This window comes from Streptomyces sp. NPDC042346 (genome assembly GCF_055581845.1).
Genome location: NZ_JBVJEH010000012.1, coordinates 299285 through 356955, shown reverse-complemented (window position 1 = coordinate 356955; position 57671 = coordinate 299285). Strand labels below are relative to the sequence as shown.

At 73.5% G+C, this 57671-nt stretch carries 51 protein-coding genes and 1 riboswitch (2 of these 52 running past the window's edge); of the genes, 39 read left to right on the top strand and 12 right to left on the bottom strand.

The window, feature by feature from the left end; translation table 11 throughout:
• The 12 genes from ACZ6K0_RS36915 to ACZ6K0_RS36860 form a co-directional block, all read left to right on the top strand.
• Positions 1-150: the 3' end of an MFS transporter gene (locus ACZ6K0_RS36915; protein WP_376413365.1), read on the top strand. Its footprint begins 1134 nt before the window's first position; only the last 150 of its 1284 coding nucleotides appear in the window; its start codon lies off the left edge, out of view; it ends in the stop codon at positions 148-150.
• Positions 147-1457 (top strand): amidohydrolase, encoded by a 1311-nt coding sequence (locus ACZ6K0_RS36910; RefSeq protein WP_469236172.1) that lies wholly within the window; start codon positions 147-149, stop codon positions 1455-1457. The genes ACZ6K0_RS36915 and ACZ6K0_RS36910 overlap by 4 nt, the downstream gene beginning before the upstream one ends.
• A complete protein-coding gene (locus ACZ6K0_RS36905; protein WP_469236173.1) occupies positions 1450-3117 on the top strand; it encodes an amidohydrolase in 1668 nt (555 codons plus the stop codon). Before ACZ6K0_RS36910 ends, ACZ6K0_RS36905 begins: the two co-directional genes overlap by 8 nt.
• Before the next feature lie 82 nt (positions 3118-3199).
• Positions 3200-3793 (top strand): TetR/AcrR family transcriptional regulator, encoded by a 594-nt coding sequence (locus ACZ6K0_RS36900; protein WP_376413371.1) that lies wholly within the window; start codon positions 3200-3202, stop codon positions 3791-3793.
• A gap of 125 nt (positions 3794-3918) precedes the next feature.
• On the top strand, positions 3919-4683 hold the full coding sequence (locus tag ACZ6K0_RS36895) for a DJ-1/PfpI family protein (RefSeq protein ID WP_376413373.1): 765 nt from the start codon (positions 3919-3921) through the stop codon (positions 4681-4683).
• 311 nt (positions 4684-4994) lie between these two features.
• Positions 4995-6824 carry an APC family permease gene (locus tag ACZ6K0_RS36890; RefSeq protein ID WP_469236174.1) on the top strand — a complete coding sequence of 610 codons (1830 nt, stop codon included), beginning with the start codon at positions 4995-4997 and terminating at the stop codon, positions 6822-6824.
• Between the two features lie 156 nt (positions 6825-6980).
• The gene (locus ACZ6K0_RS36885) at positions 6981-7187 is read left to right on the top strand and encodes a cold-shock protein (protein ID WP_376413377.1); all 207 of its coding nucleotides are present in this window, start codon (positions 6981-6983) and stop codon (positions 7185-7187) included.
• Between the two features lie 35 nt (positions 7188-7222).
• Positions 7223-7429, top strand: a riboswitch (cobalamin riboswitch).
• A gap of 67 nt (positions 7430-7496) precedes the next feature.
• Positions 7497-8561: an ABC transporter substrate-binding protein gene (locus ACZ6K0_RS36880; RefSeq protein ID WP_469236175.1), complete on the top strand. Its 1065-nt coding sequence runs from the start codon at positions 7497-7499 to the stop codon at positions 8559-8561.
• Between the two features lie 122 nt (positions 8562-8683).
• Positions 8684-9706, top strand: coding sequence for a FecCD family ABC transporter permease (locus ACZ6K0_RS36875; RefSeq protein WP_376413380.1), 1023 nt, complete (start codon positions 8684-8686; stop codon positions 9704-9706).
• Positions 9703-10524, top strand: coding sequence for an ABC transporter ATP-binding protein (locus ACZ6K0_RS36870; RefSeq protein WP_469236176.1), 822 nt, complete (start codon positions 9703-9705; stop codon positions 10522-10524). Before ACZ6K0_RS36875 ends, ACZ6K0_RS36870 begins: the two co-directional genes overlap by 4 nt.
• 138 nt (positions 10525-10662) lie before the next feature.
• Entirely contained in the window at positions 10663-11013 is a 351-nt protein-coding gene (locus tag ACZ6K0_RS36865) for an ArsR/SmtB family transcription factor (protein WP_469236195.1), read from the top strand.
• Positions 11014-11094: 81 nt separating this feature from the next.
• Entirely contained in the window at positions 11095-12633 is a 1539-nt protein-coding gene (locus ACZ6K0_RS36860) for an MFS transporter (protein ID WP_469236177.1), read from the top strand.
• On the opposite strand, the gene ACZ6K0_RS36855 is transcribed toward ACZ6K0_RS36860, so the two are convergent.
• Entirely contained in the window at positions 12582-13322 is a 741-nt protein-coding gene (locus tag ACZ6K0_RS36855; protein WP_376413389.1) for a TetR/AcrR family transcriptional regulator C-terminal domain-containing protein, read from the bottom strand. The two genes, ACZ6K0_RS36860 and ACZ6K0_RS36855, sit on opposite strands and share 52 nt — an antisense overlap.
• 141 nt (positions 13323-13463) lie before the next feature.
• Here ACZ6K0_RS36855 and ACZ6K0_RS36850 point away from each other — a divergent pair, with 141 nt between their 5' ends.
• From ACZ6K0_RS36850 to ACZ6K0_RS36830, 5 genes are all read left to right on the top strand, one after another.
• Complete coding sequence (locus tag ACZ6K0_RS36850; RefSeq protein WP_469236178.1) at positions 13464-15035, top strand: MFS transporter; 1572 nt, start codon at positions 13464-13466, stop codon at positions 15033-15035.
• Between the two features lie 124 nt (positions 15036-15159).
• The gene (locus ACZ6K0_RS36845; protein ID WP_376413393.1) at positions 15160-16338 is read left to right on the top strand and encodes an ICP22 family protein; all 1179 of its coding nucleotides are present in this window, start codon (positions 15160-15162) and stop codon (positions 16336-16338) included.
• 42 nt (positions 16339-16380) lie between these two features.
• Positions 16381-17298: a glutaminase gene (locus ACZ6K0_RS36840; RefSeq protein WP_376413395.1), complete on the top strand. Its 918-nt coding sequence runs from the start codon at positions 16381-16383 to the stop codon at positions 17296-17298.
• 135 nt (positions 17299-17433) lie between these two features.
• Positions 17434-17919, top strand: coding sequence for a BlaI/MecI/CopY family transcriptional regulator (locus tag ACZ6K0_RS36835; RefSeq protein WP_469236179.1), 486 nt, complete (start codon positions 17434-17436; stop codon positions 17917-17919).
• 4 nt (positions 17920-17923) lie between these two features.
• A complete protein-coding gene (locus ACZ6K0_RS36830) occupies positions 17924-18880 on the top strand; it encodes a M56 family metallopeptidase (RefSeq protein ID WP_376413398.1) in 957 nt (318 codons plus the stop codon).
• Between the two features lie 18 nt (positions 18881-18898).
• Here ACZ6K0_RS36830 and ACZ6K0_RS36825 read toward each other — a convergent pair whose 3' ends face one another.
• The 3 genes from ACZ6K0_RS36825 to ACZ6K0_RS36815 all read right to left on the bottom strand — a co-directional run bounded on the left by ACZ6K0_RS36825 (position 18899) and on the right by ACZ6K0_RS36815 (position 20976).
• Positions 18899-19354 carry a tellurite resistance TerB family protein gene (locus ACZ6K0_RS36825; RefSeq protein ID WP_376412331.1) on the bottom strand — a complete coding sequence of 152 codons (456 nt, stop codon included), beginning with the start codon at positions 19352-19354 and terminating at the stop codon, positions 18899-18901.
• Positions 19355-19360: 6 nt separating this feature from the next.
• Entirely contained in the window at positions 19361-20110 is a 750-nt protein-coding gene (locus ACZ6K0_RS36820) for a sigma-70 family RNA polymerase sigma factor (RefSeq protein WP_469236180.1), read from the bottom strand.
• Between the two features lie 137 nt (positions 20111-20247).
• Entirely contained in the window at positions 20248-20976 is a 729-nt protein-coding gene (locus tag ACZ6K0_RS36815) for a hypothetical protein (RefSeq protein WP_469236181.1), read from the bottom strand.
• Positions 20977-21201: 225 nt separating this feature from the next.
• Here ACZ6K0_RS36815 and ACZ6K0_RS36810 point away from each other — a divergent pair, with 225 nt between their 5' ends.
• Positions 21202-22407, top strand: coding sequence for an MFS transporter (locus tag ACZ6K0_RS36810; RefSeq protein WP_469236196.1), 1206 nt, complete (start codon positions 21202-21204; stop codon positions 22405-22407).
• Positions 22404-23483, top strand: coding sequence for a sugar ABC transporter permease (locus ACZ6K0_RS36805; RefSeq protein ID WP_469236182.1), 1080 nt, complete (start codon positions 22404-22406; stop codon positions 23481-23483). Before ACZ6K0_RS36810 ends, ACZ6K0_RS36805 begins: the two co-directional genes overlap by 4 nt.
• 52 nt (positions 23484-23535) lie before the next feature.
• Here ACZ6K0_RS36805 and ACZ6K0_RS36800 read toward each other — a convergent pair whose 3' ends face one another.
• Entirely contained in the window at positions 23536-24708 is a 1173-nt protein-coding gene (locus tag ACZ6K0_RS36800; protein ID WP_469236183.1) for an acyl-CoA dehydrogenase family protein, read from the bottom strand.
• Between the two features lie 133 nt (positions 24709-24841).
• Here ACZ6K0_RS36800 and ACZ6K0_RS36795 point away from each other — a divergent pair, with 133 nt between their 5' ends.
• The gene (locus ACZ6K0_RS36795; protein WP_469236184.1) at positions 24842-26752 is read left to right on the top strand and encodes a CoA transferase; all 1911 of its coding nucleotides are present in this window, start codon (positions 24842-24844) and stop codon (positions 26750-26752) included.
• Positions 26749-28530 (top strand): AMP-binding protein, encoded by a 1782-nt coding sequence (locus ACZ6K0_RS36790; protein ID WP_469236185.1) that lies wholly within the window; start codon positions 26749-26751, stop codon positions 28528-28530. The genes ACZ6K0_RS36795 and ACZ6K0_RS36790 overlap by 4 nt, the downstream gene beginning before the upstream one ends.
• 56 nt (positions 28531-28586) lie before the next feature.
• Here the strand turns inward: ACZ6K0_RS36790 and ACZ6K0_RS36785 are convergent, their stop codons facing one another.
• The 4 genes from ACZ6K0_RS36785 to ACZ6K0_RS36770 form a co-directional block, all read right to left on the bottom strand.
• A complete protein-coding gene (locus ACZ6K0_RS36785; protein ID WP_469236186.1) occupies positions 28587-29420 on the bottom strand; it encodes a metal ABC transporter solute-binding protein, Zn/Mn family in 834 nt (277 codons plus the stop codon).
• Positions 29342-30247 (bottom strand): metal ABC transporter permease, encoded by a 906-nt coding sequence (locus ACZ6K0_RS36780; RefSeq protein ID WP_469236187.1) that lies wholly within the window; start codon positions 30245-30247, stop codon positions 29342-29344. Before ACZ6K0_RS36780 ends, ACZ6K0_RS36785 begins: the two co-directional genes overlap by 79 nt.
• Entirely contained in the window at positions 30244-30879 is a 636-nt protein-coding gene (locus ACZ6K0_RS36775; protein WP_469236188.1) for an ATP-binding cassette domain-containing protein, read from the bottom strand. The genes ACZ6K0_RS36780 and ACZ6K0_RS36775 overlap by 4 nt, the downstream gene beginning before the upstream one ends.
• A 150-nt stretch (positions 30880-31029) precedes the next feature.
• Entirely contained in the window at positions 31030-32985 is a 1956-nt protein-coding gene (locus ACZ6K0_RS36770; RefSeq protein WP_469236189.1) for an APC family permease, read from the bottom strand.
• Between the two features lie 326 nt (positions 32986-33311).
• Here ACZ6K0_RS36770 and ACZ6K0_RS36765 point away from each other — a divergent pair, with 326 nt between their 5' ends.
• The 9 genes from ACZ6K0_RS36765 (at position 33312) to ACZ6K0_RS36725 (ending at position 43597) form a co-directional block, all read left to right on the top strand.
• The gene (locus ACZ6K0_RS36765; RefSeq protein ID WP_469236190.1) at positions 33312-33719 is read left to right on the top strand and encodes an SAV_915 family protein; all 408 of its coding nucleotides are present in this window, start codon (positions 33312-33314) and stop codon (positions 33717-33719) included.
• Between the two features lie 14 nt (positions 33720-33733).
• On the top strand, positions 33734-35128 hold the full coding sequence (gene lysA, locus ACZ6K0_RS36760; protein WP_469236191.1) for a diaminopimelate decarboxylase: 1395 nt from the start codon (positions 33734-33736) through the stop codon (positions 35126-35128).
• 267 nt (positions 35129-35395) lie between these two features.
• Positions 35396-35524, top strand: a complete 129-nt coding sequence (locus tag ACZ6K0_RS36755; protein WP_376412294.1) for a hypothetical protein — start codon at positions 35396-35398, stop codon at positions 35522-35524.
• Positions 35521-35610: a K(+)-transporting ATPase subunit F gene (gene kdpF, locus ACZ6K0_RS36750; RefSeq protein ID WP_036416182.1), complete on the top strand. Its 90-nt coding sequence runs from the start codon at positions 35521-35523 to the stop codon at positions 35608-35610. The genes ACZ6K0_RS36755 and kdpF overlap by 4 nt, the downstream gene beginning before the upstream one ends.
• A gap of 9 nt (positions 35611-35619) precedes the next feature.
• Entirely contained in the window at positions 35620-37284 is a 1665-nt protein-coding gene (gene kdpA, locus ACZ6K0_RS36745; RefSeq protein ID WP_469236192.1) for a potassium-transporting ATPase subunit KdpA, read from the top strand.
• Positions 37281-39389: a potassium-transporting ATPase subunit KdpB gene (gene kdpB, locus ACZ6K0_RS36740; RefSeq protein ID WP_469236193.1), complete on the top strand. Its 2109-nt coding sequence runs from the start codon at positions 37281-37283 to the stop codon at positions 39387-39389. The genes kdpA and kdpB overlap by 4 nt, the downstream gene beginning before the upstream one ends.
• A gap of 6 nt (positions 39390-39395) precedes the next feature.
• A complete protein-coding gene (locus tag ACZ6K0_RS36735) occupies positions 39396-40064 on the top strand; it encodes a potassium-transporting ATPase subunit C (protein WP_469236194.1) in 669 nt (222 codons plus the stop codon).
• 283 nt (positions 40065-40347) lie between these two features.
• Positions 40348-41040 (top strand): response regulator, encoded by a 693-nt coding sequence (locus ACZ6K0_RS36730; protein ID WP_469235748.1) that lies wholly within the window; start codon positions 40348-40350, stop codon positions 41038-41040.
• 13 nt (positions 41041-41053) lie between these two features.
• Complete coding sequence (locus ACZ6K0_RS36725) at positions 41054-43597, top strand: DUF4118 domain-containing protein (RefSeq protein ID WP_469235746.1); 2544 nt, start codon at positions 41054-41056, stop codon at positions 43595-43597.
• A gap of 29 nt (positions 43598-43626) precedes the next feature.
• On the opposite strand, the gene ACZ6K0_RS36720 is transcribed toward ACZ6K0_RS36725, so the two are convergent.
• The gene (locus ACZ6K0_RS36720; RefSeq protein ID WP_376412276.1) at positions 43627-44307 is read right to left on the bottom strand and encodes a DUF998 domain-containing protein; all 681 of its coding nucleotides are present in this window, start codon (positions 44305-44307) and stop codon (positions 43627-43629) included.
• A gap of 153 nt (positions 44308-44460) precedes the next feature.
• On the opposite strand from ACZ6K0_RS36720, the gene ACZ6K0_RS36715 reads away from it, so the two are divergent.
• Complete coding sequence (locus ACZ6K0_RS36715) at positions 44461-44784, top strand: YciI family protein (protein WP_376412274.1); 324 nt, start codon at positions 44461-44463, stop codon at positions 44782-44784.
• Positions 44785-44962: 178 nt separating this feature from the next.
• A complete protein-coding gene (locus tag ACZ6K0_RS36710) occupies positions 44963-46978 on the top strand; it encodes an RNA polymerase sigma factor (RefSeq protein WP_469235744.1) in 2016 nt (671 codons plus the stop codon).
• 73 nt (positions 46979-47051) lie between these two features.
• Here ACZ6K0_RS36710 and ACZ6K0_RS36705 read toward each other — a convergent pair whose 3' ends face one another.
• Entirely contained in the window at positions 47052-47474 is a 423-nt protein-coding gene (locus ACZ6K0_RS36705) for a TOBE domain-containing protein (RefSeq protein WP_469235742.1), read from the bottom strand.
• A gap of 418 nt (positions 47475-47892) precedes the next feature.
• On the opposite strand from ACZ6K0_RS36705, the gene ACZ6K0_RS36700 reads away from it, so the two are divergent.
• The 4 genes from ACZ6K0_RS36700 (at position 47893) to ACZ6K0_RS36685 (ending at position 53807) form a co-directional block, all read left to right on the top strand.
• Entirely contained in the window at positions 47893-48684 is a 792-nt protein-coding gene (locus ACZ6K0_RS36700; RefSeq protein ID WP_376412265.1) for a bestrophin-like domain, read from the top strand.
• A gap of 95 nt (positions 48685-48779) precedes the next feature.
• Entirely contained in the window at positions 48780-50015 is a 1236-nt protein-coding gene (locus ACZ6K0_RS36695) for a GNAT family N-acetyltransferase (RefSeq protein ID WP_376412262.1), read from the top strand.
• 155 nt (positions 50016-50170) lie between these two features.
• A complete protein-coding gene (locus ACZ6K0_RS36690; RefSeq protein ID WP_469235740.1) occupies positions 50171-52411 on the top strand; it encodes an RICIN domain-containing protein in 2241 nt (746 codons plus the stop codon).
• Positions 52412-52541: 130 nt separating this feature from the next.
• Positions 52542-53807: an NAD(P)/FAD-dependent oxidoreductase gene (locus ACZ6K0_RS36685; RefSeq protein WP_469235738.1), complete on the top strand. Its 1266-nt coding sequence runs from the start codon at positions 52542-52544 to the stop codon at positions 53805-53807.
• A gap of 7 nt (positions 53808-53814) precedes the next feature.
• Here the strand turns inward: ACZ6K0_RS36685 and ACZ6K0_RS36680 are convergent, their stop codons facing one another.
• The gene (locus ACZ6K0_RS36680) at positions 53815-54585 is read right to left on the bottom strand and encodes a 2-phosphosulfolactate phosphatase (protein WP_469235736.1); all 771 of its coding nucleotides are present in this window, start codon (positions 54583-54585) and stop codon (positions 53815-53817) included.
• Positions 54586-54718: 133 nt separating this feature from the next.
• On the opposite strand from ACZ6K0_RS36680, the gene ACZ6K0_RS36675 reads away from it, so the two are divergent.
• The 3 genes from ACZ6K0_RS36675 to ACZ6K0_RS36665 all read left to right on the top strand — a co-directional run.
• The gene (locus ACZ6K0_RS36675) at positions 54719-55210 is read left to right on the top strand and encodes a YybH family protein (RefSeq protein ID WP_469235734.1); all 492 of its coding nucleotides are present in this window, start codon (positions 54719-54721) and stop codon (positions 55208-55210) included.
• Positions 55211-55397: 187 nt separating this feature from the next.
• Complete coding sequence (locus ACZ6K0_RS36670; protein WP_469235732.1) at positions 55398-57455, top strand: hydantoinase/oxoprolinase family protein; 2058 nt, start codon at positions 55398-55400, stop codon at positions 57453-57455.
• Positions 57452-57671: the beginning of a hydantoinase B/oxoprolinase family protein gene (locus tag ACZ6K0_RS36665; RefSeq protein ID WP_469235730.1), read on the top strand. It continues 1505 nt past the right edge of the window; only the first 220 of its 1725 coding nucleotides appear in the window; its start codon is at positions 57452-57454; its stop codon lies off the right edge, out of view. Before ACZ6K0_RS36670 ends, ACZ6K0_RS36665 begins: the two co-directional genes overlap by 4 nt.

Genomic DNA, 57671 nt, shown 5'->3' with positions numbered 1-57671 from the left:
GCCGACGCCTTCTCCTTCCAGGTCGCCTTCGGCTTCCTCGTCCTCGGCGCGGTCGTCGCCGCCGTCATGGCGTGCCTGACCCCCCAGGACGCCCCCGCCTTCCGCGCCGCCGCGGACCGTACTCCGAGCCCCGCAAAGGAATCCGCATGACCACCGACCGCACCCTCACCGGCACGGCCACCGTCACCCCGCTCCTCTCCGGTCTCGACGAGCGGCTCCCCGGGCTCCTCGCCCTCTACGAGGACCTGCACGCCCATCCCGAACTCTCCTTCCAGGAGTTCCGTACGGCCGGAGTCGCCGCCGAGCGGCTGCGCGCCCAGGGCTGGGAGGTCACCGAGGGCGTCGGACGCACCGGAGTCGTCGGAGTCCTCGCCAACGGCCCCGGGCCCGTCGTCCTGCTCCGCGCCGACATGGACGCCCTGCCCGTCAAGGAGGAGACCGGCCTGCCGTACGCCTCCACCGCCACCGGCACCGACCCCGACGGCAACGAGGTGCCCGTCATGCACGCCTGCGGGCACGACATGCACGTCACCTGCCTCCTCGGCGCCACGGCGCAGCTCGCCGCCCACCGCGACACCTGGAGCGGCACCGTCGTCGCCGTCTTCCAGCCGGCCGAGGAGGTCGGCGGCGCGCCCGCGATGATCGAGGACGGTTTCCTCGACCGCTTCCCCCGCGCCGAGATCTGCCTCGGCCAGCACGTCGCCCCGGCACCGGTCGGTTTCCTCGGCACCCGGCCGGGACCGGTCATGGCCGCGTCCGACAGCCTCCGTGTGACCCTCTTCGGCCGCGGCGGCCACGGCTCCAGCCCCGAGACGGCCGTCGACCCGGTCGTGATGGCCGCCGCCGTCGTCATGCGCCTCCAGACCGTGGTCTCCCGGGAGATCGGCGCCTCGCAGACCGGGGTCGTCACCGTCGGCTCGCTGCACGCCGGGACGAAGGAGAACATCATCCCGGACACCGCCGAGCTGCGGATCAACATCCGCTCGACCACCCCGGCCGTACGGGACCGGATCCTCGCCGCCGTCACCCGCATCGTCCGCGCGGAGGCCGCCGCCTCGGGCGCCCCCAAGGAACCGGAGATCGTCCCCTTCAACTCCTTCCCGGTCACCGTCAACGACGGGCCCGCCACCGCCCTCGTCCAGTCCGCCCTGACCGAGGCCCTGGGCGAGGGGCGGGTCTTCACCCTTCCCCAGGTCATCACCGGCAGCGAGGACTTCGGCGTCTTCGGCACCGCGCTCGGAGTCCCCTCCGTCTTCTGGCACTTCGGCGGCGCCGACCCCGCCCTGTACGCGGGCGTCGACCCCGACGCCCTCCTGGAGAACGGCCTCCCCGACACCGTCCCCGCCAACCACTCGCCCCACTTCGCCCCCGTACCCGGGCCGACGATCCCCTTCGGCGTGACCGCACTCCTCGCGGCGGCCGCCCACTGGCTGGCGAAGGAGACCCCCGATGCCTGAGCCCGACACCATCCCCGACCTCGTGTTCACCGGCGGCCCCGTCCTCACCATGGACCCCGCCCGCCCCCGTGCCGAGGCCCTCGCGGTCCGCGACGGACGCATCACCGCCGTCGGCACCCGTGACGAGATCCTGCGCCTGTGCGGCCCGACGACCGAGGTCGTCGACCTCGCCGGCCGGGCCCTGCTGCCCGGCTTCGTCGAGGCCCACGGCCACCCGGTCATGGTCGCCCTCGCCGTCGCCCCGCCCGCCGTGGACGTCCGGCCGTTCACCGTGCCCACCGGCGCCGGGGTCCTCGACCGGATCCGGGCCGCCGTGGCCGCCGCCGCGCCCGGCGAACCGGTCTGCGCCTACGGCGTCGACCCGCTGCTCCAGCGCGACCTGACGCCCCCGACCCGGGCGGAGCTCGACGCGCTCCGCCCCGACGCCCCGCTCGTCGTCGTCGCGAACAGCGGCCACGCGGCCTGGGCCAACTCGGCCGCGCTGCGCGCCGCCGGCATCACCCGTGACACCCCCGACCCGGCGGGCGCCCGCTTCCTGCGCGACGAGCACGGCGAACCCACCGGCGAGGCCCACGAAGGAGGCGCGGTCGAGGCCCTGTTGTGGGTGGTGGCCGGGGACCGGCTGGCACCGGACCGGCTCGCCGCCGCACTCGACTGGGCCTACACCGAACACGCCCGCGTCGGCATCACCACCGTCGCCGACCTGGCCACCGAGCCCCGGCTCCTGCCCGCGCTGCGGGCCGCGGCCGAGCGCCCCGGCGCCGCCGTTCGCGTCCGCTCGTACCTCATCGGCACCCCCGAACTCGCCGCCGACCCGGACCGCCGCTTCCCCGGACACGCCCCCGCCGAGGAGCTGTTCGGCATCTCCGGGATGAAACTGTGGGCCGAGGGCACGGCCTGGGAGGGCACGGTCGCGACCAGCTTCCCCTACCTGGACAGCGCCGCCACCCGGGCGATGGGACCGGGCCGCTGCAACCACGCCCCCATGAACTACACCCCCGATCAACTCGCCGAACTCGCGGGGGCGTTCACCGTCCAGGGGTATCCGATGGCCTGCCACGTCCACGGCGACGTCACCTTCGAGGCGGTCCTCGACGCCTACGGCCGGGCCGCCGCTGCCGACCCCGAGGCCTTCCGCGCCCTGCGCCCCCGCATGGAGCACTGCGGCGCGGTCACCGCCGCGCAGTACCGCCGGGCCGCCGAACTCGGGGCCACCGTCAGCCTGTTCATGGATCACATCCGCTGGTGGGGAGACGTCCTCGCGGACGACCTCTTCGGCCAGGAGGTCGCCGACCGCTGGATGGCCGTCCGCTCGGCCTGGGACGCGGGCCACCGCGTCTCGCTCCACAACGACGGCGTGTGCTCCCCGACCGACCCGCTGGCCTCGGTCGCGACCGCCCTCACCCGCCGCACCCCCGCGAGCGGTCGCGTCCACGGCACGACGGAACGGCTCACGCTCGACGAGGCCCTGCTCGCCGTCACCGCCCATCCCGCCTGGCAGCTCCACCTCGACGACGAGATCGGCTCCCTGCGGCCGGGGCTCCGCGCCGACCTCACTGTCCTCGCCCGCGACCCGTACACGGTCGCGCCGGAACGCCTCCCGGAGGAGGCCGCGGTCACCGCGACCTACCTGGGCGGACGGCTCACCTGGGGCGTGTGACGGGAGGGCGCTCCGGCCCCGGCCGGGCGCCCGTCCCGCGCCGGACGGGCGGGTCCGTACCCATGGATACAGTGGGGCCACGATGACACGATTCCGCGAGAGCGTCCGGTCCCTGCTGCGCGAGCAGGTGCTCGACGCCGCCTACCGCCTCGTCGCCGCCGAGGGCTGGGGCGGGCTGCGCATGACCGCCATCGCGCGGGCCGCGGGGATCAGCCGCCAGACGCTCTACAACGAGTTCGGCTCGAAGGAGGCCATCGGCAAGGCCCTGGTCCAGCGCGAGCTGGAAGGCTTCCTGCTCGGCATCCAGCGCGAACTCGACGCCCACCGGGGCGACCTGGAAGCGGCGGCGGCCGCAGGCGTCGGCTACACGCTCCAACAGGCCCTGGACAACCCCCTGATCAAGGGGGTCCTGGTGGCCGCGCGGGGCGGCGAGGACGATCTCCTCGCCTATCTGACCACCCGCCCGGAGCCGGTCTTCGGGACGGCGATGACGATGCTCGACGCGTACGCGATCGAGGCCTGGCCCGACGTCGACGAGGAGTCGCGCGGCCTCGCGGTCGAGACGATCGTGCGGCTCACGGTCAGCCACATCGTCCAACCGGTGGCCTCCCCGGAGGAGTCGGCGCGGCGCATCGCCCGCATCACGGCGCGGACCGCGTACCCCGGCGGCCGCTGAGGCGTCGCCCGGCCGGGCCCGGGAACCGGGCGGCGGGGCCGTCCGACTGACTCAGAGGGACGGACCGCAGGGACCGACGGTCCGGATCGGCCGTCCCCGTCGTCCGTCCACGACCCGGGAGAGTCATGAACCGCCGCAACCTGCTCCGCGCCACCTCCGGCCTCGGTGCCGCGTCCGCCCTCGCGGGCGTCGCCGCGGGAACCGCCGAAGCCGCCGCGGGACCCGCGCCCACCGGAACCACCGCCGGAACCGCCGCCGGGGCCGCCCGCGCGGCCGGTCGCCCGTTACGCGTCCAGCTCGTCCTCTTCGACGGCGTCGAGGAGCTCGACTTCGCCGCGCCGTACGAGGTGCTCTCGGCCGCCGGATTCTTCGCCGACCGACCGGTGGAGGTCCGTTACGTCACCCCCTCCGGCCCGGGTACCGTCACCGCGGCCTACGGGACGAAGGTCCGCGTGGAGCACCCCTGGGCCCCGCACCGGGCCGATCTGCTCGTCGTCCCCGGCGGCGGCTACGCGCGCCGCGACAGCCCCGGGGTGTGGGCCGAGATCGACAAGGGAGTCCTGCCCCGTGCCCTCGCGGCGGCGGTCCGGCCGGGGCTCACGGTCAGCGCCCTGTGCACGGGCGTGATGCTCCTCGCGGCGGCCGGCCTCACCAAGGGCCGCCCCTGCACCACCCACCACAAGGCCCGGCCCGATCTGGAGCGGCAGGGCGGGATCCTGAAGGCCGCGCGGGTGGTCGACGACGGCGACCTGGTGACCGCCGGCGGCGTCACCTCCGGCCTGGAGCTCGCCCTCTGGCTGGTCCGGCGGGAGCTGGGCCCGGACGCGGCGAACAGCCTGGAGGCGATGCTCGAGTACGAGGCCCGCGGCACGGTCTGGTCCCGGGACTGAACGGCGGGGGAGGTGCAGTGATGTCGACGAGGCCCGGTGTCGGACACGGGGGATCTCCGGCACCGGGCCTCTGTTGAATATTCTACGAGATCGTCAAGGGTGGCCCGCACACCAGGGCCGCACCGGGACCACGCCAGGGCCGGCCCGGGACCACGCCGGGGCCGGCCCGGCTGCCCCGTACCCGCGTCAGGAACGCGTAAGGACCCGGGGGCGCGGCGTCAAGACGGCGGGAAGGGGGGTCCCGGTCGCCGCGGAACGGCCACACGCTGAGCGGACCAGCAACGACGTCCGCCGCGTGGAGGAAAAGACACATGGCCGTCCTGACCACCGAGAACGGTGCCGCGCCCACCGCGGAGGACCCCCCGGATACCGGTGACCGCCACAAGCTGACGGCCCTGACGGGGCTCGCCGCGCTCTCGCTCGACGCGATGGCCTCCGTCGCCTACGGCCCCGAGGCGATCGTCCTGGTCCTCGCGGCCGCCGGCGGCTACGGGCTCGGCTTCACCCTCCCCGTCACCCTCGCCATCGCCGGCCTGCTGGCCGTCCTCGTGGCCTCGTACCGGCAGGTCATCGCCGCCTTCCCGGACGGCGGCGGCTCGTACGCGGTCGCCAAGGCGCACCTCGGCCGCCGCACCAGCCTGGTCGCCGCCGGCTCCCTGGTCCTGGACTACGTCCTGAACGTGGCCGTCGCCGTCACCGCCGGCGTCGCCGCCCTGACCTCCGCCTTCCCCGGCCTCCACGACGACCGGCTCGCGATCTGCCTCGGCGTCCTCGTCCTGATCACCGGCGTCAACCTGCGCGGGATCGTCGATTCCGCGCGGGCGTTCATCGCCCCCACCGCGGTGTTCATCGGCGCCATCATGATCCTGATCGTCGTCGGCCTCTTCCGTGACGCCCCGGTCTCCACGGCCGCGTCCGCCGGCCACGCCTCCGTGCTCGCCGACGACGCCACCACGGTCGGCGCCCTGCTCCTCCTGAAGGCCTTCGCCTCCGGCTGCTCCGCCCTCACCGGCGTCGAGGCCCTCGCCAACGCCGTCCCGTCGTTCCGCGCCCCCGCCGCCAAACGGGCGATGCGCGCGGAGGTCGCGCTCGGCGCGCTCCTCGGCGTGATGCTGATCGGCCTCTCCGTGCTGATCTCCCGCTTCGGTCTCCGGCCGGTCGAGGGCGTCACCGTCCTCGCCCAGCTCGCCGACGCCTCCCTCGGGCACAACTGGGCCTTCTACGTCGTCCAGTTCGCCACCATGGTGCTCCTCGCGCTCTCCGCGAACACCTCCTTCGGCGGGCTGCCCGTCCTGCTGAAGCTGCTGGCCCGCGACGACTACCTGCCGCACGTCTTCGGCCTCAAGGCCGACCGCCAGGTCCACCGCCACGGCGTCGTCTGGCTCGCCGTCGTCTCCGCCGGTCTGCTGGTCTTCTCCGGCGGCGACACCAACACCCTCGTCCCGCTCTTCGCGATCGGCGTCTTCGTCGGCTTCACCCTCGCGCAGACCGGCATGGTCCTGCACTGGCGGGCGACCCGGCAGTGGGGCAGGGCCGCGCTCAACGGCCTCGGCGCCGTCCTCACCGGCGTCTCCGCGATCGTCGTCACCGCCACCAAGTTCCACGACGGGGCCTGGCTGATCGTGATCGCCCTCCCGGCCCTCGTCCTCGCCTTCGAGGCCGTCCACCGTGCCTACGGCAGGATCGGCGAGCGGCTCGGCGTCGGCCGCGTCCCCGAGCCGCCGCACCGCGCGCGCTCCCTCGTCCTGGTCCCGGTCTCGTCCCTGACCCGGCTCACCAGCGAGGCCCTGACCGCCGCGGTCTCCCTCGGGGACGAGGTCCGGGCGGTCACCGTCTGCCACCCGGACGCGGAGGACCGGGAGGCCACGGAGGCCCTGGAGCGCGACTGGGCCCTGTGGAACCCGGGCGTCCCCCTCGTCCGGCTCCCCTCCGAGCGCCGCACGCTCGGGCGCCCGATCACCGCGTACGTCCACGGACTCCGGAAGGCCGAGCCCGACACCCGGATCACCGTCCTGATCCCGGAGGCCGAACCGGAACGGCTGTGGCAGCGGCCCCTCCAGAACCGGCGCGGCGCCCTCGTCGCCCGGGCCGTCCGCCGGGACACCGATGCCGTCGTCTGCCGCCTCCGCTACACCGTGTAGAGCGCCGAGCGGAGCACGAGTGGGCACCGCGCGGAGCACGGCGCGGAGTACCGCGCGGACGCGTCCCGCGACGGGCGAAGCACGGGCGGACGGGGTAGATCTCCCCTGAGAGGCGCGTCTGAGAGGTACGTCGCCGGTGACGACAGGGAGGCCGCCGTGGAAGGCAGAAGCAAAGGGTTCGTCCACTCCTTCAACCGTCTCGGCGGGTACGGCTTCGTCGTCCCCGTGGGCTCCGAGGAACAGGTGTACTTCAGCGCGGCGGACATCGAGGGAGAGGCCCAGTCGCTCTCCGAGGGCCAGCAGGTCACCTTCGTGCTCGTCCTCGGCGACGGCCGCTTCGAGGCGAAGGAACTGCGCCTCTGACCTGGCCCGCGACCGGAGGTGCGACAGGTCGCCGGTGGTACTGTGCCGAGGCCAGTCGCACCTTTGTGCTCACCCGAACGGGCGAGCGTACGGGTCAGGGAATCCGGTGGGAATCCGGAGCTGACGCGCAGCGGTGAGGGCGACGGGCGGAGCATCGGCCACTGGGCGGCGGAACAGGCCCGGGAAGGCGCTCCGTCCGGCTGACCCCGAGTCCGAAGACCTGCTGGCGGCCCCGGCGTCACGCCGTCGACCGGGGAGCACCCGTACGACAGGCTCCGCGTATGAGCCGTGGACGCAGAGGAATGCTCCGTGCCGTTCGCACACCACCCCGTCCGCTCCGCCGCGCTGCTCCTCGCCGGCACCCTCACCCTGCTCCTGACCGCGACGGGATGCGGCGGCGGACCCGCCGGGACCACGTCGGGGAAGGGCCGGGGCGCGGAGCCCGCGGCCGGCTACCCCGTGACCCTCGACAACTGCGGTGAGCGCGTACGGATCGACCGCCCGCCGCGGCGGGCCGTCGCCCTCGACCAGGGCGCCGCCGAGATCCTGCTCTCCCTCGGCCTGGCCGACCGCATGGTCGGCACCGCGACCTGGACCGACCCCGTTCTCAAGGGACTTGAGAAGCAGAACGCGAAGGTGCCGCGCCTCGCCGACCGCTACCCCTCCTTCGAGAAGGTGCTCGACACCGAACCCGACTTCGCCGCCGCCTCGTTCGGGTACACCCTCGGCAAGGGCGGGGTGGCCCCCCGCGAGCAGTTCGCGAAGCTCGGCGTCCCCACCTACCTCTCGCCGACCGACTGCGCCGGCAAGGACAACAGCGGCGACGGCGACGGCGTCCGCACCCGGACGCTCACCATGGAGACCGTCCACGGCGAGATCCGGGACCTGGCCCGGGTGTTCGGGGTGCCGGAGCGCGGCGAGAAGCTCGTCGCCGAGCTCAAGGGCCGGGTGGCGAAGGCCGCTTCGGCGGGCGACTTCACGGACGTCTCCGTCCTCTACTGGTTCGCCAACGCCGAGTCCCCCTACATGGCGGGCTGTTGCGGCGCGCCCGGCGTCGTCACCCGCGCGCTCGGCGTGAAGAACGTCTTCGACGACACGCGCGAGGAGTGGCCCCAGATCAACTGGGAGACCGTCGCGGACCGCGACCCCGACGTGCTCGTGATCGGCGATCTGACCCGCCGGTCGCAGTCGGCCGAGAGCGCCGCGAAGAAGATCGCGTTCCTGGAGTCCGACCCGGTCACCAGGAACATGACGGCGGTGAAGCGGAAGCGGTACGTGCTCCTCAGCGGCCAGGCGATGAACCCCACGATCCGTACCGTCGAGGGCGTCGAGAAGGTGGCCGCCGCGCTCCGCTCGTACGGACTCGCCAAGTGACCCTCCCCGGACCGGCCAAGACGTCACGCGGGGGAGGCACACGACCTGAGGGCGCTGCGCGACCCGAGAGCGGTGCGCGGCCCCGTGGCGGTGGTCGTGGTCGTGGGCGGCCTGTCGGCCGCGTGGTGGCGGACGGTGGTCGGGCGGTGCTGTGGGTCCTGGCCGGGCTCGCCGTCCTCTGCGCGTCGATCGCCGTGGCGATCACGATCGGGCCGGCGGACCTCCGCGTGGGCGAGGTGCGGTCCGTCGTCACCGCCCACCTGACCGGGGGCGTCTCGGACCTGTCCCCGATCCGGGACGGGATCGTCTGGAACCTGCGCCTGCCCCGCACCCTCCTCGCGGCCGTCTGCGGCGCCGGACTCGCCGTGTGCGGGACGGTGATGCAGTCCCTCCTGCGCAACCCGCTCGCCGACCCCTTCGTCCTCGGCGTCTCCTCCGGTGCCTCGACCGGCGCCGTCCTGGTCGTCGTCCTCGGCGTCGGCGGGGGAGTCCTCTCCGTCACCGGCGGCGCGTTCCTCGGGGCGGTCTGCTCCTTCGCGCTCGTGCTGCTGCTCAGCCACACCCTCGGCGGTTCACCGGACCGCGTGGTCCTCGCCGGAGTCGCGGCCATGCAGCTCTTCTCCGCGCTCACCTCCTTCGTCGTCATGACGGCCGCCGACGCGGAGACCACCCGCGGCGTGCTGTTCTGGCTCCTCGGCTCGCTCGGCGGGGTCGGCTGGGACGAGGTGCGGGTGGGCGTCGCGGTGCTCGCGGCGGCCCTGCTGATCTGCGGCGGGTACGCGCGGACGCTGGACGCCTTCGCCTTCGGCGAGGACGCCGCCGCGTCGCTGGGCGTCGCCGTCGGCCGGGCCAGGACCGTCCTGCTGTGCGTCACCGCCCTCCTGACGGCCGCTCTGGTCTCCGCCGCCGGCGCGATCGGCTTCGTCGGCCTCGTCCTGCCGCACGCGGCCCGCGCGCTGGTCGGCCCCGGGCACGCCCGGCTGCTGCCGGTCACGGCGCTCGCGGGCGCGGTCTTCCTCGTCTGGGCGGACACCCTCGCCCGTACGGTGCTCGATCCCCAGGAGGTCCCGGTGGGTGTCGTGACCTCGCTGATCGGCGTACCGGCGTTCGTCCTCGTCCTCTACCGCACGAGGGGTACGCGATGACCACGACCACCGACACGCGCGCGGGCGCGGGTGAGGGGCTGCGTGCCGACCGGGTCTCGCGCACCGTCGGCGGCAGCCCCGTCCTCGACGGCGTCACCCTCGCCCCGCGCCCCGGCACCGTCACCGGCCTGCTGGGCCCCAACGGTTCGGGGAAGTCGACGCTCCTCCGGCTCCTCGCCGGCGTCCTCGCCCCCGACAGCGGCGTCGTCACCCTCGACGGCGATCCCCTCGACGGCCTCGGCCGCCGGACCGTCGCGCGGCGCCTCGCCACGGTCGAGCAGCAGGCGGAGACGCAGGTCGACCTGACCGTCCTCGACGTCGTCCGGCTGGGCCGCGTCCCGCACCGGAGGGCCTGGGCCCCGGCGTCGGCGGCGGACGAGGCGGCCGTCCGCTCCGCCCTCGCCCGCACGGGCCTCGACGACCTGGCCCGCCGCTCCTGGCGGACGCTCTCGGGCGGGGAGCGCCAGCGCGTCCAGATCGCCCGCGCCCTCGCGCAGGAACCGCGCGAACTCCTGCTCGACGAACCCACCAACCACCTCGACATCCAGCACCAGCTGGACCTCCTGACCCTGGTCGCCGGGCTGCGCCTCACCGCCGTCGTCGCCCTGCACGACCTGAACCTCGCGGCGACGTACTGCGACGGCCTCGTCGTCCTCGCGGAGGGCCGCGTGGTGGCCCGGGGCACCCCGGACGAGGTCCTGACCGAGGAGCTCATCGCCGAGGTGTACCGGGTACGCGCCACGGTGACCCGCCCGACGCCCGGAGGCCGCCCCCACATCCGCTTCCTGGGCACGCTCCCGCCTCCCGGGGAGGGCTGAGCCGCGGGCGGGTCTGCCTACGATGGCCCCATGTCCGAGCGCGCAGATCCGGCAGACGCCGCAGGTCCCGACGACCCCACGACGGATGCCGGGGCGGGCGCCGAGCCCCGTACCCGCGTCGTGCCCCCCGCGCACGCCGTGTCCCCCGCGCACGCCGTGTCCCGAGAGCACGGGCGGACGCCGGGCGCCCGGGAACTCTCCGCGGCCGCCGAGGTGTTCGCGCTCCTCTCCGACCCCACCCGGCTCCACCTCCTGTGGCTTCTCACGCGCGGCGAGGCCGACGTCAGCGCCCTGACCGAGGCGTGCGGGGCGGCGCGCCCGGCCGTGAGCCAGCACCTGGCCAAACTGCGCCTCGGCGGTCTGGTGCAGTCCCGCAAGGACGGGCGGCGGGTCGTGTACGCGATGCCGGACGGGCACCTGAAGCGGCTGGTCGTCGAGGCGATCAGCCGCGCCGACCACGTGGTGAGCGGCGAGCCCTGGCACGACTGACGTCAACGCGTGCGCACCTGTGCACGTATCGGCTACGGTGAAGGGGTCCGCCGACCGCCGTGGCCGACCGGGGGCGTTCCCATGCTGTCCGTGCTGCGCAACCGCACCTACCGGCGCCTGTTCACCGCGCAGGTCGTCGCCCTCGCCGGCACCGGCCTCGCGACCGTGGCGCTGAGTCTCCTCGCCTACGACCTCGCGGGAACGAACGCCTCCGCCGTGCTCGGCACCGCCCTCGCGATCAAGATGGCCGCGTACGTCGGCATGGGCCCGGTCGTCGGCGCCCTCGCCGACCGGCTGCCGCGCCGGACCCTGCTCGTCGCCATGGACCTCGTACGCGCCGCGGTCGCCCTGTCGCTGCCCTTCGTCACCCAGGTGTGGCAGATCTACGTCCTGATCCTCCTGCTCCAGACCGCGTCCGCCGCCTTCACGCCGACCTTCCAGGCGACGATCCCCGAGGTGCTGCCCGAGGAGCGCGACTACACGAAGGCGCTCTCCCTCTCCCGGCTCGCCTACGACCTGGAGAGCCTGCTGAGCCCGGTGCTCGCCGCCGCGCTGCTCACCGTCGTCCCGTACGACCGGCTCTTCGCCGGTACCGCCGCCGGGTTCCTCGCCTCGGGCACACTGGTCCGCGCGACCGCCCTGCCCGCACCCGCACCCGCCGCACGCGCGGGAGGATTCCGTGCCAGGGCGGCCTTCGGTACGCGGCTCCTCCTCGGCACTCCGCGCCTGCGGGGCCTGCTCGCCCTCGACGTCGCCGTGGCGGCGGCGGGCGCGACGGTGCTCGTCAACACGGTGGTCCTGGTCCGCGACACCCTCGGCCGCACCCCCGGAGACGTCCCCCTCGCCCTCGGCGCGTACGGGGCGGGCTCGATGGCGACGGCGCTCCTCCTACCCCGCGCACTGGACCGGCGCCAGGCCTCCGCCAACCCCCGCCCAAGCTCCGGCCCCGGCCCGAGCTCCGGCCCCGACCCCCGCCCGAGCTCCGGCCGCGGCCCGAGCCCCGGCCCCGGGCCCGGCGCCGCTCCCGCCCGCGAGCGGGCGGTCATGCTGCGCGCCGCCTTCGTCCTGGCCGGGGCCCTCGCGCTGCTCGTGCTCGGGCTCGCGCTCGCGCCGGGGGCCTGGTCCTGGCCCGGGCTGCTCGCGGTCTGGCTGGTCCTCGGCGCGGCGACCTCGGCGATCCTGACGCCCGGCGGCAGGCTGCTGCGCCGCTCCGCGCACAGCGCCGACCTGCCCGCCGCCTTCGCCGCCCGGTTCTCCCTCTCGCACGCCTGCTGGCTGCTCACCTACCCCCTCGCGGGCTGGCTCGCCGCGCGCGCCGGGCTCGTGGTCGCGGCAGCGGTACTGGCCGGGGTCGCCCTGCTCGGCGCCCTGGCCGCCGCCCGCCTGTGGCCCCGTACGGACCCGGCCGCGCTGGAACACGTCCACCCCGAACTCCCCGTAGACCACCCCCATCTCGCGGCAGCGCCCGGCGGCAGCGGCGGCCAGGGCGGCCACCACGCGCACGACTTCCACATCGACGCCCTGCACCACCACTGGCCACGCCGAGCGACCGCCGTCCTCCCGAGGGGTCAGCGCGGCAGGCGCATCTCCAGGCCGTCCAGGACGACGTCCAGGCCGTAGGCGAACTTGGCGTCGCGGATGGCGACGGGGTCGACGGCCGAGTGGACGGCGGCGTCGGCGTACGCCTCGGCGAGGTGGTCGTGGCCGGCCGCGGCCTGCTGGGCGGCGGGCATCAGCCGGGCGATGAACCCGGCCTCGGTCTCGCCGGAGCGGGCGACCGTGGTGAGCCAGGCGGCCTCCGTCGTGCTCATCCCGATCACGTACGACAGGAGGGTGTCGATCGCCCGGCTCGGCTCCGGGAAGCCGGCCGCCGAGAAGAGGGCGGCGAGCCGCTCCGAGTACGACATCAGGTTCGGGCCCAGGTAGGCGAGCCCCGCCTGGCCGAGGACGGACGAGAGCCAGGGGTGGCTCAGGGCCGTCGCCCGGAAGGAGCCCGCGGACTCGGTCGCGGCGGCCCGCCAGCCGGCCCCGCCGCGGGCGGCGTCGGCCGGGGGGACGGTGAGCTCGGCGGCGACCTCGTCCACGGCGAGCTCCATGAGCTCGTCCTTGGTCGCGACATGGCGGTAGAGCGAGGTCGCGCCGGCGTTCAGACGGGCGCCGAGCTTGCGCATGCTGAGCGCCTCGATGCCGTCGGCGTCGAGCATGACGATCGCCTCGCGGACGATCGCGGTCCGGCTGAGCGCGGGCTGATCGGGTGCGGACTGCTGTCGCGCCCACACGGACGGGACGGGGTTCGCCTTGGCGGCCATGGGCCCTCCTTCACTGCGTACGGCGTTCGCATTCAGCGTACAGGTGTGGAGTGTTGCGAACACTGTGCGCGTCTGCGTACAGTGTTCGCATCGCAAGGAGCGAACGCAGGAACGACAGACGAAAGTCGAGGGGGAAGACCCATGGAAAGCAGCGCAAGCAGCCAAAGCGGCCACGACAGCGCAGGCCGCAACCCGCGCCGCTGGTGGATCCTGGTCGTGCTGTGCCTCAGCACCCTGGTCCTGGTGGTCGACAGCATGGCGCTGACCGTCGCGGTCCCCACGATGACCGAGGGCATCGGCGCGAGCGCCCAGGACATCCAGTGGATCCTGGACTCCTACATCCTGGTCTTCGCGGGACTCCTCCTCACCTCCGGAAGCCTCGGTGACCGCTTCGGCCGCCGGAAGATCATGGTGCTCGGCCTGCTGCTCTTCGGTGCGGCCTCACTCGCCGCGACGGTCTGCACCAGCCCCGGCGAGGTCATCGCCGCACGGATCGCGATGGGTGTCGGCGGCGCGCTGATCATGCCCTCGACGCTCTCCATCCTCATCACCGTCTTCGACGAGGACGAGCGGCCCAAGGCGATGGCGGCCTGGGGCTCGGTCTCGATGCTCGGCCTGGTCGGCAGCCCCGTCCTGGGCGGCTTCCTGATCGACCACTTCTCCTGGCACTCGATCTTCTTCATCAACGTCCCGGTCGTCGCCCTCGCCGTCCTCGCCGCCCTCACCCTCATGCCGGAGTCGAAGGGCCCCTGGCAGAAGCCCGACCCGCTCGGCGCGATCCTCTCCGTCGTCGGCATGACCGCGCTCATCTGGTGGATCATCGAGATCCCGCAGCACGGCGCCTTCGAGGGCCGCGGGCTCGTCACCCTGGCGGTCGCGGTCGTCTCCCTCGTCGGCTTCGTGGTCTGGGAGAACGTCACCCCCGAGCCGATGGTGCCGCTGGTCCTCTTCAAGCACCGCAACTTCAGCGGCGGTTCGCTCTCGCTGACCCTCGTGCAGATCGGCAACGGCGGCCTCCTCCTCGTCCTCACCCAGTACCTGCAGTTCGTCCTCGGCTACTCGCCGGTCAAGGCGGGCCTCGCCTTCGTCCCGCTGGCCGTCGCCGCCCTCATCGGCAACGGCGCCGGCGCCGGCCTCGCGGCCAAGATCGGCAACCGTGTCCTGATCCTCGTGGGCATGCTCGTCATGGCCGGCGCCTTCGCCCTGCTGACCACGGTCGACGCCCACTCCGGCTTCACCGTCCCGGCCGTCGCCCTGGGCCTGCTCGGCCTCGGAGCCGGCCTCGCGATGCCGGCCGCCGTCGGCGCCCTGATGAGCACCATCCCCGCGGAGAAGGCGGGCGTCGGCTCCGCCCTGAACGACACCATCCAGCAGGCCGGCACCGCGCTCGGCATCGCCATCCTCGGCTCGCTCCTCACCAGCACGTTCTCCCGAGAGATGCCGGCCGACGCCCCCGAGCAGGCCAAGCAGTCGATCGGCGGGGCACTGGCCGCGGCCAAGGGCGACCCCGCGATGATCGAATCGGCCCGCGAGGCCTTCACCACCTCGATGTCCACCACCTTCACGGTCGGCGCGATCGGCGTCCTCGCGGCGGCCGTCCTCGCCACCCTGGTCATGCGGGACGGCAAGAAGACCCCCGCCGATGCCGACGCCGACAGCGGGGTCGAGGCCGGGGCGGACGCCGGGACGGAGAAGTCCGAGCTCGTCGCCTGACCCTCCGCCAGTGACAGGAGCCGGTGCCCCCAGGGGTGCCGGCTCCTGCCGTACGCGCTCCCGCGCGCGAAAAGCTTCGGCGAACAGCCGCGTCCACCCGCCCCGGCCTGGCACGCTTTCGTCCGTGACCTATGTCGTAACCGTGGAAATACGCATTCCGGAGGGTGCTCCGGAGCTGGACGGGCTCCACCGCGTGGGAGCCTCCGCCCTGCTGGAGCAGGGCTTCGCGTCGGTGGCCGGTATCGAAGGCGCCGACGGCATGGAGATGGACCTGTTCGACGTCGCCGTGGCCGTCCATCCGGGCGGGGCGATCCTGAAGGTGATGGTCGCGGCGCCGTCGCTGGAGTTCGCGGAGGAAGCGGTCGGCTCCGTGAGCGAGGAGGTCCTGGAGCGTTCGGAGCTGCTGGCCGAGTGGACGGTCGAGAGCAGCGAAGTACAGCTGCACACCGACGCGGCGCGCGAGAGCCTCGAAGCGGCCGACGGGCCCGGCGCCCCGCCCAGCGACCCGCAGGCGCGCCGGGCCCACCACACGGCGAAGCCCGACACCGACGACGAGGCGGAGCGGGAGGCGCAGGACCACGACGCCGCGTTCCGCGCCCTGGCGAGCCGTCTGCGCTCCTTCACCCCGGCCACCTTCGGCGTCCGGGAGGAGCCGGAGGGGGCGGGGGAGACAGCGGAGCCGGCGGGGACAGGGGATTCGGGGGAGCCGGGGGAGGCGCGCGAGCCGGGCGAGGGTGTTCCCGGAGTCACTCCCGAGTGCGCCGAACTCGCCGCCGGTTCCCTGGTGTACGGCGCCGAGGTCCTCATCGACGAGCTGTACGACGACGTCCAGGCCCTCGCCGAGGAGGACACCACCGTCGCCGAGTGCCAGGGGCACCTGTGGCACCTCGACCAACTGCCCTCGCGCCACGCACCGCAGTACAACGAACTCTTCGCGCGCCGCTTCCTGGTGACCGCGATCGCCCTCACCACCCGGTTCACCGACGGCAGCTTCCGGCGGCTCGGCTGTCTCGCCGAGGAGCTCGTCCTGAAGCTTCTCCTGGAGCAGGCCCACGTCACCCTCGATCTGCACGGACTCCTGGACGACGAGGTCGCGGCCGCCCTCGGGCGCTTCGCCGGCGAGGTCTACGAGGACATGGACTTCGCGTGGCTCCGGGACGAGGGCGAGGACGGCGCCGGCGAGGGCGCGGCGACGCTCGGCTTCGGCACGTGGTTCACGCCCTTCGACGACGCGCGGTACGTCCACCCGTACGCCCTCGACGAGATGCCGGAGACCGGCGTCCCGGACACGGCGGAGAACTGAGCAGGTACGGGCGTGGCGGGCGCGGCCGGGCACAATGCGCTCATGGTGCAGTCCTTCCTACCCGTACTCGAACGCATCGGCGAGGAGATCGAGGGCCTCGCCGGCCGGGGCCGCCCGGCCGACTACATCCCGGCCCTCGCCGCCGTCGACCCGAACCGTTTCGGGATGGCCGTGGCGGAGCTCGACGGCACGGTGTACGGGGTGGGGGAGTGGCAGCAGCCCTTCTCCACCCAGTCCGTCACCAAGGTCTTCACGCTCGCCCTCGACCTCGCCCGGGAGGGCGACAGCCTCTGGGAGCACGTCGGCCGCGAACCCTCCGGCAACCCCTTCAACTCGCTCGTCCAGCTGGAGTACGAGCACGGCATCCCCCGTAACCCGTTCATCAACGCCGGCGCCCTCGTCGTCACCGACCGCCTGCACCGCATGACCGGCGACGCCTCCGGCAGCCTCCTCGACTTCCTGCGCGCGGAGTCCGCCAACCCGGACCTGGACTTCAACCGGGACGTCGTCGCGTCCGAGACCGCCCACGGCGACCGCAACGCCGCCCTCGCCCACTTCATGGCCTCCTACGGCAACATCGGCACGCCCGTGCCGACCCTGCTCCGCGAGTACTTCCGGCAGTGCTCCATCGAGGCCTCCTGCGGCGATCTCGCCGTCGCCACCGGCTTCCTCGCCCGGCACGGCATCCGCGCCGACGGCTCCCGCCTGCTCACCCGCAGCCAGGCCAAGCAGGTCAACGCCGTGATGATGACCTGCGGCACCTACGACGCGGCGGGCGACTTCGCCCTCCGGGTCGGGCTCCCCGGCAAGAGCGGCGTGGGCGGCGCCATCATCGCCGTCGTCCCGGGCCGCTGCACCGTCTGCGTCTGGAGCCCGGGCCTCGACGAACGCGGCAACTCGGTTGCCGGCGTCGCCGCCCTGGACCGCTTCACCACCATCACGGGCCTCTCCGTCTTCTGACCTGCGGCGTCCCGGCCGTACGATGGACCGCCGTCCCGGGGCGGGTGGACGAGCGACGCACGACGAGTGGCGCACGACGAGCGACGCACGACGAGTGGCGAGCGGCGAGTACGGGACCGGCGGGAGGGCAGCGGGATGACGGACCGGAGCGGGAACGAGGCGGAGTCCTCGCCGCGCAGGCGCGGCCAGGGAAAGCTGGAGGCGCACGTCCTCTCCGTGCTCAAGGGCGCCGTCGAACCGGTGCCCGTGGCATGGGTGCAGGAGCGCCTCGGCGGCGACCTCGCGTACACGACCGTGATCACGATCCTCACCCGGCTGCACGGCAAGGGCGCCGTCGCGCGCGAGCGGTCGGGGCGCTCCTTCGTCTGGACGGCCGTGGCCGACGAGGCGGGGCTCGCCGCACTGCGGATGCGCAAGGTCCTTGACGCGGAGGCGGACCGGCACGCCGTGCTCGCCAGCTTCGTCACCGCCCTCTCCCCGCACGACGAGCTGCTCCTGCGCGAACTCCTCTCGGCGGAAGCCATAGAGCCCGCGGGGTCCGGGGAGTCCGGGGACCTCGGGGACCTCGGGGACCTCGGGGACCGCGGGGACGCCGAGGGCTTCGCGGAGGGAGACCGGTAGCGTCATGGGCGTCTTCGTCTTCCTTCCGCTGGTCCTTCCGCTCACCGCCTGGCCCGTCGCCCGGCTCGCCGAGAGCCGGCTCCATCCCCGTACGGCGACGCGCCTGCTCTCCGCCGTCGCCGGTGTCCTCGCGGTGTGCAGCACGCTCTGTCTCGGCCTGCTCATGATCGTCGGCACGGCCCAGCTGCCCGGCAACCCGCTGCCCGACGCCTGGTCGGACCCCGAGGTGCGCGCGGCCCTGCCGTACGACGAGGTGGCCGGCCGGCTGGCGATCCCGGCGCTGCTCGCCGTCCTCGTCTCGTGCGTCGCCGCGGCCCGGCGCCAGGTGCGGGCACGCCGGCGTGCCGAGGGCGCGCTCGCGGGCCTGCCGGAGACGTCCGTGACCGTACTGCCGGACGGCGCCCCGTACGCGTACGCGCTGCCCGGCCGCCGGCGCGGACGTCGACCGGGCCGTCGGCGCGGCCGGGTCGTCGTCAGCACCGGCATGCTCGCCGCGCTGACCTCCCGCGAACGCCGGGCCCTCTTCGCCCACGAGCGGGCCCACCTGGCGGGGCGTCACCACCGTCACCTCCTGACGGTGCATCTCGCGGCCCGCGCCAACCCGTTCCTCCGCCCGCTCCGTACCGCCGTCGCGTACACCGCCGAACGCTGGGCCGACGAGGAGGCCGCGACGGCGGTCGGCAACCGCCGCTGCGTGGCCCGCGCGATCGGCACGGCCGCCCTGCTGGCCCCGCCCGCGACCACCGCGCTGCTCCCCGCCGTCACCGGCGCCGGCCCGGTGCCCCGCCGGGTCGCGGCCCTGCTGCGACCGGCCCCGGCGGGCCGCACCTGGCCGTCGCTCTTCACCGCCGTCGGCTGCGCGGCCTGGGGCGCTGCCTTCGGTGCGACGGTGTCGGCACTGTCCTCGGCGAACTCGGCCGTCACCCTCTTCCTCGTCCTGCGGGCGGCCACCCCGATGTAGCGCCCGTCCTAGGGGTGTCTAGAGGTCGAACTCGTGCGGCGGCAGGCCGAGCGTGAAGCAGGCCTCGCGGACGACGCCCTGCTCGGTCTTGTCGAAGTCGCCGTCGGCGCCGCCGATGACGATGCCTATCTGGACGACGGCACGGGCCTCGGCGGGCTTCTTCTTCGCCTTGGCGATCTCCTGGAGCACGCTGACCCTGCCGAAGTCGAAGTCGGCCGTCAGCTTGTCCAGGTTCTCGTCGAAGCGGCGCTGGAGGTCGGTCGCGTCGAAGTTCTGCAGCACCTCGTTGGACGAGATGAGCTGCGCGACCCGGCGGCGCTCCGCCGGGTCGATCGTCCCGTCGGCGGCGGCCACCAGCGCGCACATCGCCATGCTCGCGTCCCGGAAGGCGCCGCTCTTCAGGTCGTTCTTCTTCGCCACCAGCTGGGTCTGCATCCCCGATGCGGATTCCTTGATGCGGTCCCACAGGGCCATGTTCGGTCACTCCAGACGTCGTCGATTACTTCTACGCGTCTGTAGAACGTGACCGTGCTGGGGAAGGTTCCCGGCCGCCGCGGCCGATGTGACGGGCCGTAGTCCGGGGGCCGGGACGGTGCCGGGCAAGGGTGTCGACGGGGTGTCGTCGTCCTCGCCTCGGAGCAGGGCGATCAGGGAGGCACGGGCGCGGGCCACGCGGGAGCGGACCGTGCCCACCGGACAGCCGATGGCCTCGGCCGCCTCGGCGTAGGGAAGGCCCAGGAGTTGGGTGAGGACGAAGGCGTCCCTCCGCTCGGCGGGAAGCGCCGCCAGGAGTTCCGCGAGGGCGATGCCGTCCTCGAAGCCGGGGAGGCCCCGGGGCTGGGTGTGTTCGGCCTCCGTCTGCCAGTCGTCGCGGTCGGACAGACGGGGACGGGCGGCGGCGTACCGCAGGCTGTCGACCACGGTCCGCCGCGCTATGGACAGCAGCCACGTACGGGCCGAGGAGCGCCCTTCGAAGCGGGGCAGCGCGGCGAGCGCGCGGAGGAAGACCTCCTGGGTGAGGTCGTCGGCGGCCTGACGGTCGGCGCCGAGGTACGTCACGTACCGCCGGACGTCGCGTTGCAGCGCGCGGACGAACAGGTCGGCCATGGCCGGGTCGCCGTCCCGGGCCGCCAGGGCGAGCCGGGTCGTCGCCGCGTCGGCGTCCGGCGCCCGCGCGGGGCGGGGCGGGGCCGTAGGTCCGTGAAGGAGGGTGTCGTGGGCAAGGGTCATCGCCACAAGTCCTTACGAGGCAAGGGGAATCCGGCGGCGCGCGGACGGCGGCACCGGTGACTGGTACGGCCCGCCGGAACGGCATGACCGATGCCCGGGCGGCGGACGCGTGTCCGTCGTGCCCGGGGAGCCGGCTGTCAGAGGACAGCGAGTGCCTGTGGAGGACCTCGGGAGACGACGGAATGGGTGAGCAGGAGCCGTCGGGGAGCGCGCTCGTCACCCGCGCGGCAGGGCCGGAGGCGAGGGAGGTGACGGGGTGCCGGGACGAGGGTGGTGAACAGCAGGCGCAGGGGCCGGGAGAGGCCCATCGGCAGGGACCGCAGCAGACGGAAGACGGCCCGCTCCCCGTACGCCATCCACAGTCCGCTCAGGAGCGCGGCCAACAGGTGCGCCGACAGCATGCCGAGGGACGACGGCATGTCTGTCATGTCGTGGACGGCGGGCAGTTCGGTGACGCCGTGATCCATGCCCGCGTGGGACATGGCGGCGTGGGACATGGCGGCGTGAGGCATGTCCGCGTGAGACATGCCGGCTTGCGTCATGCCGGCTTGCGCCATGCCCGCGTGGGACATGGCCGCGTCGGCGTGTTCCGTCGACGGGCGGGCGGCAGCTGCCGGTTGGGACCAGGAGAACACCGTGTGCAGCACGCTCTGGACGGCCACCGTCGCCGCCGTCACGGCGAACAGCCCGCGCTCGCGGCCCGCCAGGAGGAAGCTGACCGCCGTGATTCCCGTGAAGGCGAGGGCCAGCGTCCAACCCGGCACGCCCTGACCCGACATGACGATGTGTCCGATGGCCGCGAGCAGCACACAGACGGCCGCGAAGATCGCGGCCCGCGCTCCTCGGGAACATCGGCCTGGTGTCATGGCGCGCCCATCCTCGCACCCCCTCCGGCGGTGTGCGGGCCGGTATCCGCTGTCTGCTGTCGGCTCAGGACTACGGGACTGTGGCGCGCCCCACAAGAGTGCCTCGGGAACTTCTGCCACCGTCGCCACGACTCCTTGGACGTCGGGACGTCGGGACGTCGGGATGTCGAGTTGTCGCGGGGGAGAGGGGTACGGCACGTGAGGACGGCGCTGCTGACGACCGCCATGGCCTTCTCGATGATGCAGCTCTTCCTCATCGGAGCGCTCGGCCCGCGTCTCGTCGACGACCTCGGCGTCTCGGAGACGGTCCTCGGCCTCACCACCACGGTGGGGTTCGGCACGGCCGCCGTCCTCTCGCCCCTCGGCGGCCGGATCGTGGACCGGGTCGGCCCCCGGCGCGCGCTCGTGGCACTGCTCGCCGTATCGGCCGCCGCACTCGGTCTCATCGGTGCGGCCGACGGGCCCGCCCTGCTCCTCGCGGCCGTCGCGCTCGGCGGCCTGCCCCAGGCGCTCGCCAACCCGGCGACCAACAAGGCCGTCCTCGCCACTGTCCCGGCTCCGAAGCGGGGCGCGGTGACCGGCGCCAAGCAGGCCGGCGTCCAGTGGGGCGCCTTCGCCGCCGGGCTCCCGCTCGCCGCGGCGGCGGGCCTCGTCGGCTGGCGGGGCGCGGTGGCGGTGGCCGCGGGGGCGGCGCTCCTCGCGGGAGTGTGGGCATGGCGCACGCTCCCGGCCGACGCGCCGCCGATGCCGGTGAGGAAGCCCCGGTCGCGTGCGCAGCAGATGCCGATGGGGAAGTCCCGGTCGCGTGCGCAGCCGTCGGCGATGCCCACTTCTCGTACACCGGCCCCGCCTCCCGGTCGTCACGTGCCCTGGCTCGCCGCCTTCTCGCTCTTCCTCGGCGCGGGCATCGCCTCCGTCAACACCTACCTCGCGCTGTTCGGCGCCCGGCAGCTCGGCCTCGGCCCCACCGTGGCGGGCGCGCTGGTCGCCGTCCTCGGTGTCGCCGGGATCGCCGGCCGCGTCGGCTGGTCCCGGGCCGCCACGCCGGGCCGGGCCCCGTGGTTCCCGGCCCTGCTCGCCGGCGGGGCCGTCGTCGCCGCCCTGCTCCTCGCCCTGGCCGTCCGGGCCGAACTCCTCGTCTGGGTCGCGGCCGTCGCGGTGGGCGTCTTCGCCGTGTCCGGCAACGCGGTCTCGATGGTCCTGGTGATGCAGCGTTCCGCGTCCGGCCGCGCCGGGCAGGACTCGGCGCTGGTCGCCGCCGGCTTCTTCGCCGGGTTCGCCGTCGGGCCGCCGCTGTACGGACTGCTCGCGGAGCGCGGCCGGTACGGGCAGGGGTGGCTCCTGGTCGCGGCGGAGTTCGCCGTCGCCGGGGCCGTCGCCCTCGCCTGGGCGCTGCGGGACCGGCGTACGAGAACGGGCGTCCCGGCATGACCGGCGAGGCCTGGGCCGAGAACGCCCTCCGCCTTCTGTTCCGGCGCGTCGACGAGACCGCCGAGCAGGTGGGCGGCCGCTTCCCCCTGTACGCGGACCCTGCCGACGGCCGCTGGACGACGACCGGGCGGGGGTCGTGGACCGGGGGCTTCTGGGCCGGGCTCCTCTGGCTGCGCGCCCGGCACACCGGCCTCCCCGCGCACCGTTCGGCGGCGGTCGCCGCCACCGCCGCGCTCGCCCCCTGGGCCGAGGCCGACACCGCGACCCGGGGGCTCATCCTCTGGTACGGCACCGCCCTGGCCGAAGCGGATGCGGCGGCCGACGCCCTGCGCGAGCGCGCGGCGCGGGCCGCTCTCGGAGCCTTGGACCCGGTGCTCGGCCTGGTCCCGTGGGGCGCGGTGCTCGGCGGCCCCCGGCTGCGGGCGCGCGCGGACGGCGTTCCCGGGCTCGTTCCCCTGCTGGCGTGTGCCGGGCCCGAGGGCCGGGCGGCAGCCGAGTCCCACCTGCGCCGCCACCTCGACCTGTGCCTGCCCCGCGACGGCACCCGGCGGCCCGTCCCGTCCTGGCGCTGGGACGAGGCCGGATCGCTCTGGGCCGCCGAGCCCGATCCGGCGCCCGGCTGGACCCGGGGCGAGGCGTGGCTCCTCCTGGCCGTCGCGGACGCCTTCCCGCACACCGGCGTCACGGAGTGGCTGACGGAGACCGCCGAACTGCTCCTCGACCGCTGCGCGTTGCTCACCGGCCCGCTCGTCCCGCCGGCCGACACCGGCCACCCCGAAGGACCCGTGGACACCTCCGCGGCCGCCATCACGGCCGTCGCCCTGCTGAAGCTCTCCCGCGTTCCCGGGGCCGCGTGGGCGTCCGCTTGCGCGGACCGCGCACGGTCGGTCCTGCACCGGCTGGCGTCCGCCCATCTCACCGGGCCGGACGGGCCCCGGCCGGCCGGCATGCTCCTCGACGGCTGCTACGACGCCGCCAGGGGTACGGCCGTCCGGCACGAACTCGTGTGGGGCGACTTCTTCCTGGCCCTCGGCCTGGCCGCCCTCCTCGGCCGTGCCGACCTCACGCGGGTGTGACGCGTCGGTTCTCCGTCGCCGCGTGCGGCAGCAGCCGTGCCCGGCCGCCGCTTCAGACGGCCGTGTCCTGCCTGCCGCGCAGGACGCGGCGGGCCACGGACGTGATGTGCTGCTCGTCCGGACCGTCGAGGATCCGGGCCGTCCGGCCCGTGCGGAACAAGGCGGGAAGCGGGGTGTCCGGACCGAGTCCGGCGGCCCCGAAGACCTGCACGGCACGGTCGGCGACGTCCTGGAGGGTACGGGCCGCCGCCGTCTTCGCGAGCCCCACCTCCACGTGCGCGTCCCGCCCCTCCGCGACCAGGGCCATCGCCTCGTACACGAGCGGCCGCGTGGTCCGCAGGGCCAACAGCGCCTCGAAGACGTGCTGCTGGACGAGCTGCCGGTCCGCGAGCCGCCCCTGGACGCCCTGCCGTGCGAGGGCCCGCCCGCACAGCAGGTCGAAGGCCCGCTGGGCCTGGCCGACCCAGCGCAACGCCCGCAGGGTACGCCCCAGTTGGAGGCGCTCGCCCGCGACGGCGAGTGCGCGGCCGGCCTCACCGACGAGCTGGTCCTCGTCGACGTCGACGTGGTCGAAGGCGATCTCGTACTGCCCGGTCGCGCCGAGAACGGGCAGCTCGCGCACGACCCGGAAGCCGGGGGAGCCGGTGGGCACGAGGAACAGGGACAGGCCGTCGCGGTCCCCGGCCGATCCGGCCGTGCGGGCGAGGACGGTGACGAGGTCGGCGTCCCCCGCCTGCGACACGAACCACTTGCGCCCCGTGACGCGCCAGCCGCCACCCGCCCGTCGCTCCGCCCGCGTCGCGGTGAGCGCCGGTTCGGTGCCGGGCGTGTCCGGCTCCGTCATCGCGTAACAGGTGCGGAGGTCGCCGGAGACCAGGCCGGGAAGGTGGTCCGAGCGCACGCGCGCGGACCCGTGCCGGGACAGCATCGTCACGTCGAGGAGGGGCGCGGACCCCAGGGCGGCGGGGCCGTGGTCGCTCGCTCCCTCGGCCTCGGCGAGGGACGCGTAGTCGAGCAACGGCACTCCGCCGCCGCCCAGTTCGGCCGGGAGCGGCAGTGCCCACAGGCCGGCCTCGTGAGCCTCCGCCCGCAGGCGCCGCCGCAGGTCCCCGGCGGCCGGCCCGCCGGCGTCGAGCCCGGACTCGCACGGGAACACCCGGTCGCGGACGAACGCGGTCACCCGTTCCCGCAGAAGCTCGACATCCGGTACGTCATGATCCGTCACCGTTTTCCTCCGTCTCGGGAACTCGACAGAACACGCGTCCGACTGTCTGTCCGTGGAAGTGGTCGGGCACATCGGCCCACTGGTTCCCGCGACCGTGACAACCGTGTCACCCGTGACAGGAGAGAGGTGAGGCATGGCGTCCCCATCGATCACGACCTCGACCACGCACACGTCGGTCCGCAGCCCGCTCGACGCGTTGTGCTTCGACATCGAGGGGCCTCCGGCCCTCACCCGGGTCGTGGCCGACCATCTGCGGCGGCTCGGGGCGCGGGCGGGTGACGGGGGCGCCGGGAGCGCCGGGAGTGCTGGGAGTGCCGGGGACGCCGGGAGTGCCGGGGACGCCGGGAGTGCCGGGGAGATCGCCCTCGGCGGCGGCGGATTCCTGCCCGTCACGGCGCGCACCGTCTGGGGCGGGCTCGGCTCCGGCATCGAGGACGAGGCCACCGCCCAGGCCGCCACCGGCGTCATGGCCGTGCACGGCCGCCGCCACGGGAGCCCGCGCGGCCTCGGCGTGGACTATCTGGCGACCGCCACGGGCGTACTCACGGTCCAGGGGCTGCTCGCCGCCCTCATCGGCCAGGCGCGGGGCGCCGCCGCCCGCCGCGCCGCGTCCGGCCCGGCGGACCGGACCCCGGTGGCACACGTGACCACGGCGGCCGACCGTACCGGCCTGCTCGCCGTCTCCCAGTACCTGGCCGCCGCCGGGGCCGACGAGCCGGAGTCCGCCGAACCGGCCCCGGGCGGACCGCCGTTCACTTCCGCCGACGGCGTCCTCTTCGAACTGGAGACGCTCGACCCGGGCGCATGGGCGACGTTCTGGCGCACCCTGGACGCTCCCGCCGACGCGATACGGGCGGGCTGGCGCCCCTTCCAGTTCCGGTACGCCACCGCCTGCGCGCCCTTCCCGGCCGTACTGCACGACGTGACACGGCTCCATACGTGGGAGGGGATCCGGCGCGCGGCCGGGTCCTCCGGGGCCGAGGTTTGTCGCGTCCGCACGCTCGCCGAGCGGGCCGAGGAGACCGACGCCGCCGACCCGTGGACCCTGGAGGCGCTGGGGCCGGGGAGGGGTGCCGCGAGGACTCTCGCCCCCACGGCCCCCGCGACCCCCACGGCCCCCGCGCCGGATCGCCCGCTGGCCGGGCTGACCGTCCTCGAAGCGGGCCGCCGCATCCAAGCACCGCTCGCCGCACACCTGTTGGGGCTCCTCGGAGCCCGGGTGATCCGGATCGAGCCGCCGGGCGGCGATCCGCTGCGCGGGATGCCGCCCGCCTGCGGCGGGATCTCCGCCCGCTGGCTCGCGCTCAACCGGGGCAAGGAAGCCGTCGAGATCGACATCAAGGCCTCCGGCGGCCGACGTCGACTGCGCGAACTCGCCGCCGACGCCGATGTGTTCCTGCACAACTGGGCCCCCGGCAAGGCCGCCGAGCTCCGGCTCGACGCCGAGCACCTCGCCGACGCGAACCCCTCCCTCGTGTACGCCTACACCGGCGGCTGGGCCGGCCGGCTCGCCGACGCCCCCATGGGCACCGACTTCATGGTGCAGGCCCGAACGGCAGTAGGGGAGGCCGTCCACCCGGCGGACGAACCGCCCGCACCCTCCCTCATGACCCTCCTCGACGTCCTGGGCGGTCTGCACGGCACCGAGGCCGTGCTCGCCGGCCTCCTCCTGCGCGAACGCACCGGCCAGGGCGTACGGGTGGAGTCGTCCCTGCTCGGCGCCGCCGACACCCTCCTCGCCCCCGTCCTGGACCGGGCCGCCGGCGGATCCGGCGCCCGGCGCCCCGCCGGCTTCCGGCACCCGCTGCCGACCGCCGACGGCTGGATCGCCCCCAGCGACGCCGCCGCGGCGGCCGCCGCCGCGTACGACGTGCGGGGGATGTGCACGGAGGATGCCCTCGACCAGCTGCGTTCCCACGGACTGACGGCCACCGGTGTCACCACCGACCTGACCGACCTCCCCCACGACCCGCGCCTCTCCGGCCCGATCGGCCGGGACGCGCACGGTGCACCTGCCGTTCCCGACCCCTGGAGCTTCGCGTGACCGTCGCCCTGCACGACCTGCTGCCCGCCGCGCTCCGCCGTTCCTGGGCGGTGGACGGCTCCTGTCCCGACCTCGACCTCTACAGCCTGTTCCGGGCCCGCCTGATCGCCGACCCGCACCGTACGGCTCTCGTCGACGCCAAGGGCGCGCTCTGCTACACCGCGCTCGACCGCAAGGTCCGCTGTCTGGCCGAGGGGCTGCGCGGGCTCGGCATCGGAGCCGGGGACGTCGTCGCCGTCCAACTCCCCGACCACCGCAACGCCGTCGTCGCCGACCTCGCCCTCGCCGCGCTCGGCGCGGTGGCCCTGCCCTTCCCCGTCGGTCGCGGCGCCGCGGAGGCCGCGTGCCTCCTGCGCCGGGCCGAGGCCGTGGCGGTCATCGCGGCCACGGTCCACCGGGACGCGACACCCGCGGCCGACCTCGCCGCCCTCGCCCCGACCCTGCCGACCGTCCGACACGTGATCGCCGCAGGCCCCGGCAGAGCCGCAGACCCCGGCAAGGCCGCACACCCCGACAGTCCCGCAGGCCCCGACAGCACCGCAGGCCCCGGCAGGGGCACCGCCCCCGGCCCGGCCGTCGCCGTCGCGCCCGACGGAACGATTCCGCTCGCGGCCCTCCTGCGTACCGACCCCACCGGCTTCGTCCCGGCCCGTCCCGATCCCGACAGCGCGGCGCGCATCCTCGTCTCCTCCGGTTCGGAGGCGGAGCCGAAGATGGTCGCGTACTCCCACAACGCCCTCGCCGGCGGCCGCGGCAACTTCCTCGCCTCCCTCATGCCCGACGGCACTCCGCCGCGCGCCCTCTTCCTGGTCCCCCTGGCCTCGGCCTTCGGGTCGAACGGCACGGCCGTCACCCTCGCCCGGCACGGCGGCACCCTCGTCCTGCTGGACCGCTTCACCCCCGAGGCGGCCCTGGCCGCCGTCCGTGAACACGCTCCCACCCATGTCCTCGGCGTCCCCACCATGTTCCGGATGATGCTGGAGGCCATGGAGTCGACGGAGGCCCGGGAGGGCGGTCCGGCGGGCCCGCTGCCCGCACCCACCGCGCTCGTCGTGGGCGGCGCCCCTCTCGACGAGGTCACCGCCAGGGCGGCGGCCGAGGCCTTCGGCTGTCCCGTCGTGAACCTGTACGGGTCGGCCGACGGCGTCAACTGCCATACCGGGCTCGGTCATTCGGTGCCGCCCACCGCCCGTTCCGGCGTCGTCGCGGGCCGGCCCGACCCCCGGGTGGCGGAGATCCGCATCGCCGACCCCGACACCCACGAGCCGCTGCCCGACGGGCGGATCGGCGAGATCGTCTCCCGCGGCCCCATGACCCCCCTCTGCTACGTGGCCTCCCCGGACCTCGACGCCCGCTACCGCACGCCCGACGGCTGGGTCCGCACCGGCGACCTCGGCCTCCTCGACGACGACGGCGTCCTCCATGTCGTCGGCCGCCTCAAGGACGTGGTGATCCGCGGCGGCGCCAACATCAGCCCCGCCGAGGTCGAGCGCGAACTCGTCGCCCACCCCCAGGTCAGGGACGTGGTGTGCGTGGGCGTGCCCGACCCGCTGATGGGGGAACGGCTCGCCGTCTGCCTGGTGGCCAGGGGCGCGCGGGTGCCGGGTCTGGGCGAACTGGGCACGTATCTGACCGGGCGCGGCCTCGACCGGCACAAGCACCCCGAGCATCTGCTCGTCCTGCCCGAACTCCCGCTCACCGCCGCGGGGAAGCCGGACCGCGCGGCCCTGCGGGACCGGGTCGCGGAGGAACGGGCCACCGTCCTCGTACGGGCGTGACGGCGTGAGGAAGGGGGAGGGCCCGCGTACGGGACCCTCCCCCCCCGTCGTCCCGGTCAGGCTCCGCCCATGGCCTTCTTCAGCTCGGCCGCCGCGTTGCGGTACACCGCCAGCAAGTCCAGGTCCTCGCCCGGGTAGTTCACGATCCCGACCTGCTTCGCGCCCGAGTCCGGCAGGACCGTGCCCGTCGACATGTGCGCGTTGTCGAGGACGAGTGCGGGCTTCTTCGCCGAGAGAGAGGCCAGTTGGGCGGGGGTGACGGGCTCGGGGCCGTACGTCCCCACCGTCGTGGCCCCGGCCAGGCCCGCGGCCCAGGCGGTGAAGACCTGGCTGACGACCGCCGGGCTCTTCCCGTCCGGCCAGGCGGCCTTGAGCTCGCCGTTCAGCTTCGCGACCTCGCCGTCGAGGCGGGTCTTCCACTGGGAGGCCGTTTCCTTCGTGCCGAACAGGCCGCCCAGGCGGGCGACTTCGGCACCGGCCTTGGCCGGGTCGTTGTCGAGGTTCACCTCGACGAGCTTCGCCTTCGAGCCCGCCGCCTCCTTGATCTTCGCCGCGTACGGCTCGAACGGCGCGTACAGCACGAAGTCGGCCTTCGCGACGGCCGCCAGGTCCGAGGGCTTCGGGTCGTAGTCCGGTGCGTGGTGCACCGACTGCGGCACGATCACGGTGACGTCCTCCGCCCCGGCGGCCTTGGCGAAGGCGCCCTCCCACGTGGTCGTCGCGACCACCACCGGCTTGCGGCCGGCCCCCTTGCCGCCGGAATCGGAGGAGGCGTCGCCCCCGCATCCGGCGACGAGGGGAAGCGCCGCGCTCAGTGCGACGAGAACGACGAGACGGGTGGTACGGGCGGTACGGGCGGTACGGGTGGTGCGGACGCGGGTGCGCGCCATGAGCGGTTTCTCCGTTCGGGGAGGAGGTGCGCGGCGAGGACGACCGCCCCCGCCGTGAGGACGAGGACCGGGCCCGGGGGCCAGTCCAGCCACAGGGCCAGCAGGAAGCCCGTCAGATTGACCACGACGCCGATGCCGACCGCCCACACGGTGATCGACCACAGCGAGCGGCCCAGGCGGCGCGCGGCCAGCGCGGGCAGCAGGGTCAGGGCGTCGACGAGGAGCGCGCCGGTCAGTTTGATCGCCCCGGCGACCGCCACCGCGACGAGGACGAGGAGCGCGGTGGTGAGGAAGCGGACCGGTACGCCGGAGCAGTGGGCGAGCTCCCGGTCGTACAGCAGCAGCGCCACCTCGCGGCGCCGCCACCAGAACAGGGACGGCACGACGACGGCGAGGACGCCCAGGACGACGAGGTCGGGGGTGCCGACCGAGAGGATCGACCCCCACAGCAGGGCGAACGCCCCGGAGGCGTTGACGCCGGAGACGGCGAGGAGGAGCAGCGCCGCGGCGATGGCCAGGCTCATCAGCAGGCCCATCGCCCCCGAGAGACCGCCCGGCGTCCGCGCCAGCGGAGCGACCCCCGCCCCCGACAGGGCACAGGCCACGAGGGCGCACAGCATCGGATCGAGCCCGGTCAGGAGGCCGACCGCGATGCCGAGGAGCGCCACGTGCATCATCGCGAACCGCACCGGCATGATGTCGAGTCCCACGATGACGACGCCGACGACCGGCAGGGCGACGGCCGCGAGGAGGAGCGCGAGCCCCGCCCGCTGGACGGGCACGAGCTGGAGTACGGCTCCGAGGTCGGCGGTCGCGAGCGCGTTCACCGCACCTCCCGCAGCCGGCCGGCGGCCATCTCCAGGACCCGGTCGCACCGCTCGGCGAGCGCCCGGTCGTGGGTGACGACGACGAGCGTGACGGGCAGCGCGGTCAGCACTCCGGCGGCCTCCTCCTGACCGTCGAAGTCGAGGGCGGCGGTCGGTTCGTCGGCCAGCAGCACCTGCGAACCGGCCGCCACACAGCCGAGGGCCCGCGCCAGGTACATGCGTTGCAGCTGGCCGCCGGACAACGTGTCGACGGGCCGCGCGGTCAGCGCGCCGACGCCGAGCAGCTCCGCGGCTTCCGTCGCCTCGGCCGCCGCCCCGCTGCTCGCGAGGAGCTCGTCCCCGCGCAGCGGGAACCGGCCGGCGGCCGGCTTCTGCGGGATCCACGCACAGGACCGGCGCCGCCACGCCCACTCGGCGACCGAGCGCGCCTCGCGGCCGCCGACCTCGATCGTGCCGCTCGTCCGCAGGTGCAGTCCGAGGACAGCGCGCAGCAGCGTCGTCTTCCCGGATCCGTTCGTCCCGGTCAGCGCGACGCGCTCACCGGCGGCGATCTCCAGGTCGACACCCGCGACCGCCTCGGTGCGACCGTGCCGGCAGGCGACTCCGCGCATGCGTATGTCCAGTCCGCCCATCCTCTGCCCTTCGCCGCCGCGGCACGCGCGGGGTGCGGTGCGGTGAGGAAGTCGGGCGCGAGGGGCGCCGGGTTCCCGCCGGCGGCGGGAAAGGCGGGAAAGGCGGGAGACGCGGGAGACGCGGGAGAGGCGGGAAAGGCGGGAGACGCGTCAGCCGACGTGGACGCGCGGGCGGCGGTCCCGGTCCGGCTCCGCCTCCCGGAGGACCTCGCGGGTGACGGGGGCGACCTCGCCCTGGCCGAGGAGGAAGAAGCGGAGGAAGTTGGCGAACGGGTTGCCCTCGGTCCACTCGAAGTAGATGTGCGGGCGGGTGCCGGTGGTGTCGCGGGCGTGGAGGAGGAGGGCGGCGAGGCCGTTGGGGATGGAGGAGGACTCGATGGTGAGGACGCGGTAGCGCCCGTGCAGGACCTCGCCCCGTACGGTCAGACCGGCCTCGAACTCGGACGGGTCGGTGACCGTGACCTCGACGAAGACGAAGTCCTCGGAGGTCGGGATGTCGTTGTCGGCGCGGATCTGCTCGATCTTCTCGCGGTACTCGGCGATGTCCCTGCGGTCGGGCTCGTTGGCGATGAAGCGCGGTGTGCGGCGTGAGATGTCCTGGATGAAGCGCTCGGCCAGCTCGTCCAGCTCGACGTGCGTGACGCGCAGCTCGAAGGCGCGGCCGAGGCGGGAGAGGAGGGAGATGAGGATGATGCCGGCGATGAAGCAGGCGCCGATCTTCACGCCGTCGGGGCGCTCGATGACGTTCACGACGGTCGTGTAGAGGAACACGACGGAGATGACGCCGAAGCCGATGGTCCAGCCGCGTTGGCCGGCCTTGCGCGCGGCGATGGTCACGGCGATGGCGGCCGAGCAGATCAGCACGAGGACACCAGTGGCGTACGCGCCGCCCTGGGCGTCGACGTCCGCGTCGAAGATCCACGTCACCAGGAACGCGACGAGGGTGAAGACGATGACCATGGGGCGCACGGCGCGCGCCCAGTGCGGGGCCATGCCGTACTTGGGCAGGTAGCGCGGCATCAGGTTGAGCAGGCCGGCCATGGCCGAGGCGCCGGCGAACCAGAGGATGGCGATGGTCGAGACGTCGTAGACCGTGCCGAAGGTGTTGCCGAGGTACTCGTGGGCGAGGTAGGCGAGGGCGCGGCCGTTGGCGTCGCCGCCGGACTCGAACTCCTCGTGGGGGATGAGGACGGTGGTGATGAAGCTCGTACAGATCAGGAAGACGCTCATGATCAGCGCGGCCGTCGTCAGGAGCTTCTTGGTGTCCCGGATGCGGCCGGCGGGTTGGGCCTCGGTGTCACCCGGGTCGCCCTGGACGTGCGGCATCACCGCGACACCGGTCTCGAAGCCGGACAGGCCGAGCGCGAGCTTGGGGAAGACGAGCAGGGCGACGCCGATCATCGCGAAGACGTTGCCGTGCTCGGCGGTCAGCGCGGCGCTCCAGTCCGTCACCACGTGCCCCTCGGTGATCACCTTCCACAGGCCGGTGACGACGACCACGGCGTTGAGCGCGAGATAGATCCCGACGAGTGCGACGGCGACGCCGATCGCCTCAAGGAAGCCCTTGAGGAAGACCGCGCCGAGCAGGGCGATCAGGACGAGGGTGATGATCAGCTGCTTGCTGTGCAGCGCCTCTTCGAGGTGCGGGTTCTCCACCAGGTGGGTGGAGGCGTCCGCGGCGGAGAGCGTGATGGTGATGAGGAAGTCGGTCGCGGCGAAGCCCAGCAGGGTGAGGACGAACAGCTTCCCCTTCCAGAAGGACAGCAGCCGCGACAGCATCGCGATCGAGCCCTCGCCGCGCGGGCTCTCCTCGGCGACCCGGCGGTAGACGGGCAGTGCGCCGGCCAGGGTGACGATCACCAGCACGATGGTGGCGACGGGGGAGAGGAGACCGGCCGCGAGGGCGGCGATGCCTGGCTGATATCCAAGGGTCGAGAAGTAGTCGACACCGGTCAGACACATCACCCGCCACCAGCGCTGCCCTGCGTGCCCGCTGTCCGGCGCCGCCTCCACGGGTCGGGAGGGCTTGCCCTTCCCCATGTCGGAGAGGCCCTCCAGCATCCACGCGCGCAATCGTCCGGTGCGCGTGTCGTTCGTGGTGGACATGGGGGTGCTCCTGGGGTGCTGCTCGATGAGGGGGGACTTTCGGCCATCGCACGGACGGCCGAGCCAGCGTAAGCAGGGCGTGTACGGCGGGGCCGGGCGGGCGCGTCAGGAAAGCGTCAAGATGCCCTCGCACGGCTCTGCTCCTGGCAGCTGACGCAAGCCGTCGTACGTGTTCCGTACTGCGTATGCGAGGCGTATGCGTCGCGCCCCGTTCCGTCAGGGCCGCGTCAGGGAGGACCCGGGAACGGTGATCACCGGGCATAGCGTCGAAGAGCACCCCGGCGCGACCGTGCTGGGGGTCGCGTTTCGTTCCTCGGGAGGAACCGATGGCAGACGCCCGCTTCGGAGACGACGCCGAACCCTTCAAACGGCCCCCGGCCGCCGGACGCCTCTGCGTGCCGGTCCGGCCGAGCGCCGGCGGATGGGCGACCCGGCTCTTCCGGACGCCGGTCGGCGGCGGCAGGACCGCCGTCGCGTTCACGGATCCGGCGCGGCTGAGGGCGGTCCTCGGGGCCGCTCAGCCGTGGATCCCGCTCGCCGAGCCGGCGCTGCGCGCGCTCGTGGAGCCGCTGGGGGTAAGCGAGCTGAGGATCGACCCGGCCTTCACGGCCCCGGCACCGGCCGTCGCGGCACGGGCTGCCGCGCCGAAGCCCGCCTCCTCACTGCCCGCCCCGCTGACGCCCGCCCTCACCGCCGTGGCCGAGCCGCGGCCGCTGACCGCGCTCGCGAGCTGAAGGGATCCGCAGAGATGACCACCCTGCCCCTGCCCCTGCCCCTGCCCCTGCCCGTGCCCCAGCCCGTGGCCCTGCCCCACCCCGTGCCCGCCCCCTCCGCGTCGGCACCGGTCGACGCGCTCTCCGTCTGGCCCGCCACCACCACCGAACAGGCCCACGGACAGCTCCTCGTCGGAGGCGTACCGCTCACCGAGATCGCCGAGGGCCACGGCACACCCGTGTACGTCCTCGACGAGGCGGAGGTCCGCGAACGCTGCCGCACCTACCGCACGGCCTTCCCCGACGCCGGGATCCACTACGCGGCCAAGGCCTTCCTGTGCCGCGCCCTCGCCCACTGGGTCGAGGAGGAGGGACTCGGCCTCGACGTGTGCTCCGCCGGGGAGTTGGAGCTCGCGGTCACCACCGGCTTCCCGCCCGAGCGGATCCTGCTCCACGGCAACGTCAAGTCGCCGCAGGACCTGGAGACCGCGCTCCGCCTCGGCGTGGGCCGGATCGTCATCGACACCCCCGCGGAGATCGCCCGCATCGCCGCGGCGGTCGGCACGGACGGCCGGCAGAAGGTCATGGTGCGGGTGACGCCGGGCATCAGCGCGGGCGGCCACCGGAAGATCCGCACGGGCTCGGACGACCAGAAGTTCGGCCTCTCCCTCCGGGACGGCCACGCCCAGCACGCCATCGCCCGCATCCTCGACCAGCCGCACCTCGAACTCACCGGCATCCACTGTCACTTGGGCTCGCAGATCACGGACGTCAAGCCGTATCTGGTGGCCGTGCGCCGGCTCGTCGGGCTCATGGCCAGGGTCCGCGACAGCCACGGGGTGACGCTGCCGGAGCTCGACCTCGGCGGCGGCCACGGCATCGCCTACCGCCCCGGCGAACCCGCCCTCGACGTCACCACCCTCGCCCGCAAGGTGCGCGCCGAACTCGCCGAGAGCTGCGCGGCGGCCGGGCTCCCCGTCCCGCGCCTGATCATCGAACCGGGGCGGGCCGTCGTCGGCCCCGCCGGGGTCGCGGTCTACCGGGTCCTCGCGGTGAAGCGCACACCCGGCCGGACCTTCGTGGCCGTGGACGGCGGGATGAGCGACAACCCGCGCCCCGCGCTGTACGGAGCGCGGTACGCGCCCCGCCTCGTCGGCCGCCACTCGGGCGCCGGGCCCGAGCGCGTGACGGTCGTCGGCCGCCACTGCGAGGCCGGTGACGTCCTGGCCGAGGACGTCCCGCTGCCCGCCGACACCCGCCCAGGCGACCTCCTGGCGCTGCCGGCGGCCGGCGCGTACCACCTGTCGATGGCGTCCTCGTACAACCTCGTGGGCCGCCCGCCGGTGGTCGCAGTCCTCGACGGCCACGCCCGCCTCCTGATCCGCCGGGAGACGCCGGCCGACCTCCGGACCCGCGACGTCGGCCTCTAGACGTCGACCTCTGGACGTCGCCCTCTGGACGTCGACCTCCAGGCGTCGGCCGCAGGCCGACCACCGGGATCCGTCAAAGACCCCTCCGCCCGGCGCCACCCACGCCACGCCGGGCGGAGGCCGGATCCCGTGCTCGGCGAGGACCCGAGAAGTTCTGAACCTTCCCCGCACCCGCACCCGCGCCGGCCGCGTAGGGGACGCGTCAAGAGCGCGCCGAGGGACGTATGGGGGGCGTTAACGGGAGCCGCCGCCTGGCTGAAAGGCGCTTTGCTCATCTCGTCCGAGAATCCGTTCTTCATTCAGGAGCTCACGATGGCCGACATGGCCTTCGTCGTCACCACGATCGCGATCTTCGCGCTGGTGGCCTTCATCGCCAAGGGGGTGGCCAAGCTGTGAGTGCCGAAAACATCGTCGGCCTGCTGGTGGCCGCCGGCCTCCTCGGCTACCTCGTCCTCGCCCTCGTCAAGCCCGAGAGGTTCTGAGGTACGACCATGAGTCCCGTTCTTGCTGGGGTTCTCCAGCTCCTCGCCCTGATCGTCGCGCTGGGCCTGTCGTACCGCCCGCTGGGCGACCACATGGCCCGGGTCTACTCCTCGGAGAAGCACCTGCGGGTCGAGAAGTGGATCTACAAGGGCATCGGCGCCAACCCCGGCGTCGAGATGCGCTGGCCCGCCTATCTGCGCGGCGTCCTCGCCTTCTCCGCCGTGAGCGTCCTCTTCCTCTACCTGCTCCAGCGGCTCCAGGGCTCGCTGCCCGGCTCGCTGGGCTTCGTGCCCATCGACCCGGACCAGGCGTTCAACACCGCCGCCTCGTTCGTGGCGAACACCAACTGGCAGTCGTACTACGGCGAGCAGGCCATGGGCCACGTCGTGCAGACCGGCGGCCTCGCGGTGCAGAACTTCGTCTCGGCGGCCGTGGGGATCGCCGTGGCGGTCGCCCTCGTCCGCGGCTTCGCCCGCTCCCGCACCGGCGAACTCGGCAACTTCTGGGCCGACTTGGTCCGTGGCGTCGTCCGGATCCTGCTCCCGATCTCCGTGATCGGCGCGCTCGTGCTCGTCGCCTGCGGCGCGATCCAGAACTTCGCGGGCATCCACGAGGTCGGTCAGTTCATGGGCGGCGCGCAGCAGTGGAACGGCGGCGCCGTGGCCTCGCAGGAGGTCATCAAGGAGCTGGGCACGAACGGCGGCGGTTACTTCAACGCCAACTCGGCCCACCCCTTCGAGAATCCCAACCCGCTGTCGAACCTCTTCGAGATCTACCTGATCCTGGTCATCCCGTTCGCCCTGACCCGGACCTTCGGCCGGATGGTCGGCTCGATCAAGCAGGGGTACGCGATCCTCGGCACGATGGCCACCATCTGGGTCGTCTTCACCGGCCTGATGATGTGGACCGAGTTCGCCCACAACGGTCCGGCCTTCGACCTCGCCGGCGGTGCGATGGAGGGCAAGGAGACCCGCTTCGGGATCGGTGGCTCGTCGCTCTTCGCGGTGGCGACCACGCTCACCTCGACCGGTGCGGTCAACTCCTTCCACTCCTCGTACACGGGCTTCGGCGGCGGCATCACGATGCTGGGCATGCAACTCGGCGAGATCGCGCCCGGCGGTGTCGGCTCCGGCCTCTACGGCATGCTGATCATGGCGGTCATCGCGGTGTTCATCGCCGGTCTGATGGTCGGTCGCACCCCCGAGTACCTGGGCAAGAAGATCGGCACCCGCGAGATCAAGTTCGCGGCCTGCTACATCCTCGTCACCCCGGCCCTCGTGCTCTGCTTCACCGCCGTCGCGATGGCCCTGGACACCCCGTCCAACTCGATGACGAACTCCGGCGCGCACGGCTTCTCCGAGATCCTGTACGCCTACACCTCGGGTGCCAACAACAACGGCTCCGCCTTCGCGGGTCTCAACGCCGACACGCAGTGGTTCAACTCGACCATCGGCATCGCGATGCTGCTCGGCCGGTTCCTGCCGATGGTGTTCGTGCTCGCGCTGGCCGGCTCGCTCGCCGAGCAGACCCCCGTACCCGAGACCGCGGGCACGCTCCGGACGGAGAAGCCGCTGTTCACCGGCCTCCTGGTCGGCACGATCATGATCATCACCGGTCTCACCTACTTCCCGGCCCTCGCGCTGGGACCGCTCGCCGAAGGGCTCGCAGCATGAGCACCGTCACTCCTACCCGGGCACCGCACTCGGACGTACCCACGGGACACCAGGCCCAGGCCCCCGGGCGGATCGGCGGGGGACTGTTCGACCCGAAGCAGCTGATCAAGTCCTTCCCGGACGCGATCAAGAAGCTCGACCCGCGCGTGATGATCAAGTCGCCCGTGATGTTCGTGGTGCTGATCGGCTCGGTGGTCACCACCGTCCTGGCCGTCCGGAACCCGGGGGACTGGTTCGGCTGGGCGATCACCGTCTGGCTGTGGCTGACCACCGTCTTCGCCAACCTGGCGGAGGCCGTCGCCGAGGGCCGGGGCAAGGCCCAGGCCGACACCCTGCGCAAGGCCAAGACCGACACGGTCGCCCGCCGCCTCATCGGCAGGAACGAGGAGCGGGTCCCGGGCACCGAGCTGCGCATCGGTGACCTGGTGGTGTGCGAGGCCGGCGACATCATCCCCGGCGACGGTGACGTCGTCGAGGGCGTCGCCAGCGTCGACGAGTCCGCCATCACGGGCGAGTCGGCCCCGGTCATCCGCGAGTCCGGCGGCGACCGCTGCGCCGTCACCGGCGGCACGAAGGTGCTGTCGGACCGCGTCGTCATCAAGATCACGACGAAGCCGGGCGAGACGTTCATCGACCGGATGATCAACCTGGTCGAGGGCGCCGCCCGGCAGAAGACCCCCAACGAGATCGCCCTCAACATCCTGCTGGCGTCCCTCACGATCGTCTTCCTGCTCGCCGTCGTCACGCTGAAGCCGTTCGCGATCTACGCGGGCGCCGACAAGCAGACCTCCCTGATCGTCCTGACGGCGCTGCTCGTCTGCCTGATCCCGACGACGATCGGCGCCCTGCTCTCCGCGATCGGCATCGCGGGCATGGACCGGCTCGTGCAGCGCAACGTCCTCGCCATGTCGGGCCGCGCGGTCGAGGCCGCGGGTGACGTGTCGACGCTGCTGCTCGACAAGACCGGCACCATCACCCTCGGCAACCGCCAGGCCTCCGAGTTCGTCCCCGTCAAGGGCACCACCGAGGCCGAACTGGCCGACGCCGCCCAGCTCTCCTCCCTCGCGGACGAGACACCCGAGGGCCGCTCCATCGTGGTCCTCGCGAAGGAGAAGTACGGCCTGCGCGAGCGCCATCAGGGCGAGCTCGCCGGTGCCACGTGGATCGAGTTCACCGCCCAGACCCGCATGTCGGGTGTCGACGTCGACGGCAGGCAGACCCGCAAGGGCGCGACCGGCTCGGTCGTCGCCTGGGTCCGCGAACAGGGCGGCACGGTCGCCGACGACGCCGAGACCCTGACCGACCGGATCTCGCAGGCCGGCGGTACGCCGCTGCTCGTCGCGGTCAAGGACGACAAGGGCGCCCGCGTCCTGGGCGTCATCCACCTCAAGGACGTCGTCAAGGAGGGCATGCGGGAGCGGTTCGACGAGCTGCGCCGCATGGGCATCAAGACGGTCATGATCACGGGTGACAACCCGCTGACCGCGAAGGCCATCGCCGAGGAGGCGGGCGTCGACGACTTCCTCGCCGAGGCCACCCCCGAGGACAAGATGGCCCTCATCAAGCGGGAGCAGGCCGGCGGCAAGCTCGTCGCGATGACCGGGGACGGGACGAACGACGCACCCGCGCTCGCGCAGGCCGACGTCGGTGTCGCGATGAACACGGGCACGTCGGCCGCGAAGGAGGCCGGCAACATGGTCGACCTCGACTCCAACCCGACCAAGCTCATCGAGATCGTCGAGATCGGCAAGCAACTCCTCATCACCCGGGGCGCCTTGACGACCTTCTCGATCGCCAACGACGTCGCGAAGTACTTCGCGATCATCCCCGCGATGTTCGCCGTCGCCTACCCGAGCCTGGACAAGCTCAACATCATGGGCCTGGCCTCGCCCGAGTCCGCGATCCTCTCGGCCGTCATCTTCAACGCGCTGATCATCATCGCCCTCGTGCCGCTCGCCCTCAAGGGCGTCCGCTACCGGCCGTCCAGCGCCGACTCGATGCTCCGGCGCAACCTCGGGATCTACGGACTCGGCGGCCTGGTCGCCCCGTTCATCGGCATCAAGCTCATCGACCTCCTTCTCTCGACGATCCCCGGAATCGGTTGATCCACGATGAACAACTCAGCAGCGAACACCGGCCGCGTGCTCTGGGCGGGCCTGCGCGCCCTCCTCGTCCTCACCGTGATCTGCGGCGTCCTCTACCCGCTCGCCGTCACCGGCATCGCCCAGGTCGCGTTCCCCGGCAAGGCCAACGGCTCCGAGATCAAGGACGGCGGCGGCAAGGTCGTCGGCTCCGCGCTCATCGGCCAGACCTACAACCTCCCCCTCAAGGACGGCGAGGAGACCGCGGCCCCGGACCTGAAGTGGTTCCAGCCGCGCCCCTCCAACGGCCTGGGCACCAACTCCGTCAACGGCCAGTACACGCTGATCCTCTCCGGCGCGACCAACCGTTCCGGTGACAACGAGGACCTGATCCAGTGGGTCAAGGACGCCAAGGCGGCCGTGATCAAGGACAACTCGGTGAACGGCTACACGGTCGAGCCGTCCGACGTCCCGGCGGACGCGGTCACCTCCTCCGGCTCCGGCCTGGACCCGCACATCTCCCCGGAGTACGCGAAGCTCCAGGTCCACCGGATCGCCGAGAAGAACAAGCTGACCGTCGCCCAGGTCGACCAGCTCGTCGCCGACCACACCGACGGCCGCGTCCTCGGCTTCATCGGTGAGCCGCGCGTCAACGTCCTCCAGCTCAACATCGCGCTCAAGGAACTGACCAAGGGCTGATGGCCTTATCGCATCGGAGAGGGAGTCGGGGGGGGGCCCCCCCCCCCCGCGCGCCCCCCCCCCCCCCCCCCCCCCCCCCCCCCCCCCCGGCGCCCCCCCCCCCCCCCCCCGCCCCCCCCCCCCCCCCCGCCCCCCCCCCCCCGCGGGGGCCGGGCGCCGCCGCCCCCCCCCCCCCCCCCCCCCCCCCCCCCACTCCCGCCGCACACGGGGCAACGGCTCACGGGGCAACGGCTCATGGGACGAGGGCTCATGGGACGACAAGAGGAAGGCAGGCGGCACGCCGATGACCCGGGTGCTGGTCGTGGAGGACGACGCTCAGCTCGCACGAGCCTTGGTGATCAACCTCCAGGCTCGGAAGTACGTGGTGGACGCGGCGCCCGACGGTGCCACCGCCCTCCGGCTCGTGGCCGCCGAGCAGCCGGACATGATCCTGCTCGACCTCGGGCTGCCCGACATGGACGGCCTCGACGTCCTCAAGGACCTGCGCGGCCGGAGCCGGGCCCCGGTCCTGGTCCTGTCCGCGCGCAGCGGCTCCGAGGACAAGATCCGCGCCCTCGACGCGGGCGCGGACGACTACATGACCAAGCCCTTCAGCATGGACGAGCTGCTCGCCCGGCTGCGGGCCGCCACCCGGCGTACGGCCGAGGCGCCGGCGGAGTCACCGGCCACGGGAGGCGGCCGGGTCGTCACCGACGAGTTCACCGTCGACCTGGTGGCGAAGAAGGTGAAGCGTGTGGACCGGGACGTACGGCTCACCCCGACCGAATGGCATCTGCTGGAAATCCTGATCTGCAACCCGGGGCGGCTCATCAGCCAGCGCCGGCTGCTCCAGGAGGTATGGGGCCCGAGCTACAGCACGAAGACGAACTACCTCCGGGTCTACATGGCCCAGCTGCGGCGCAAGCTGGAGGCGGACCCCGCGCACCCCCGCCATCTGATCACCGAACCCGGTATGGGTTACCGGTTCGAAGCCTGAGGACGAACGAACCATGGGACGCGGCAAGCTCCGGATCTACCTCGGCTCGGCGCCGGGCGTCGGCAAGACGTACGCGATGCTCTCCGAGGGCCACCGTCGGATCGAGCGCGGCACGGACTGCGTCGTCGCCTTCGTGGAGCACCACGGCCGTCCCCGTACGGAAGTGATGCTGCACGGCCTCGAACAGGTCCCGCGCCGCACCGTCGAGTACCGGGGCACCAGCTTCACCGAGATGGACGTCGACGCGGTCCTGGCCAGGAAGCCGGCCGTCGCGCTCGTCGACGAGCTCCCGCACACCAACGTCCCCGGCTGCCGCCACACCAAGCGCTGGCAGGACGTCGAGGAGCTGCTCGCCGCCGGGATCGACGTCGTCACGACGGCCAACATCCAGCATCTGGAGTCGCTGGGCGACGTCGTCGAGTCGATCACCGGCGTACGGCAGAAGGAGACCGTCCCCGACGAGGTCGTCCGCCGCGCCGACCAGATCGAACTGGTCGACATGTCGCCCCAGGCCCTGCGCCGCCGCATGGCCCACGGCAACATCTACAAGCCGGACAAGGTCGACGCGGCCCTCTCCAACTACTTCCGCCCCGGCAACCTCACCGCCCTCCGCGAACTGGCGCTGCTCTGGACGGCGGACCGGGTCGACGAGTACCTCCAGGAGTACCGGACCGAGCACCGCGTCTCGAAGATCTGGGGCTCCCGCGAGCGGATCGTCGTCGGCCTCACCGGCGGCCCCGAGGGCCGCACGCTCATACGGCGCGCGGTCCGGCTGGCCGAGAAGGGCGCGGGCGGCGAGGTCCTCGCCGTCTACATCGCCCGCAGCGACGGCCTCACCTCGGCCTCGCCGAAGGAACTCGCCGTCCAGCGGACCCTCGTGGAGGATCTCGGCGGCACGTTCCACCACGTCATCGGCGACGACATCCCCGCCGGGCTGCTCGCCTTCGCCCGGGGCGTCAACGCGACCCAGATCGTGCTCGGCGTCAGCCGCCGCCGCTCCTGGCACTACGTGTTCGGCCCCGGCGTCAGCGCCACGGTCGCCCGGGAGTCGGGCCCCGACCTCGACGTCCACATCGTCACCCACGACGAGGCGGCGAAGGGCCGCGGCCTGCCCGTCGCGCGCGGCGCGCGCCTCGGCCGTTCCCGGACCGTCTGGGGCTGGCTGGCCGGCCTCGGCGGCCCCGCCCTGCTCACGCTCCTGCTCGGCACCGCCACCCCCGACCTGGGCCTGGCCAACGACGTCCTGCTCTTCCTCGCGCTCATCGTCGTCGCCGCGCTGCTCGGCGGGCTCCGCCCGGCGCTCGCCTCGGCGGCCGCCGGTTCCCTGCTGCTCAACTGGTTCTTCACCCCGCCGGTCCACGAGCTGACGATCGCCGACCCCCGCAACATCGTCGCCCTGGTGATCTTCGTCGGGGTCGCGGTCTCGGTCGCCTCCGTCGTGGACCTGGCCGCCCGCAGGACCCACCAGGCCGCCCGGCTCCGCGCCGAGGCCGAGACCCTGTCCTTCCTCGCCGGCAGTGTGCTGCGCGGCGAGACCAGCCTCGACGCCCTCCTCGAACGGGTCCGGGAGACCTTCGCCATGGAGTCGGTGGCGCTCCTGGAGCGCGCCGAGGAGGCCGGGCCCTGGACCTGCGTCGCCGTCGTCGGCCCCCGGTCCGTCGGCCGGCCGGAGGACGCCGACGTGGACATGCCGGTCGGCGACCATCTGGCCCTGGCGCTGACCGGCCGGGTCCTGCCCGCCGAGGACCGGCGCGTCCTCGGTGCCTTCGCGGCCCAGGCCGCCGTCGTCCTCGACCGGCAGCGGCTCGTCGGAGAGGCGGAGGAGGCCAGGAAGCAGGCCGAGGGCAACAAGATCCGTACGTCCCTGCTCGCCGCCGTCAGTCATGACCTGCGGACCCCGCTCGCCGGCATCAAGGCCTCCGTCACCTCCCTGCGGGCGGACGACGTCGAGTGGTCCGAGGAGGACCGCGCCGAACTCCTGGAGGGCATCGAGGCGGGCGCCGACCGGCTCGACCACCTCGTCGGCAACCTCCTCGACGTCTCCCGCCTGGAGACCGGGACCGTCACCGCGGTCATCCGGGAGACCGACCTCGACGAGGTCGTCCCGATGGCGCTGGCGGGCGTGCCGGAGGACGGCGTCGAGCTGGACATCCCCGAGACGCTGCCGATGGTCGCCGTCGACCGCGGCCTCCTGGAGCGGGCCGTCGCCAACATCGTCGAGAACGCCGTCAAGTACAGCCCCGACGGCGTACCCGTCCTCGTGGCGGCGAGCACGATCGCCGACCGCGTCGAACTCCGCGTCGTCGACCGGGGCCCCGGCGTCCCCGACGAGGCCAAGGACCGCATCTTCGGCGCCTTCCAGCGATACGGCGACGCCCCACGCGGGGCGGGCGTGGGGCTGGGGCTCGCCGTGGCGAGGGGCTTCGTCGAGGCCATGGGCGGGACCCTCTCCGCCGAGGACACCCCGGGCGGTGGTCTGACCATGGTGCTCGCACTGTGCCCCGCCGTCGGCCCGCGTCCCTCTCCGCCGGGGCTCCCGGCGGAGAGGACGAGCTGAGGCGGGGACACTCCGTGTCATGACGGGGCTCAGACGGCGCGGCGGTACCGGGCGGCGACCGAGGAGATCCACACCATCGCCGTGATCACGCCGATGGCGAGGGTGAGCGTGCCGGCCTTGCCGCCGCTCATCGCCCAGCCGTTGCCGAGCAGCAGCGCCGTACCGGCGATCCGGGAGCCGACGGCGTGCTTCCGCATCCCGGCGCGGCCGAAGTGGCGGCCGAGGACGTAGCAGGCGGCGATCAGCGCGGTGAAGGTGACCGAACCGGCGGCGAAGTGGGCGATGCTCTGCCAGGACAGGGCGGCGGGCATCCCGTCCGGCGTACCGACCGGGAAACCGTCGGCCGGGTCCATCACGAACACCCCCGCCGCGATCATGCCGACACCGCTGATCCGGAAGAGCCGCGGTGCCCACGTGCCGCCGGGGGTGCCCCGCAGGGCCCGGCGCAGTCCGCCGGCCCCGATGACCGTCAGGACGCCGGCGAGGACGAAGTTGGTGATCTGGATCCAGCCGAGGGATCCGTTGCTGAGGGCGCTCAGCGGGTGGCGGGTGATGTCGTAGCCGTCGCGGGTGGCGGCCTGGGTCAGGGCCACGACCGCCCACAGGGGCTGCGCCACGACCGCGACGGTGAGCAGCGAGCGGCTGGTGGCGGTGGAGGTGGCGGGGGAGACGGTCGTGGTGGCGCCGGGGGCGGTCTGCACGGTGGCCATGGCGGGGACTCTTTTCCGGTGGGCGGGGCGAGCTGCTTCTCGATGACACGTCGATCGGGCCATGTGACAGGGAACGGCGCCATTCCCTGTCACATGGCCTTGTTCGACGCTTAGGCAGAACCACCCGGAACGATGAGAGGAACAGAGATCCCCATGCGCTACCTGATGACGACCAAGCCGTCCGACTCCGCCCCCGACGAGAAGCTGTTCGCCGAGATGGGCCGGTTCATCGAGGAGCTCACGGCGGCCGGCGTGCTCCTGGCCACCGGCGGCCTGGAGCCGGGCGGCGTCCGCGTGACCTCCGCCGGGGACGAGATCACCGTGACGGACGGGCCCTTCGCCGAGGCCAAGGAGGCCGTGGCCGGCTTCGCGCTGATCGAGGTCCGCTCCAAGGAGGAGGCGATCGAGCTGGCCCGCCGCTTCCGCCGGATCGTCGGCGACGGCGAGAGCGTGGTCCAGGAGGTCTTCGGCTCCTGAGGCCTCGGTCGCCCGCGATACCCTCGGCGCCCCTGGCGCCCTGGCGCCCCCGACGCTCCTGACGCCCCTGACACCCCGGCCCCCGACACCCTGACGCCCCGCCCCCAGGGGGCGTACCCCCGATCACAGCACCCCCGCGGCTTGCGACCGAGCCGTGGCGGGTGCTGTGATCGTTCCTGTGCTGCCCGACGTACACCGCACGGTCGATGCGGCCTGGAAACTCGAGTCGGCGAAGATCGTCGCCGCGCTCACCCGCATGGTCCGCGACGTCGGCCTCGCCGAGGAGATGGCCCAGGACGCCCTCGTCGCCGCCCTCGAACAGTGGCCGGTCTCGGGCGTGCCCGACAACCCCGGCGCCTGGCTGACGACCACCGCCAAGCGGCGCGCCCTCGACCACCTCCGCCGCAACCAGCGCCTGGAACGCAAACAGGAGCAACTCGCCCACGAGCTGGGACAGCGACAGGAACGCCAACAGGGACCCGACGCACGGCAGGACGACGAGCCGGACGACGTCCTCCGGCTCGTCTTCCTCTCCTGCCACCCCGTGCTGCCGACCGAGACCCGTGCCGCCCTGACGCTCCGGCTGCTCGGCGGCCTGACGGCCGAGGAGATCGCGCGCGCCTTCCTCGTCACCGAGACGGTGATCACCCAGCGCGTCGCCGGAGCCAAGCGGACCCTCGCCGAGCAGCGCGTCCCCTTCGAGCTGCCGGACGGCGACCACCTCGCCGAGAGGCTCTCCTCGGTCCTCGAAGTCATCTACCTGATCTTCAACGAGGGGTACTCGGCGACCTCCGGCGACGACCTGATGCGGCCCGGACTCTGCCTGGAGGCCCTGCGCCTCGGCAGGCTCCTCGCCGAACTGGCGCCACGGGAGCCCGAGGTGCACGGGCTCGTCGCGCTGATGGAGATCCAGGCGTCCCGCGCCGCCGCGCGCACCGGCCCCTCCGGCGAGCCCGTCCCGCTGCACGAGCAGAACCGGGGCCGCTGGGACCAGCTGCTCATCCGCCGCGGCTTCACCGCGATGCTGCGGGCGAAGGGCTGCCTCGCCGACGGGGAGAGCGGCGCCCCCGGCCCGTACATGCTCCAGGCGGCGATCGCCGTGTGCCACGCGCAGGCCAGGAGCGCGCAGGACACCGACTGGGCGCAGATCGCCTCCCTGTACGAGGCGTTGGCGCGGGTCCTGCCGACCCCGGTCGTCCGGCTGAACCGCGCCGTGGCGGTCGGGAAGGCGCACGGGCCGGGAGCGGGGCTCGCACTGACCGACGCCCTCCTCACCGATCCGGTGCTGCGCGACTACCACCTCCTCCCCAGCGTCCGGGGAGACCTGCTGGCCCGGCTCGGCCGCCACGAAGAGGCGCGCGTCGAGTTCCGGCGGGCGGCGTCCCTCGCGCGGAACGCCGCCGAACGCGCCTTCCTGGAGCGGCGCGCGGACGAGCTCGGCGCCGCCGCTCCCGAGGGGCCCGTCCTCGGGCGGGCCGCCGAGGACTTCCTCGGCCGGGACGACCTCGACGCCGCGACGAGCCGCTCCTACGGGCAGACCCTGCGCCGACTCCGCCGCACCCTCGGCGACCAGCAGCCGCTGGCGTCCCTGACGGCGGACCAGGTGACGCGGGTGTTCACGACGGCCTGGGGCGGGGCGGCGGCCGCGACCTGGAACCGGCACCGGTCGGCCGTCCGGTCCTTCGGCGCCTGGGCGTCCCTCGACGACCTCACCGCGGGGCTCGACCGCCGCACCGGGACCCGCCCGGCCGCCCGGCCCCTCGACCCGGCGCAGCTCGACGCGGTCTGGAGCCTCCCGGACCTGCCGCTGCGCGAGGAGACGCTGTGGCGGCTGCTGCACGAGTCGGCGGCCGGGGCGACGGCCGTCCTGGCGCTGGACGTCGAGGACCTGGACCTCGACGACCGCCGCGCCCGCCCGCGCTCACGGGCCGGCCGGGTGAGCTGGCGCTCCGGAACGGCCCGGCTCCTGCCCCGGCTGCTCGCCGGCCGGACGCGCGGCCCGGTCTTCCTCTCCGACCGGCGCCCCGGCCCGGCCCGTACGCCCGAGGCGTCGGACCTGTGCCCTGACACGGGCCGCCGCCGGCTCTCGTACGAGCGGGCCGAGTACCTCTTCAAGCAGGCCACCCGACCCCTGGACCCGGCCGGCGACGGCTACACCCTGCGCCGGCTCAAGCCGGCGCCCCGGGACCGCTGACCCGGATCCTCAGGGCCGGTGCGGCCCCGACCGGACCTCGCCCGCGCGGTCACGTCGTCGACGCGTACCGCCGTCACGCTCCGGCGGAGAGCGCGATCTCCGTCGACTTGATCAGCGCGACGACGGAGGACCCGGCCGCGAGGCCCAGGTCGGCGACGGCGTCCTTGGTGATCGCGGCGGTCAGCTCGCCGCCCTCGACGGACACCTTGACGGAGGCCATGGCGCCCCCGGTGGCGACGTCGGAGACGGTGCCGGGGATCTGGTTGCGGATGGACAGCCCCTCGACGGGACCGGTGGCGAGCGAGACCTCCGTGGACTTCACGAGGACCTCGACCGCGGAGCCCTCGTCGAGCCCGAGGTCCCTGACGGCCTCCAGCGTGATCGCCGCGGTCACGCCCTGACCGCCGGCCAGGCGGACCTTGACGGTCGCCATGACCTCGCCGGGGGTGACGGCCACGACGGTTCCGGCGATCCGGTTGCGGATGGACAGGCTCATGAAGAAACGCCTCACAAAGAAGTCGGTGCAGGTACGAGCGGGCGGAAGGCCCTTCGTCGGGCGGAAGGCCCCTCGTACTCCTCACGCTAGGCGCGCGGCCCGGACTCCGCTCGGACCGCCTCGCACCTGCGGCAGGGACACGTCGATTCGCCTGGAACATCCTTCGACAGATCCGTACCGGCTCCCGCGTCACCACCTCCGTGGACCGGCCCGGGACACGGCGGCCACGGGCGGCGACCCGAATGCGCCAGGCGGCCGACCGACGTGTCACCCGATCGTGTGGACCCCCACGGGAGGCGGCGCACGATGACGCGGACGATCAGGGCGTGTACCGCCGCCCGTACGGGGGAGGGCCCGGCCCGCGTCCCCGCAGGCGGCGGGGCGGCGCCGCCCCGCCGTGTCCCTACACTCCCCGCACATGTCGCTCTGGCTGCTCAATCACTTCAGCACCTTCACCCTGGCCGTGGTCACGGTCGGCGGGACCGTCCTCCTCGCCGTCGCCGGCAGCGTGCTGCTCCGCCGCAGGTATCCGTCGCTCGCCCAGGGCGAGCACAACGACATGGTCGGGGTGACCCTGGGGATGTTCGGCGCGATCTACGGGATCATCCTCGCCTTCGTCATCGTCACCCTCTGGACGCAGTTGGAGAGCACGCAGACGATCGTCGCGTCCGAGGCCACCGACATGGCCCTCATCGCCCGTGACGCCGCCGCCTTCCCGCCTCCGGTCCGCGCGCGCCTCGACGGCGCCCTCAGCGCCTACGTCCACGCGATCGTCGAGGACCAGTGGCCCCTGATGCGCGAGGGGACGCCCGACTACGGGACCACCGCGGGCGAGTTCCAGGCCATCTACGACGTGCTCCAGACCTACGAACCCAAGACCGCCCGCGAGGAGGTCTTCTACGAGGAGGCCGTCAACCAGCTCAACGGCGTCGCCTCCCAGCGCCGGGCCCGGCTGACGATGGCCGAACAGCAACTGCCCCCGCTGCTCCAGGTCCTGGCCTTCGGCGGCGCGCTCGTCCTGATCCCGCTCACCTTCCTCTACGGCATGCGCAAGCTGCGCATCCAGATCCTCTTCGTCGCCTCCGTCGCCGCCCTCATCGGCTTCAGCCTGCTCCTCGTCTTCGTCCTCGACCGCCCCTTCGCCGGCGAACTCAGCGTGAGCCCGGCGCCGTACCGGGAGGGAGCGCTCGCGCCGTACTGGACGCCGTGACGCGGTAATTCGGTTGACCCGGCCGCGGGCCGGGGCTGTACTGTGCCGGGCACCACACGCCGTGGGGCCGGCATCCCGAGGAGGCAGCGGCAGCCATAGACATCCGTCCCGTGACCGACCAGGAACTCGACGTCTTCGTCGACACGCTCCACACGGCGTTCGGACGCTTCCCGGAGACCCCGGCCGAGGACGGCGGCGGGGTCTGGTGGGCGGCGCTCGAACCGGACCGCAACCTGCTCGCCGTGACGCCCGACGGGCTTCCCGTCGGCACCGCCGGAGCGTACTCCTTCGAACTCACCCTGCCCGGTGGGGCCGTGACCCCCGTCGCCGGGGTGAGCGCCGTCGGCGTCGTTCCCTCGCACCGACGCCGGGGCGTGCTCAGTGCCATGATGCGGCATCAGCTCACCGACGTGAGGGCCCGCGGGGAGTACCTCTCCGTCCTGCTGGCCTCCGAGGCGCTGATCTACGGCAGGTTCGGCTACGGACCCGCGACCTATACGCGGCGGCTGACGGTCTCGCACCATCAGGCGGCCTTCTCCGTCCCCCGGGCGCGCGGAGCGGCCGACGCGCCGGCGACCGGCTCGGACGGCGGCTCGGTCGAGGTGCTGCGGCGGGCCGAGTGCGACGGGATCCTGGAAGAGGTCTACGACCGGTACCGGCGCGCACAGCCCGGCGCGCTGTCCCGGCCGCACCGCTGGTGGGCCCGGCGCGCGGGGCAGCCCCCGATCTCACCGGCACCGCGCTACGTGGCCGTCCACCGCGACGCCGACGGCGTGCCGGACGGGTACGCCAGCTACACGATCGGCGAGCCCGACACCCTGACGGTCGACGAGACCATCGCCGCCGACGACGCCGTCTTCACGGCCCTGGCCCGGTTCCTGCTCGCACACGACCTGGTCTCCCAGGTCGTGTTCAAACACCTCCCGACCGAGCACCCGCTGCGCTGGCAGCTCGCCGACTTCCGCGCGGGACAGGTGGCCAACGACACCGACTGGCTCTGGGTCCGTCTCCTCGACGTCCCGCGGGCGCTGACCGCGCGCGGCTGGTTCCTGGACGGCGAGCTGGTCCTCGACGTCGACGACCCGTTCCTCGGCGAGCACGGCCGCTACCTGCTGACCGTCCGGGACGGCAAGGCCGAGTGCGTCCCGACGGACCGGGAGCCCGACCTGTCCCTGGACGTGCGCGACCTCGGCTCGGTCTACCTGGGCGGCACCGCCCCGAGCGCCCTCGTGCGGGCCGGTCACATCAGGGCCCACCGCCCGGGCGCGGCGGCCCTCGCCGACGCCCTCTTCCGCGCCGAGCGCTCCCCGCACTGCCTGAACTGGTTCTGACGGACCACGCCCACATCCACCGCTGCGCCTCCCCGCCGGCCCGAAAGTCCAAGTCCCGAGGTCGAGCGTCCATGTGCACAGCCCGCCGGGCGCGCTTCTGTGGTCTCCGTCCGCCGCCATGGAGCGGCGGACGGAGACCACCCAAGGAGTAACCCGTGTCAACTCCTCGAAGAAGCCTGATCGGTACGGTCGTCGCCGTGACCCTCGCGGTGGCAGGCGGCGCCGCCGCGGCGACGACACCGGCATCGGCGACCGTGAGCGCCCCCGCCGCCACGTTCAGCGTCACCGTCGGCGCGAAGGGATCGTGGACCCAGCCCGACGACACCCCGGCCGCCACCTACATCGACAAGGACGGCACCTTCTACTTCCAGCAGGCCCACGCGCTCTACGGAGCGACGGAGCAGCGCAGGTGGACCTTCTACACCGGGACGAACTTCGACACCGCCGTCCGGTCGAGCGCCCTCAGCGACGCCGTGAACCCGGCGAACGCCAACGACAAGAACAACGACACGACCTGGCGGTGCAACAACAGTCCGACCGGTCGCGAGTCCACCTTCCCGCCGGCCGGATCGGGCTACTCCCAGAAGAACTTCTGCGACCTCGCCGGGGTGTGGGTCGACCCGGACACCGGTGACTGGTACGGCCTGATCCACAACGAGTTCACACCGCAGCCCTTCGGCGACGGCGTGCACTTCGACGGGATCGACTACGCGGTCTCCACCGACCAGGGCCGGACCTGGGCCATCAAGGACCACGTCATCACCTCCCCGTACAGCACCCGGCGGGGCGACACGGCGGCCTTCCCGCAGCAGACCTACCACTACGGCGACGGTGACCAGCGCCTGTTCGTCGACACCGCGTCCGGGTACTTCTACGCCTTCTACGGCTCGCGGATCGTGGAGAAGAACGGCGGCTGGAAGGCCTTCCACGCACACGTGGCCCGGGCCCCCATCTCCGGCAAGATGGCGCCCGGTTCCTGGCAGAAGTGGTACGACGGGGCCTGGAGCGAGCCCGGTGTCGGCGGCCGCGAGAGCAACATGACACCGGTGTCGGGAGCCGACACGACCGGCTACACCCCCGTCGGGGGCGAGTACGACCCGGCGAACACCGGCACCGTGAGCCAGCAGGTCGCGGCGGGCAAGATGCCGGCCACGTCACCGCTGTTCGTCATGGACATCACCTACAACGCGTACCTGGGCCTGTACATCGGCGAGCCGCAGGCCGTCGACCAGAGCGGCAACGCGCCCCAGGAGATCTACGCCACCACCGACCTCACCACCCAGAAGTGGTTCCGGCTCGGCGACACGGGCAGCTACAAGAACGCGTCGTGGTACCGCTGGTTCCTCGACGGGGTGAACAAGACCGGCTCGGGCATCGTCGGCAGGAACTTCCGCTCCTACTGCTCCTTCGGCTGCTCGGGCGGATCGTCGAGCGAGTACGTGAACCTCGCGATCGACTCCTCCGCACCGGCCGCGCCCGTCGACCCGGGCAAGGCGTACCGCATCGCGAGCGCGGGCGGTCGCGTCCTGGCCCAGGTCTCCGGCGGTTCGGCCACCACGTCCGTGGCGTCGGCGACCGGCGCCGCCCTCGAATCGTGGATCTTCCAGGCCAACGGCGACGGTTCGTACCGCATCGCCAACTCCGCCACCGGACAGCTCCTCGGCGTCGACTCCGCCACCACGGGCAACCGCGCCTGGGGGACGAAGCCGACGGTCACCGCGGCTCCCGCGGGCGGGCCCGGCGTCGGTCAGCAGTGGTTCGTCATCCCCGGCGCCTCCGCCGCTGACGGCTCGCCGAACGGGACGTACCGACTGGTCAACCGCTACAGCGGCCTCGTGATCGGCATGTCCGCCACCGCGAACCGCCTGGCGGAGACGACCCCCACCCGGACGTGGACCAACTCCACGGGCAACGCGGTCGGCGGGACGCGCACGGCGAGCGAGCAGACCCTGACGCTCACGGCGGTCGGCCAGGCCCCCGACGGGATATCCGACGGCAACCACACCCTCACCACGAGCGGAAAGGCCCTCGACAACCCCGGCCACAGCACCACCGCCGGCACGCAGCTCGTCACCTGGGCCCCGAACGGCGGCGCCAACCAGAGCTGGCGGTTCACCCGCCGCACCGACGGCTCGTACGAGCTCGCCAACGCCGAGTCGGGGCTCTGCGCCGACATCGACGGCGGGTCGACGGCGGCCGGCGCCAAGGTGATCCAGTGGACCTGCACCGGAGGCACCAACCAGCGCTGGACGGTGACGCGACTGGCGAACGGCGCGTACACCGTCGCGTCCGTGAAGAGCGGCCTCCTGCTCACCACGGCCTCCAGCACCAACGGTGCCGCGGTCACCCAACAGGCCGACACTGGCTCGTCCTTGCAGCAGTGGACGATCAACTGACGGCGGTACGAGAAGGGTTGGCAGGGATTTCAGTCCCTCCTCGGGGTGACTGATGTGGTCATGCGCCTGACAGTATGGGTGCCGTATTACCCGCCGGTACGGCACCCATCCCGAAGGGAGCGATCAGCGCATGACCAAGCCTGAGAGCGCGGCACGCGAGTACGACGTCGTCATCAGCGGAGCCGGCCTCGCCGGCAGCGCCGCGGCGATCCTGCTCGCACGCCGCGGTGCCCGCGTCGCCCTGCTGGAGCGCCGCTCGGACCCCGCGGCGTACAAGGTGCTGTGCACCCACTCCCTCACGGCCAACGCCTACCCGGTGCTGGACGAACTCGGCCTGATCCCCGCGCTGGAGAAGGCGGGCGCCGTCCACAACGACGCCCGCTGGTGGACCCGGTGGGGATGGATCGAGCCGAGGGCGGCGGCGGGTGGACCCGAGCTGCCGCACGCGTACAACGTCCGGCGCAGCGTCCTCGATCCGCTGATCAGGTCCCGTGCGGCGGAGACGCCCGGCGTCGATCTGCTCCTCGGCCATCAGGTGACCGGGCTGATCCGGGAAGCCGGGCGGACCGTCGGGCTGCGCACGTCGACGCGGCAGGGCGAGCGCGAGATCCGGGCCCGGCTCGTGGTCGGCGCCGACGGCAAGGACTCGGCCGTGGCGGAGTTCGCCGGGGTGCCGTCGAGGCGGTTCGAGAACACCCGGTTCGGCTATCTCGCGCACTTCCGCAACCTTCCGCTGCACGGAGGGATCGGTCAGACCTGGTTCCTCGAACCGGACATGGCGTACGCGTTCCCGAACGACGACGGCGTGACGGTCCTCGCGGTGCTCCCGGACAAGAAGCGGCTGCCGGCCTTCCGCGAAGACCTGGAGGGCAGCTTCCTCGACTTCGTCCGCGCCCTGCCCGAGGCGCCGCCCATCGACACCGCCGAGCGCGTCTCGAAGATCATCGGAACGGTCGACTACCCGCTCCACAGCCGCAGGCCGACCGCCCCCGGCGTCGCGCTCATCGGCGACGCCGCCCTGACCGGCGACCCCCTGTGGGGCGTCGGCTGCGGCTGGGCCCTGCAGTCGGCGCGCTGGCTGACCGAGGCGGTCGCCCCGGCCGCGACCGGCCGCGGCGACCTCGACAAGTCCCTCGCGGCGTACGCCCGCACCCACGGCCGCCGGCTCCAGGGCCACCAGCGTCTGGCCGCCGACTTCGCCAAGGCCCGTCCGTTCAACCCCGTGGAACGGCTCGTCTTCTCGGCGGCGGCGCGCGACGAGTCGCTGGCGCGCCACATGCACCTGTTCGCGTCCCGCCTGATCGGTCCGCTGCAGTTCCTGAACCCGAGGGTCGTGGCCAAGGCCGCGGCCGTCAACGTCAAGCACCGCAGGAAGGCCGCGCGAACGGCATCCTGACCCCTCGTCAGGCGGCGGAGGCCATCGCGTGGGGACGCAGGACCATGAGCGAGTCCTCCCAGGTCGCCACCATGGCGAAGGGGAACCGGTCGAGTTCGAGGCAGAGGGCGACGTCGTCGGGATGGACCCCCTCGCGCACCCCCTCCGTCAGCTCGGCGGCGGCGCGGGACTCGGCGGCGCGGCGGAGGAACCCGGCGGCATCGGTCCCGGCATCCGCGCCGTCATCGGTACCGGGCTCGGTGCCGGCCTCCGCGCGGGCCTTGGTGCCGGCCTCCGCGCCGGCCTCCGCGCCGAGCTCCGTGACCCTCCCGGCGATGTACTGGGCGCAGGCCAGGTCCTCGTCGGCCCGCCCGTCCTCGCCGGTGACCACGAACGTGACGCGGTCGCTCCCGCGCTCCCGCAGGAGCCGGGCCGTCGCCTCCGCCACCACGAAACTCGCGCACAGCACCAGCGACGCGTCCTTGACCGCGAGGGCGCCGACCGTGCCTGCCGTGGTCTTCTGCACGACGGTCCGCCCCCCGAGGTCGTAAGACCGCAGCAGACCGGGCGAGTTGACGGCGTCGAAGCCGGGAGCGGCCGGGCCGTCCTTGAGCGTCACCCACTCCGGATGGCGGGCCTTGAGAGCCAGGGCCTCGTCCAGCGACTCGGCCAGCACGATCCTCTCCGCGCCCCGGTCGAAGGCCCAGGCGGCCACGGTGAAAGCGCGCATGACGTCGACCACGACCGCCACGGAGGGGACTTCGGCCAGTTCGGGGATACCAAGGAAACGAGCGTTCATGCGGATCATGATCGCCCACGCCCGATCCGACGGACCCGAAGTGCCCGGAGAGTGCTCCGCATCACATCGGAGGTCCCGGCTCCGGTTCCCCTTAGAGTGGCCCGCCCACCCCGCATCGACCTGGAGGTCCACCGTGTCCGACGCCCGTACCCCGCTGCCCCCGTCCGCCCGCCCCGGGGCCTCGGCCGCGGACTCCGCGGCGATCTGGGCGGTGATCACCGGGATGTACGAGGCCTACGAGGCCGGGGACCGCGTCGCGATCGACGCGCGGCTCGACCCCGAGGCGACGGTCTGGGACTCGGCCGCCGAGCCGCTCCTGTGCGGCAAGGCCGACCTGGACCGGATCCGGGACGAGCGGCCGGCGACGGGGGAGGGCGCGGAAGGGCCCGAGGAGGCGGGCCTGCTCGCCGACGAGCCCGTCGTGGACGTCTTCGGCGACCTCGCCGTGCTGCGCTACCTGCTGCGCGTGGACTTCGCCCCGGCCGGCGACGGCCGCGCGCTGCTGCCGGAGCTCGTGCGCAACACCGCCGTCCTGCACCGGGGCGCGGACGGCGTCTGGCGGATCGTGCACCTCCACGAGGACGTGCGGCAGGCGGGCGGAACGCCCGGGACGCCGGACGCCTGACCCTGCCGGATGTGCGCGGTGCACGGTGGCCCCGACCTGCCCTGCTGTGCGCGCTGCACGGTGGCCCCGACCCGCCCGGCTGTGCGTGCTGCACGGTGGCCCCGCCCCGCCCGTGCGCCGCGCACAGCCGCTCCGCAGCTGCCGCTCGTTAGCGTCCGTCCATTCCCTGAGACAGCCGGGAGGCGGCATGACAGGCGGCACGACATACCGGGTGGCCATGGACATCGGTGGCACGTTCACCGATGTCGTCGCGTACGACGAGACGCGCGGCACCTATCTCGCGGCGAAGGCGCCGACCACGCCCGGCGACCTGGCGGAGGGCGTCTTCGCCTCGCTGGGGCGCGCGGTGGACGATCCCGCCGCGATCTCGTTCTTCGTCCACGGGACGACCCAGGGCCTCAACGCCCTCCTGGAGCGCAAGGGCGCCCGGGTGCTGCTCCTCATGTCCGAGGGCATGCGGGACGTCTACCACATCGCCCGCGGCAACCGGGACCGCATGTTCGACCTGCACTACCGCAAGCCGGTGCCGCTCGTGGAACGCCAGGCCACGGCCGAGGCGGGCGGCCGGCTCGACTGGCGCGGCCAGGAGCTGCGACCGCTCGACGAGGAAGCCGTACGGGCGGTGGCGCGCAGGGTCCGCGCGGAGGGGTACACGGCCGTCGCCGTCTCCTTCCTCTTCGGATACGTGAACCCCGCGCACGAGCTCCGCGCCGGGGAGATCCTCGCCGAGGAGCTCGGTGACGACGTGATGGTCGTCCTCTCGCACCGGGTCGCGGGCGAGTGGCGCGAGTACGAGCGGACGTCGTCGGCCGTACTCGACGCCTACACGGGGCCGGTGGTGCGCCGCTACCTCGGCCGGATCGAGGAGCGGTTCGCCGAGCGGGGCCTCGGCGTGCCCGTCCAGGTCATGCAGTCCTCCGGCGGCGTCGTGAACGCCGCCTTCGCCCGCAGCCACCCGCTGCAGACGCTGCTCTCCGGACCGGTCGGCGGCACCATGGGCGGCGTGGCCGCGGCGGCCCTGCTCGGTCGGCCGAACGCCATCTGCGTCGACATGGGCGGCACCTCGTTCGACGTCTCCCTCGTCCTCGACGGCAGGCCCGACATCTCCAACGAGGGCACCGCGGACGGCTTCCCGGTCCTGATGCCCCTGGTCAACCTGCACACCATCGGCGCGGGCGGCGGCTCGATCGCCTACGTGGAGGCCGGCGGACTCCGGGTCGGCCCCGAGTCGGCGGGCGCGGCCCCCGGCCCCGCCTGCTACGGGCGCGGCGGCGTCCGGCCCACCGTGACGGACGCCAACGCGGTCCTCGGCCGGGTGGATCCCGAGTGGTTCGCGGGGGGCCACATGACGCTCGACGTCGACGCCGCCCACCGCGCGGTCGACGGACTCGCCGCCGAACTCGGCCTCTCCGCCGTGGAACTCGCGGGCGGCGTCTGCGACGTCGCCAACGCCAAGATGGCGCAGGCAATCCGTACGCTCACCGTGGAACACGGCCTGGAACCCCGCGAGTTCACCCTCCTCGCCTTCGGCGGTGCGGGACCCATGCACGCTGTCGAGATCGCCAGGGAACTGGGCGTGTCCGAGGTCGTGGTGCCCCGCTTCCCCGGTGCGTTCTCCGCCTGGGGCATGCTCGGCACCGAGGTCCGCCGCGACCTCACCCGCCAGTTCTTCACCCCGGGCGACGCCCTGGACGGCGCCGCGATGGCGGCCGCGCTCGGCACGCTGCGCGCGCAGGGCCTCGCCGCCCTCGGAGAGCAGGGCGTCCCGGCGGAACGCCGTCGCGTCGAGCACACCGTCGACATGCGGTACGAAGGCCAGGACTACACGCTCACCGTTCCGCTCGACTCGACGGAGGAGCCCGCGTCCGAGGGCTTCCTCGCCCGGGTCTCGGCCCGCTTCGCCGCCCTCCACGAGCGCCGCTACGGACACGCCACCGCGGGCGCCCCGGTCGAGTTCGTCACCCTGCGCACCACGGCGCTCGGCGCGGCCCCGGCCGCCGCCCCGGTCGCGTACGCCCCGGAGCCCGGGGAGAACCCGTGGGCCGGCCGCGTCAAGCCGGTCGTCTTCGACGGCGTCACCCACGAGACCCCCGTCCTGCGCCGCGAACACCTCCCCGCGGGCGAGGAGTTCAACGGACCGGCGATCGTCGTCGAGGCCACCTCCACCACCGTCGTCCCGCCCGACGCGCACGTCGCCGTCGACGCGAACGGCTTCCTCGTCATCAAGCTCGGAGGCACCGCGTGAGCACCCCCACCACGGGCACCCGACCCACCACGGGCACCCGACCCGCCGCCGGCACGGTCGACCCCGTCACCACGGAGATCATCCGCTGCGCCCTGCTCCAGGCCGCCGAGGACATGAACACGACGCTGATCCGGTCGGCGTACACCCCCACCATCTACGAGGCCAAGGACTGCGCGGTCGCGCTCCTCGACCGTGACCACCACGTCCTCGGCCAGT

Coding starts and splice junctions, on each gene's coding strand:
- ACZ6K0_RS36785 (WP_469236186.1), bottom strand. CDS start 29,420: ATGGCGCGCACCCGCGTCCGCACCACCCGTACCGCCCGTACCGCCCGT.
- ACZ6K0_RS36700 (WP_376412265.1), top strand. CDS start 47,893: ATGTCGCTCTGGCTGCTCAATCACTTCAGCACCTTCACCCTGGCCGTG.
- ACZ6K0_RS36705 (WP_469235742.1), bottom strand. CDS start 47,474: ATGAGCCTGTCCATCCGCAACCGGATCGCCGGAACCGTCGTGGCCGTC.
- ACZ6K0_RS36810 (WP_469236196.1), top strand. CDS start 21,202: ATGGCCTTCTCGATGATGCAGCTCTTCCTCATCGGAGCGCTCGGCCCG.
- ACZ6K0_RS36815 (WP_469236181.1), bottom strand. CDS start 20,976: ATGACACCAGGCCGATGTTCCCGAGGAGCGCGGGCCGCGATCTTCGCG.
- ACZ6K0_RS36795 (WP_469236184.1), top strand. CDS start 24,842: ATGGCGTCCCCATCGATCACGACCTCGACCACGCACACGTCGGTCCGC.
- ACZ6K0_RS36910 (WP_469236172.1), top strand. CDS start 147: ATGACCACCGACCGCACCCTCACCGGCACGGCCACCGTCACCCCGCTC.
- lysA (WP_469236191.1), top strand. CDS start 33,734: ATGACCACCCTGCCCCTGCCCCTGCCCCTGCCCCTGCCCGTGCCCCAG.
- kdpB (WP_469236193.1), top strand. CDS start 37,281: ATGAGCACCGTCACTCCTACCCGGGCACCGCACTCGGACGTACCCACG.
- ACZ6K0_RS36840 (WP_376413395.1), top strand. CDS start 16,381: ATGGTGCAGTCCTTCCTACCCGTACTCGAACGCATCGGCGAGGAGATC.
- ACZ6K0_RS36855 (WP_376413389.1), bottom strand. CDS start 13,322: ATGGCCGCCAAGGCGAACCCCGTCCCGTCCGTGTGGGCGCGACAGCAG.
- ACZ6K0_RS36685 (WP_469235738.1), top strand. CDS start 52,542: ATGACCAAGCCTGAGAGCGCGGCACGCGAGTACGACGTCGTCATCAGC.
- ACZ6K0_RS36850 (WP_469236178.1), top strand. CDS start 13,464: ATGGAAAGCAGCGCAAGCAGCCAAAGCGGCCACGACAGCGCAGGCCGC.
- ACZ6K0_RS36900 (WP_376413371.1), top strand. CDS start 3,200: ATGACACGATTCCGCGAGAGCGTCCGGTCCCTGCTGCGCGAGCAGGTG.
- ACZ6K0_RS36715 (WP_376412274.1), top strand. CDS start 44,461: ATGCGCTACCTGATGACGACCAAGCCGTCCGACTCCGCCCCCGACGAG.
- ACZ6K0_RS36905 (WP_469236173.1), top strand. CDS start 1,450: ATGCCTGAGCCCGACACCATCCCCGACCTCGTGTTCACCGGCGGCCCC.
- kdpA (WP_469236192.1), top strand. CDS start 35,620: ATGAGTCCCGTTCTTGCTGGGGTTCTCCAGCTCCTCGCCCTGATCGTC.
- ACZ6K0_RS36825 (WP_376412331.1), bottom strand. CDS start 19,354: ATGGCCCTGTGGGACCGCATCAAGGAATCCGCATCGGGGATGCAGACC.
- ACZ6K0_RS36725 (WP_469235746.1), top strand. CDS start 41,054: ATGGGACGCGGCAAGCTCCGGATCTACCTCGGCTCGGCGCCGGGCGTC.
- ACZ6K0_RS36870 (WP_469236176.1), top strand. CDS start 9,703: ATGACCACGACCACCGACACGCGCGCGGGCGCGGGTGAGGGGCTGCGT.
- ACZ6K0_RS36890 (WP_469236174.1), top strand. CDS start 4,995: ATGGCCGTCCTGACCACCGAGAACGGTGCCGCGCCCACCGCGGAGGAC.
- ACZ6K0_RS36730 (WP_469235748.1), top strand. CDS start 40,348: ATGACCCGGGTGCTGGTCGTGGAGGACGACGCTCAGCTCGCACGAGCC.
- ACZ6K0_RS36895 (WP_376413373.1), top strand. CDS start 3,919: ATGAACCGCCGCAACCTGCTCCGCGCCACCTCCGGCCTCGGTGCCGCG.
- ACZ6K0_RS36860 (WP_469236177.1), top strand. CDS start 11,095: ATGCTGTCCGTGCTGCGCAACCGCACCTACCGGCGCCTGTTCACCGCG.
- ACZ6K0_RS36720 (WP_376412276.1), bottom strand. CDS start 44,307: ATGGCCACCGTGCAGACCGCCCCCGGCGCCACCACGACCGTCTCCCCC.
- ACZ6K0_RS36820 (WP_469236180.1), bottom strand. CDS start 20,110: ATGACCCTTGCCCACGACACCCTCCTTCACGGACCTACGGCCCCGCCC.
- ACZ6K0_RS36830 (WP_376413398.1), top strand. CDS start 17,924: ATGGGCGTCTTCGTCTTCCTTCCGCTGGTCCTTCCGCTCACCGCCTGG.
- ACZ6K0_RS36835 (WP_469236179.1), top strand. CDS start 17,434: ATGACGGACCGGAGCGGGAACGAGGCGGAGTCCTCGCCGCGCAGGCGC.
- ACZ6K0_RS36680 (WP_469235736.1), bottom strand. CDS start 54,585: ATGAACGCTCGTTTCCTTGGTATCCCCGAACTGGCCGAAGTCCCCTCC.
- ACZ6K0_RS36765 (WP_469236190.1), top strand. CDS start 33,312: ATGGCAGACGCCCGCTTCGGAGACGACGCCGAACCCTTCAAACGGCCC.
- ACZ6K0_RS36735 (WP_469236194.1), top strand. CDS start 39,396: ATGAACAACTCAGCAGCGAACACCGGCCGCGTGCTCTGGGCGGGCCTG.
- ACZ6K0_RS36775 (WP_469236188.1), bottom strand. CDS start 30,879: ATGGGCGGACTGGACATACGCATGCGCGGAGTCGCCTGCCGGCACGGT.
- ACZ6K0_RS36670 (WP_469235732.1), top strand. CDS start 55,398: ATGACAGGCGGCACGACATACCGGGTGGCCATGGACATCGGTGGCACG.
- ACZ6K0_RS36805 (WP_469236182.1), top strand. CDS start 22,404: ATGACCGGCGAGGCCTGGGCCGAGAACGCCCTCCGCCTTCTGTTCCGG.
- ACZ6K0_RS36770 (WP_469236189.1), bottom strand. CDS start 32,985: ATGTCCACCACGAACGACACGCGCACCGGACGATTGCGCGCGTGGATG.